Genomic DNA, 57671 nt, shown 5'->3' with positions numbered 1-57671 from the left:
TGATGGCGCTGGAAATTACCAACCTGCGCGTGCTGTCAGCAGAGGCCAGCCAGCGCGCGCCGGGGCCGGAAGCATCGATACTGAAAATCAAAGGGACAGAAATTCAGCAAGCCATCAGCGAATTAATGATGCAGGCATTGGGGCCGCAGGCGCAGCCATTTCAGCCGGAAACTGCGGTGTATGGATATGACGGCGACGCGGCGAACGATGGCGATGCGCGTTCGCTGGGATCAAATTATTTCAACCTGCGTAAGTTATCGATTTACGGCGGTTCTAACGAGATACAAAAAAATATCATTGCCCAGATGATGATGGGCTTGTAATGTCCCGCGCCGGAAGAGGCGGATGCTGCGGGCATTTGCTTCTGTTATCTGCTTATGTCATCCGTTTTGTCATTCATTCCCAGTGCTGATTTTGCCGTTCGCTGAACAATAAAATGTCCTACAATGGCGGCTTGATTTCATCGCAAGGAAACTATCATGGCCGTCAATTCTCCCGTCCCTGTCGCTGCTGATCTGAAACCGGTTGCCGGTATTCGTCTGGGGCATGCCGAAGCAGGTATCCGCAAAGCTAACCGCAAAGATGTGCTGGTCATGGAACTGGCACCGACGGCAACCGTGTCCGGCGTCTTCACGACCAACCGTTTTTGCGCCGCGCCGGTACAGGTCTCGAAAGCCCATCTGGAAGGCATGCACATGGCATCCGCCCCTATACGCGCGCTGGTCGTGAATACCGGCAATGCGAACGCGGGAACCGGCGATGCAGGCTTGGCGGCGGCGAATGCGACTTGTGCTGCGCTGGCTGATTTGCTGGGTTGTGAAGCGGCGCAGATTCTGCCGTTTTCTACCGGCGTGATTCTGGAACCTTTGCCTGTTGATCGTCTGGTGGCCGGTTTGCCGCAAGCGATTGCCAATCTGAAAGAAGACAACTGGTTTTTCGCTGCTGAAGCGATTATGACGACCGATACGCAGCCGAAAGCCGCATCCGCGACCGTAGAGATAGCTGGTAAAACCGTCACCATGACCGGCATCAGTAAAGGCGCCGGCATGATCAAGCCGAATATGGCGACCATGCTCGGCTATCTGGCGCTGGACGCAAAAGTCGCGCAACCCGTACTCGATCATCTGGTCAAGCAGGCCGCTGATAAATCGTTTAACTGCATCACAATTGATGGCGATACCTCCACCAACGATTCTTTCATGCTGATCGCGACCGGTGCGGGTGAAGTGGAAGTGAATGAAATCGGTTCACCGGAATACGCGCAACTGGCGAAAGCGGTGATCGATCTGTCGCAAAAACTCGCGCACATGATTATCCGTGACGGTGAAGGTGCAACCAAGTTCATCACAATTGCCGTCGAAGAAGGGCGTGATATTGAAGAATGCCGCAAAATTGCGTACTCGATTGCCCATTCGCCGTTGGTGAAAACCGCTTTCTTTGCATCTGATCCAAATCTCGGCCGTATCCTCGCGGCGATTGGTTATGCAGGCGTGACCGATCTTGATGTCAGCAAACTGAATCTGTATCTGGATGATGTCTGGGTCGCGAAAAATGGTGGCCGCAATCCTGATTACCGTGAAGAAGACGGGCAGCGCGTGATGAAGCAAAGCGAGATCACCGTCCGCGTCAAACTTGCACGCGGTAACGCCAGCGCCACGGTCTGGACCTGTGATTTGTCGCATGACTACGTATCGATCAATGCCGATTACCGTTCCTGATGTGCTGAACTATGACGCAGCTTGATCAGTTTTTACTCCGCGCCGAACATGTATTGAACCGGCTGGAAAGTTTGCTGCCGATGGCAACACCAACGCCGGACTGGCAGCTCGGTCATGCGTTTCGCTGGCGCAAACGCGGTGGACAAGGTTACTTGCAAGTTGTCCGTCACGCCTCTGCCATTCAGCTCGATGATCTGCACAACATCGCACCGCAAAAGGCGCAGATCGAGCAAAATACGCGGCAGTTTGTACAAGGGCTGCCTGCGAATAACGTCTTGCTGACCGGAGCCAGAGGTACGGGCAAATCTTCGCTGATCAAAGCTTGTCTGCACCAGTTTGCCGATCAGGGCTTGCGTCTGATTGAAGTTGATAAAAGCAATTTGGCTGATCTGGGCGATATCGTTGATCTGATCGCAGAGCGGCCTGAGCGCTTCATCATCTTCTGCGATGATTTATCGTTTGAGGAAGGCGAGGCCGGTTACAAAGCTCTGAAAGTCGCACTGGACGGCAGCATTGCAACGCAGTCCGATAATGTCCTGATTTATGCGACCTCGAACCGCCGCCATCTGTTGCCGGAAAAAATGTCGGACAACAGCAGTTATACACATGGCGACGATGGTGATCTGCATCCCGGCGAAACGGTGGAAGAAAAAATCTCTTTGTCGGAACGCTTCGGTTTATGGGTATCGTTTTATCCATTCAAGCAAGACGATTATCTGGAGATCGTCGCCCACTGGCTCCATCATTTTGGTTGCAGCGCCGCGCAGATTGAAGAAGCCCGCGCCGAAGCCTTGCGCTGGGCTTTGCAGCGCGGCTCGCGCTCTGGTCGCGTCGCGTGGCAGTTTGCACGAGACTACGCCGGTAAAGTGACGAAGGTGCCGCATGTCTGAAGTCGCGCCTGTGTCTGTCAAACCCGTCGATGTGGCGGTTGGCATCTTAATGAAGCCGAATGGCGATGTCTTGCTTGGTCAGCGTCCCGCAGGAAAACCCTACGAAGGATATTGGGAATTCCCCGGCGGCAAAGTGGAGGAAGGCGAAACCATTTTGCATGCGCTGAAGCGGGAATTTGTCGAAGAGCTGGGCATTCAGATACTGAGTGCGGATCCGTGGTGTGGCGTTGAACATGTGTATCCGCATGCCCATGTCCGGCTGCATTTTTACATCTGCCGCGAATGGCAGGGAGAGCCGCAAAGCCTGGAGGGGCAGGCATTCGCCTGGCAAGGCAGCGTCGGCGTGACTCCCTTGTTACCAGCGACGATTCCCCTGCTTGAGTGGCTGGGTTTATTGCAAAACGACCAGATGTCCACGCAGGTCGGCTCTCTTTCTTGAAACATTTCTCGACTTCGTAATTGCTTGGTTCTGTGCCGTTGATATTACCTCAATGGCATGGTACGAATGATGCCCCCTACGGGGCTACGCAAACTTAATGAAATATCAAATAGGCATGCGATATAATCTTTGTGCTCAAGGAATTGATTGAGCTACTTGCCAAGAGAATATAATGAAAAATACAATATTCGCATTGCTGAAATTCAATGTAATCGCCTTTGCTGTGCTATTTGCGGTTGCGATCATAATTAATGATAATTACAAAAGGCAACCAGACGGTCTGATTCCAGGGTTCATGTTATTAGGAATTATTGTCTGGAACATCAAAATTATTCTGAATCGACGCAAAGAAATAGTTTCTTCTGTAACAGATAAAGTTATTGATGTCGCAGCCGCATCTATCGAATTAAAAGATGCAGCAAGTGTACGTATTCAGGAAAGGATTAAAGAACGACAAAATCAGAAATAACAATCTGGTTTGGTTCTATTTATTTTTTTACGGTAATTCAACTTCAATTTTGGATGCTGTTGGCACTACTCTTTTTGATGTAAATTTCACTTGTCTTCGTGGATGTATGCACCAAGCGATCACTGATTTCATGAATGCAATTTCTTGTCTTTTTGGTATCGGCAAGCGTAGGGTGCGCCACACGTACCAATTAGCCGATGTTCGCCAATAGGCAAAAGGGTGATAGATAAAACGAGTGTGCACTACATTTGACGGAGCAGGCAGTTGGTCAGATGCCCGCCACCATCGTATTTCAAAAGGCGGAACCGCAACAGGTTCTGCCTTTTTTATGCCCGCAACGCGCAGAAATGGCTTCTGGCATTAAAAATATACCCCCGGGAGTATATTTAAAAGCCCTTTATTTATAGGGAGATAAAGGCATTTTTGGCACATACCCCCATAAAAATACCTGATCGACTGATGTTTTCCGTGTTGCTGCGCCGCGTACCGTTTCGCCCGCATGCAATCTGCCAGCAAGTCGTTGATGCGGTGGTGTTCTGGGCAGGTGCATCAAGCCTGGTGTTTTTTCTAATTCATCACCATTTCCTTTTAGTATTCGATTGCCTGATATTTTTTTGGGTGAAAATGGTCGTCGCTCGTTTTTAATTCGGTGATGTATTAAAATGTGTACACTGTATTGATTTATATACGATGTGCCGGTTTTGATACGATTCAGTCTGGCTCTTCATGTGATTCCGGGTGAATGCCGCAGCAGGTGTATTGAAACCAATACATCTGTTTCTGGGTGGTTTCCCGGGCTATAAGCTAAGTCTTTGAATTGATGAGACTAATTCACGTGGCACGGGCATTGCTATGAATACTCATCATTTTCCCGGTAGCGATGGAGTGCGAAGAACATGCAACAAGTAGCTGGAAAGAGTGGCGCGGTACTGCGTATTGATTTGCAGGCGGTGCGGGGCAATTACAGGCTGCTGCGCAGCAAACTCGGCACTGCGCATTGCGGCGCTGCTGTCAAAGCCGATGCTTATGGGCTGGGTGCAATTCCGGTCGCGCAGGTATTGTTCGATGAAGGTTGCCGGCATTTTTTTGTCGCGCATCTTGAAGAGGCCATCAGCTTACGTCCACATTTACCTGAGACGGCTGAGATTATTGTGATGCACGGCTCGCCCGTCGGCTATGAGGCTGAATTTCTCGAGCATCGCTGTATGCCGGTGCTGAACAGTCGTGAACAGATTCTGGCGTGGCGCAAGCTGGCGGCGCAAAAACAAACGGCTTTACCTGCCATCATTCAGTTTGACACCGGTATGGCACGCATGGGGCTGTCTGCGGCGGAAGTTGAGCAATGGCGCGCCGATCCTGATTTTATTCAGGGGATAGCTGTGCGTTACGCCATGAGTCATCTGGCGTGCGCGGAAGACCAGAGTAATCCTATGAATCGTCAGCAACTTCAACGTTTTCAGCAGATTCGTCAACTGCTTCCTTCTGCTGGCGGCAGTCTGGCAAATTCTTCGGGCATTTTTCTGGGGCCTGATTTCCACTTTGATCTGGCGCGCCCCGGTGCGGCTTTATACGGTATCGCCCCGGTCGCTGGACAGGAAAATCCTTTATTCCCAGTGGCGTACTTGCAAGGTCGTATCATTCAGACCCGCGAAATCTCTGCCGGTACCACTGTCGGCTATGGTGCGACATGGCAGGCCAGCGAAACGACCCGCATCGCGACGGTGGCGGTGGGTTATGCCGACGGCTGGATGCGCAGCCTGAGCAACCGGGGTATCGCACAGATCGCCGGGCACGATGTGCCTATGGTCGGTAAAGTATCGATGGATACGATCACGCTGGATGTGACGCAGGTCGCCAGCGAGCATTTGCAACCAGGGGCATTGGTTGATTTGATTTCTGCCACTAATACAGTGGATGCGGTGGCAGGTAAAGCTTCCACCATCGCTTACGAAATTCTGACCAGTCTGGGCGCGCGTTATCAGCGCGAGTATACAGACGGCAAACCAGATGGCAAACAATAGACGAACAATAGACGAACAACGCATCCGCGCTTAATTCAGTATTCAGTATCCAGGAGAAATAATATGAAAGTAGTGATCCTCGGCTCCGGCGTCATCGGCACCACCTCCGCATATTTTCTGGCAAAAGCCGGCCATGAAGTAACGGTGATTGACCGTCAGCCAGCTGCTGCGCTGGAAACCAGTTATGGCAATGCAGGCGAAGTATCGCCAGGCTATTCCTCGCCATGGGCCGGGCCGGGCGTGCCGCTGAAAGCCATCAAATGGCTGATGATGAAACACAGCCCGCTGGCGATTCAGCCGACGCTGGATCTGAATACCTGGCGCTGGGTCATGCAGATGCTGATGAATTGCACCAACGCACGCTATGAAGTGAATAAAGGACGTATGTTGCGCATGGCAGAATACAGTCGCGATGTATTGCAGCAATTGCGTGCTGACACTGGCATTTCTTATGATGAGCGCACACAAGGAACCTTGCAGTTATTCCGGAATCAGGCGCAGCTCGATGGTGCGGCAGCCGACATCGACATTCTGAAACGCTACGATGTTCCTTACGAAACGCTGGATAAAGCAGGTTGTCTGAAAGTCGAGCCAGCGTTGGTGAATGTGCAGGAAAAATTTGTCGGTGCCTTGCGTTTGCCGGGCGATGAAACCGGCGACTGCTTCAAGTTCACACAGAATCTGGCGAAGCTGGCAGAAGGCCTTGGGGTGCAGTTTAAGTACGGCGTGACGATACAGAAACTGGTACACGAAGGTGACGAGATTACTTCCGTCATCACATCGGAAGGCGAATTCAAGGCTGACCGTTACGTGCTGGCGCTGGGCAGTTACTCGCCTTTCCTGTTGCGCGATCTGGGTATCAAAATTCCGGTGTATCCGATTAAAGGATATTCGATTACGGTACCGATCACCGATGCGACACGCGCCCCTGAATCCACCGTCATGGATGAAACTTATAAGATCGCGATTACCCGTCTTGGTGATCGTATCCGGGTTGGCGGAACAGCTGAGATTGCCGGTTATAACCTCGATCTGCGCAAAGAGCGACGCGATACTTTGGAGTTCTCTGTTAACGATTTATTTCCGGGTGGTGGCGATGTCAGTCAGGCAGAATTCTGGACTGGTTTGCGGCCGATGACACCGGATGGCACGCCTATCGTTGGCCCTACACCTTACCGTAATTTATTCCTGAATACAGGTCATGGCACGCTGGGCTGGACGATGTCATGTGGCTCTGGTCAGTTCATCGCTGACATTGTTTCGGGCAAGCGCCCGGCGATTTCTACCGAAGGTTTGTTCATGGATCGTTATGGCAGCGTTAATCGTCCTGTTGTAATGCCTCAGGAATTGGTATGAGTCAGTTTGAGCAATTGCTGTCATCAACGCAGATATTTGCAGATGCGAATCTGAATACCCGTTTTTATACGGCAATTGAACTGCTGGCCCAGATCATGATGGAGATGCCGAGAGCAACGAACATCAGCAGTCTGGTGGCAACGACGGGAAAATCACCGCGGCTGATCCGTTCTATTCTCTCGACTCTGAGTCAGAATGGCCTGGTCGGGCGTGATAGCAAAGAGAAAGATGCCTGGCATTGTCGCGACTGCAGTAGCATCTTTACACTGGCGGATGTTTATCGTTGCTTTGTTGAGGCTGAAGAACGCGCTTTGAAAGGCGCAGGCAATGACTGCAGTCTTGTCGGTGACGAACCGCGATCTGGCCGGAACTCGAGCCAGCAGAGCGTGGATCTGTTACTGATCCAGGTCAGAATGACGGTGAACCGAGCCGTGCTGGAGCAACTCGAGCAATTTGATCTGGGACGCTTGCGCGGTCTGGCGGCAACAAATAGTTTTCGCAGTCACTACGCGCGCCCACGCGACTACATTCCCGAGCCGCATTGATTTTCCACCACATTCATTCATCAACTCATGCGCATTAATATTCAGTTTCGTGACCGGGTTGGCATCGCACATGAAATATTGGCGGTGTTGGCCAGACGCGGCCTGAATGTCGTTGCGGTTGAAGTTGATCCGCCGAATATTTACATCGATAGCCCGGAACTGCTTGAATACATGCTTCCTGCCTTGCAGGAGGATTGCCAGAAGGTGAATGGTGTCGGGCAGATTGAGGTGATTGATGTACTGCCGGGCATACGCCGACGCTTACATCTGGACACCATGATGGCGGTCATGGAAGACCCTGTGTTGGCGGTGGATGGCAGCGGTAATCTGGTCATCGCCAATGCCGCTGCGGCAGCGGTTGCGGGGATGGATGAAGCAGCGTTGTGCCGGTTGACCCTGAGTCAGGTGCTGGATGATGCGGCGCTGCAAGAGGAGCTGATTGCGAACGGATTCCGTATCCCGAGTCGTGAAGTGAGCTTGTATGGCGAACCTTTCTTTATGGATGTGACGCCAGTATCAGAACCCTTACTTCCGGAACTTACACCCTTATCGCGCTCTGTCGGTGCCGTATTGACGTTTCATGCCCCTACACGCATCGGCGGCAGGATTCATGCCCTGCAGAATTCTGCAGGCAGCGGCTTTGACTTGCTGATCGGTGAGTCTGAGCAGATGCGCGTTCTGAAAAAACGCGCAGCCCGGATGGCGGTGGTCGATGCGCCTTTGCTAATTACAGGTGAAACTGGCACAGGTAAAGAATTACTTGCGCAAGCTTGTCATGGCGTCAGCAACAGAAGTAACGCACCATTTCTTGAGTTAAATTGCGCGGCCTTGCCCGAGAGTCTTGCCGAAAGCGAGTTATTCGGTTACATGTCAGGTGCCTTCACCGGTGCGCAGCGTGGCGGCAAACCCGGTTTGTTTGAAATGGCCGATGGCGGCACCGTTTTTCTGGATGAAATTGGTGAGATGTCCCTGTATCTGCAGGCGAAGTTGTTGCGGTTTTTAAATGACGGTAAGTTTCGCCGTATCGGCGGCGATAAAGAAGTCAGGGTGAACGTGCGTATCATCAGCGCGACGCACAGGAATTTGCCCAAGATGGTACAAGAGGGCTTGTTTCGCGAGGATTTGTTTTACCGCTTGAATGTTTTACATCTGGAGATGCCAGCTTTACGCGACCGCCCTGATGACATTTTGCTGCTTGCCGGACATTTTATTGAACGAGCCTGCACGCAGTCACAAAAACCGGTTTGTCGTCTGAATTCGTCTGCCTGTGCTGCACTGGTATCGAATCGCTGGCCGGGCAATGTGCGACAGTTGCAAAACGTCGTTTTCAGAGCCATTACGATGTCGGATCAGCGGGTGCTTGGCGCTGCTGATGTGGATTGGGCAGAGGGCAGCATCAGTGCCGATGAGGTCAATCTGGATACGGCAGAAAACTGGGATTTATCGGTGTCAGCGTTTGAACGGGCGCTGCTTGAACGGCTTTATCCGCAATATCCTTCCAGCCGGAAACTGGCCGCCAGACTTGCAACTTCCCATTCCATGATTGCGACGAAGTTACGCAAGTATGGCATACCGCAAAAGCGTTAATTCACTGCGCTTTCTTCGGGGTCTTCCGGTAAATTGACGGCAGGAATCGTATATTTTTCTTCAGCCCATGCGCCAAGGTCGATCTGCTTGCAGCGTTCCGAACAAAATGGACGCCAAAGGCTGCTTTCTTTCCATTCCACCTTGTTGCTGCAGGTGGGGCAATTGACAAAGGTAGCCATATTCAGAAATTAAAAATTACAGAGTGTGAGGTCGAAGGTGATATCGCCCTCAAATGCTTTGGGTTTCATATCGCCATCTTGTGACATGAAGCGTATCCAGAGCATATATTTGTTGGCTGAAATTTCAGGAATAGCGCCAGTCTCACGAGCTACGTTGACGCGCAAGAGTTGATACACTTTTCCCTGTAACATCTGCTGATAACTACCGGTTTGTGCAATGACTTTGCTTGTTGTGCCGGACTCCCGCAAAAGACGTAAGACCACATTGATCGCATCAAATAACGGGGCGATCGGTGCAAACCAGGCAGTAATGTCGGCAAATCGTTTTTCAGTCGTGTTTTTTTGCCAGGCGTGATAGCTGGGTAAATCGAATTCACATGCGCCACCGGGAATAATGGTACGGCCGCGTATGCTCATCAGCCATTCATTGTCGCGAATGTTTTGTCCGGTTTTTCCGGTGCAGGCAATGAGTGCACTGCTGACGCGGTCGACATCGTCAAGCACTTTATCCAGCATTTCTGCCTGCACATTGGGATTGGACTTGAAACCGATCAGGGTGTGTTTTTGGCGCTCAAGCTCTTGCAGTAAATCGGATTTCAGATCGGCACGGCCTGCCACTTCCAGCATTTCAAAAATGGTTGCGAGCGCGATGTGATGTTGCAGAGGGTCTGGCTGATGCAGGAAAAAAGTAAATTTTTCGTACAGGTCTTCCAAACGCAATAGCGTTCGAATACGCTCGTTGAAAGGGTATTCGTAAACAATCAAAATAGTTTCCCTGTTTAAATTTATGCCAACTCTAGCCTCACGTGATTCTGAACCATACTGTCAGAAAATACAAATGCCACGTGAATTTTTTTTGTTCTTATCGGGAATTATCTGATGACGCTATTTTGTGATGATTATTTATTGATAATTTTGCCAGAGATGCATAGTGTTCATGCAATGCACGGACTTCGGCTTTTACTGAACTCAGATCGCCGTCATTAAAGATAAGATCGTCCGCAGCTTCTTGTCGTTGCTGGCGACTTGCCTGGGCTCGCATAATGGCGAGAACCTGTTCCGCACTTAAATTATTTCGTGCCATCACTCGGTGAATCTGGGTTTGCTCTTCACAGTCAACAACCAGGATACGACTCACCTTGTTGCGCCAGGTTGTTGATTCGATGAGTAAAGGAACGACAAAAATAAGATAAAGACCAGTTGCCAGGCTGGCAGCTTTTTCGGTTTCCTGACGTATCAGAGGATGAAGGATATTTTCTAACTTTTGTTTTTTGCCGCTATCGGCAAAGACCAGCTCACGCATCCGTGCCCTATCCATGGCGCCATCGTCAGTCAGATATGCATCGCCAAATTGTTCTCGTATCACTGGCATGGCGATGCCACCTGGTTGGGTCAGTTGATGTGCGATGACATCGGTATCAATAATACTTGCGCCAAAGTCGGCAAACATATTGGCAATGGTTGTTTTTCCACTGCCTATGCCGCCCGTCAGACCAACCGTAAATCTCTCAGACATCAGAAGGTACTCAGGTACATGGCTGATAACTGTTTTCCCCAGAATAAAGCAATCAACCCGGCACCTGCGAGGTAAGGCCCAAAGGGAAGTGGGGTATTTTTTCCCATTTTTGACATGATGATCAGAGCAATACCAACAGCTGCACCGACAACGGACGACAGTAAGATGATCACAGGCAGCATACTCCAGCCCATCCAAGCTCCGAGTGCTGCTAACAATTTGAAGTCGCCATACCCCATGCCTTCTTTTCCAGTCGCCAATTTAAATATCCAGTAAATTGACCACAGAGATAAATAGCCTGCCACTGCACCTATGACTGCTGAAGGTAATGAGGTGAACGTGCCATTCAGATTGACCAATAAGCCCAGCCAGAGCAATGGCAGTGTCAGGTCATCCGGTAGCAATTGCGTATCCGCATCGATCAGTGTCATCGCAATCAGGAAGTAAGCAAAAAACATCGCCGATAAACCTGCAATGCCGCTGCCAAAGTGCCAGATCATGCCTGCGCTCAGTAAACAAGTGAATAGTTCAACGAGCGGATAGCGAATGGAAATCGGTGCTTTACAACCCGTGCATTTCCCGCCGATGACCAGGTAGCTGATGATGGGAATATTCTCAAGTGCAGTAATTTTATGTCCGCAATGAGGACAAGCCGAGCGCGGTATGGTCAGGTTATAAGGTTCTTGATGAGGTAATTCCTGCCCGGTTTCATGCGCAACGTAGTTATCGGACTCTCGCTGCATCATTTTTGGCAGGCGATAAATAACCACATTCAGAAAGCTGCCAACTAACAACCCGAATATGCCTAATATGACCATACTCAGTACATTTCCGGGTTGTGCAAAAAAAATTTCTTCTAACATCAGACGACTGCACCCAGTTTGAAAATAGGCAAATACATCGCGACGACCAGACCGCCGATAATGACACCCAGAATCACCATGATCAGGGGCTCCATTAAGCTGGATAAAGACGCAACGGCCTCATCGACTTCTTCCTCGTAGAAATCAGCTACTTTCCCCAGCATGTTATCGAGTGCCCCCGATTCTTCGCCGATGGCAACCATCTGCGTTACCATCGTCGGGAAAACATTTGAATTTTGCATTGCGACAGTCAGACTGGTACCGGTGCTGACTTCCGTCTGAATTTTTATCGTAGCGTCAAGATATACAGCATTACCGGCAGCGCCGCCGACGGAATCCAGCGACTCAACCAGGGGAACGCCGGCAGCAAACATGGTTGCCAAAGTACGAGTCCAGCGAGCAATCGTTGCTTTTCTGATCACTGCACCGAAAATAGGGGCTTGCAACAGTAGTCTGTCCATGGTGCGCTGCATTTGTAAGGAGCGTTGCCAAGTCTGGAGGAAAAAGTAAATGGAGCCAAATAGTCCGCCGAAAATCATGTACCAATACTTCACAAAGAAATCGGATATCGCCATCACGACTAGTGTTGGCGCGGGGAGATCGGCGCCGAAACTTGTAAACACCTCTTTAAATGCAGGAACTACCCAAATCATGATCACCGCTGTCACGATAAAAGCGACCGACAGAATGGCAACCGGGTAGGTCATCGCGGACTTGATTTTTTTCTTTATTGCTAGGGTTTTTTCTTTGTAAATAGCCAAACGGGTCAGCAAATCTTCCAGAATACCGGCTTGCTCACCAGCGCCAACCAGATTGCAGAACAGCGGATCAAAATACAAAGGAAATTTTCTGAATGCCTGATTCAGACTGGTCCCTGTTTCTACGTCGCCACGTATATCCTGTAACAACTTGGATACTGATGGATTTGCATTTCCTTTGGCGACGATATCAAATGACTGCAATAGTGGTACACCAGCTTTCATCATGGTCGCAAGCTGGCGTGTGAATAAGGTGATGTCCGCATCCGTAATTTTTTTACCTGAGCTATAAGTTTTTTTCTTTAGCTTGGTAACCAGAATGCCCTGACGCCTGAGAGTTGCATTGACGATAGCCTCTCCGCCTGCGCGCAATTCTCCTTGCACTGTTTTTCCGAATTTATCTTTACCTTCCCAGGCATAGAGAACATCTTTGGTTTTTTTTATAGGTTTGGCGGAATTAGTTGCCATGTAACTGCTCTCCGATTATTCGTTAGTACATCCAAGTACTTCTTCCAGACTGGTTAATCCTTGCCGCACTTTCAGCAATCCAGATTGGCGCAAATTGCGTATTCCTTCAAGCTGTGCTTGTTCTTCAATTTCCATGGCACTGCCATTATTTAAAATAATGCGCTCAATCGACTCGGAAATTGGCATGAGCTGATAGATGCCGACGCGTCCTTTGTAACCATTCCCATTGCAGCGATCACATCCAACGGGTTCGTAAGGCTTCCATGTCCCGTCCAGATCTTCTTCTTTAAAGCCGGCCGCAAGCAGTACTTCATCCAGTACTTCCGCTGGGCGTTTGCAAGTGCAGAGGCGACGTGCCAGACGCTGTGCAGTAATGAGAATGACCGATGACGCAATATTGAAGGGCGCTACGCCCATGTTCATCAGGCGTGTCAGGGTAGATGGGGCATCATTTGTATGCAACGTTGAAAATACCATGTGGCCGGTTTGCGCAGCCTTGATCGCAATATCTGCCGTTTCCAGATCACGGATCTCACCGACCATGATGACGTCCGGATCCTGACGAAGGAAAGACTTTAGTGCTGCAGCAAAAGTGAGGCCGGCTTTATCGTTCACATTGACCTGATTCACGCCTGGTAAGTTAATCTCAGCAGGGTCTTCGGCTGTGGAAATGTTGATGCCCGGTTTGTTAATTACGTTCAGACAAGTATACAAAGATACCGTTTTACCTGAACCGGTCGGGCCGGTCACCAACACCATACCGTAAGGACGCTGAATCGCATTCATCAGCGTTTCTTTTTGATCCGGATCGTAACCCAGTGCATCGATTCCCATTTGCGCTTGCGATCCGTCGAGAATACGCATAACGATCTTCTCGCCGAACAGTGTTGGCAACGTGCTTACACGAAAATCGATGGATTTATTGGCGTTCAGAACCAATTTCATCCGGCCATCCTGAGGTATTCTTTTCTCAGAGATATCGAGCTTGGAAATAACCTTGATGCGGGATGACAGCTTATCCTTGATCGCCAGCGGCGGCTGGGCAATTTCCCTTAGTTCACCGTCAACCCTGAAACGAATCCTGTAGAATTTTTCAAAGGGTTCAAAATGCAAATCGGATGCTCCCAGGTTGATGGCATCGACCAGCATTTTTTGCAAGAATTTGACGATAGGTGCGTCATCAACCTCATTGGCCTGGGCATCTGCCGCTGCCGCAGCAGCGGCTTGACCTAAGTCTTCTTCTTTAAAGTCCAGATCGAATTCATCGCCAGACAGGTCGTTCAGGCTCTGCTCTGATGTTTTACTGATTTTTTCCAACATTTTCAGCAACGCATCATGCTGCACCATGATGAGTTCTATGCCCAGGCTGGTCTGAAATTTAACCTGATCGAACGCTGAGTTGTTGGTTGGGTCTGAAACCGCCAGTGCCAGTTTGTTTCCTTTTTTTGCGATAGGAACAAGGCGCTGCGTTTGCATGAGCTTGGGATCAACTAATTTGTCCGGTATCAGACTCTCATTGATTACCGATAAGTCCATTAGCGGGTAGCCAAAAGTTTCAGAGCAAAACGTGGCAAGGTCACGCGGACTGATAATGTTGCTTTGCAATAGCCCATCGATAAAACGTGTTTTGTCTATCTGAGTCTTTTTTACTATCGTGTCTGTTTGTGCTGCTGTCAGCAAATTGCCTTGCATTAAAGCTCGGGCAAGTCCTGGGGTTGTTACTTGCGGTGCAGTGTTTGGTGGAGCGGCAGACATAGTGACTTATGGGTTAGGTTTGCAAAAAGAATGAATTGCTTTGCGATGATGCAACTGAAGCCCTTTTTTGTAAAGGCATGCTACTTTTTTTTACATCTGAGCTGCATTCAGCCAACGGAACTGTTGTCTTTGTGTGAAAGTACGCGACAAAAATACTGCTGAACGCAGGAGAGTCTGCTAATAAATCGAGGCAAGCACATTTCTGTGATTGCCTCGATTGAAACTCTGCTTAAATGAGATTTTTTAAGTTCAGTGATTGCGTTGAACGGCAAACTGACTCAAAGTGAGAAGTGCCTCTTTGTATGGAGATTCTGGTAAATGCGTGACTGCGGCTGATGCTTTACGCGCTGCTTCCACCGCTTTTTCTTTAGTGTAATTCAGTGCGCCGGATTGCGTAATCGCATGTAAGATTTTATCGAACTGTGATTCATCACCTTGTTCTATACATGTGCGAACCAGTTCTTTTTCTTCGGCCGTACCATTTTTCATGAGATAAATCAGAGGCAATGTTGGTTTGCCTTCACGCAAATCATCACCAACATTTTTCCCGATTTCTTCTGCGTTTCCTGTGTAATCGAGCACGTCGTCGATTAATTGAAATGCGGTGCCTATGCTGCGACCATATTCTGCGGCCGCTTCTATCTGTTCTTCATTTGCCCCTGCAATAAGAGCGCCAACTTTTGCTGATGCTTCGAATAACTTGGCTGTTTTTGAGCGTATTACTTGTAAGTAACGATCTTCCGTCACATCCGGATCGTGCATATTGAGTAGTTGCAGCACTTCACCTTCAGCGATCACGTTGGTGGCGTCGGCAACAACTTGCATAATCGGAACGCTGCCAACAGACACCATCATCTGAAATGCGCGTGAATGTAAAAAATCGCCGACAAGCACGGATGCAGCGTTACCAAACAGTGCGTTGGCAGTCTGGCGACCACGGCGCAGCGACGACTCATCAACAACATCGTCATGCAGCAAAGTTGCCGTATGAATAAACTCAATAGTTGCTGCCAAGTCGTGGTGGTTTTTCCCTTGATAGCCGTAAGCGTTCGCAATCAGCAGTACGAGAACGGGACGTAAGCGTTTTCCACCTGCACTGATAATGTACTCAGCAACCTGATTTACCAGAGGAACGTCAGAATAGAGCTGTCGGCGAATAACATCGTTAACCGCAGACATATCCGCAGTAATCACGTCGGTAATAGGGTTTGGGTTTGCAGTGGCAGACAAGGGGGAATCCTGCTAATTAATTCAAGACCGCGAGATTATACGACGACAAGATTAAATTTGCGCTGTAAGCCGGTACGCAATACATCTGTTTTCTCGTTTCTTATTGAAATTCCTCAAACCGTTTTCATTCGTGAGGTTTTCTCTGCTGAAAAAATATGCAAATTGTTTTTGACGCAAAGTCTAAGTCTATGTATAATTTGGGGTTTTCCCGAATTCCCAGGTCGTTTTTGAAGTGCGGGAGAAAATCCCTTTTATTTATTTGATGAGGTTTCACATGTACGCGGTCATAAAAACCGGCGGCAAACAATATAAAGTTGTCGCTGGTGAAAAACTTAAAGTAGAACAGATACCTGCAGACATTGGCTCCGAAATCACCATTGATCAAGTACTCGCATTGGGTGCTGGAGAAACAATTAAATTTGGTACTCCATTGGTCGCAGGTGCTACGGTGCTGGCTAAGGTAGTAGATCACGGTCGTCACGACAAAGTACGTATTTTCAAAATGCGTCGTCGTAAGCATTACCAGAAGCGTCAAGGCCACCGCCAAAACTACACTGAATTGCAAATCGTATCTATCAACGGCTAATCTCTCGATTACCTGTTAATTACCTGTATCAAGGAGCTATTAAATGGCACATAAAAAAGGCGGCGGCACCACGCGCAACGGCCGTGACTCAGAGTCAAAACGCTTAGGCGTTAAAGTTTACGGCGGTCAGGCTATCAATGCTGGCGGTATCATTGTTCGTCAACGCGGCACACGTGTTCACCCAGGTGAAAACGTTGGCATGGGCAAAGATCATACTTTGTTCGCGCTGATTAACGGTAAAGTACAGTTCGCAATCAAAGGTGCTTCCAAGCATCAATACGCGATTGTAGTTGCAGCTTAAGTTTTGAAGTAATTCAAGCTAAGGCGCAAGCCAGTATGACGAAAAGGCTCTGCCATTGGTAGAGCCTTTTTAGTTTCGAGAAATCCTGTATAAATCGTTTGTTCCATCTGGGTAGCAAAGATTTATACAAGCTTTTTTAGGTGGTAAAAATGAAATTTATTGACGAAGCCAGAATTGAAGTTATTGCCGGCGATGGCGGTAATGGGGTTGCCTCTTTCTGTCGCGAAAAATTCCGCCCATTTGGCGGCCCTGACGGCGGCGATGGTGGCCGTGGCGGCAGTATCTGGGCGGTTGCTGATCGTAATATCAACACTTTGGTTGATTATCGCTATTCGAAACTGCACAAGGCAAAAGACGGTGAAAATGGTCGTGGTGCAGATTGCTATGGCAAAGGCGCGGATGACATTTTTCTCCGCATGCCAGTCGGCACCTTAATCGCAGACCGTAACACAGACGAAGTGATTGCTGACTTGACCGAGCATGGTCAGCAAGTGGAGCTGGTTAAAGGTGGTGAAGGTGGATGGGGAAATATCCACTTCAAAACATCTACCAATCGCGCCCCACGTCAGCGTACCGAAGGTAAAGAGGGTGAACGTCGTGAATTGCGTCTCGAATTGAAAGTGCTGGCAGACGTTGGTTTGCTGGGATTGCCTAATGCGGGTAAATCCACGTTCATCACGGCGGTATCAAACGCACGCCCTAAGATTGCCGATTATCCATTTACGACTTTGCATCCGAATCTGGGTATGGTGCGTGTCAGCCACGAAAAGAGTTTCGTGATTGCCGATATTCCTGGTTTGATCGAAGGTGCTGCGGATGGCGTCGGTCTGGGTGTGCAATTTCTGAAGCATTTGCAGCGCACTGGCTTGTTGTTGCACATTGTTGATCTGGCGCCATTTGACGATAATGTTGACCCAGTTAAAGATGCGAAGGCTCTGATCAAAGAGTTACGTAAATACGATGAGAGCCTTTACGACAAGCCGCGCTGGCTGGTATTGAATAAGCTGGATGTCCTCAGTGAAGATGAGCGTAAGAAAAAAGTCAAAGACTTTGTCAAGCGTTTTGGCTGGAAAGGCCCGGTATTTGAAATCTCCGCGTTGAATCGCGAAGGTTGCGAAGATCTGGTCATGGCGATTTACAAAGACATCGAAGAGAAGCGTACACAAGAGCAGCGTTCACAAGAAACACAGATGAAAGAAGAAGCGCAGGGCATTTTATCCATTGATCCGGATGATCCTCGTTTTAAAGTCTGGGACGAATAATCAAAAAAGCCTGAATTTCAGGCTTTTTTTTCGCCTGCTACTTTGTAAGACATTCAAAAAATGATTTCCTGATTCGTATTGAAATAATATTTTTTCAGGATATTGGTATGAAAAGAAAAGATAAGTCTGAATTTAATTTAGTTTAATGCGATTAAGTCCACATAAAGTATAATTTAAGACTTTCCTCCCCATCGACTTTGGTTTTACTCTTTATGCATTCTGTGATCCAGCAAGCCAAACGGCTGATAATTAAAGTGGGTTCTTCACTAGTAACAAATGACGGCAAAGGTATCGACAAGGTAGCGATAGAACGATGGGCTGTACAGATCGCCGCATTGCGACAAATGGGGAAGGAAGTTGTTCTGGTCAGCTCTGGTGCCATTGCTGAGGGGCGCCAGCGGCTGGGCTTTGAAAAACGACCGACAGGCATACATGAGCTGCAGGCTTGCGCCGCCGTGGGGCAAATGGGGCTTGCGCAAATATATGAAAGCAGCTTTCGGGCACATGACATTGGTACCGCACAGATTTTACTTACTCATGCTGATCTTGCTGATCGCGAACGTTATCTGAACGCTCGCTCGACCTTATTCACCTTGTTGCAATTCGGTATCGTTCCTATCATCAACGAAAATGATACGGTTGTGACTGATGAAATCAAGTTTGGCGACAACGACACCTTGGGTGCGCTGGTGGCGAATTTAATCGAGGCCGATGCCTTGATTATTCTGACGGATCAAAAAGGCTTGTATACCGCAGATCCTCGGAAAAATCCCGATGCAAAATTTGTACATGAAGCGAAAGCAGGGGATTTAACACTGGAGGCGATGGCCGGCGGAGCCGGCTCCAGCCTCGGTAGCGGCGGAATGCTGACCAAGATTCTGGCTGCCAAACGTGCAGCGAGTTCCGGGGCGCATACCGTGATCGCCTGGGGACGCGAAGAGAATGTGCTGGTCAGACTGGCGAACGGCGAAGCCATCGGCACGCAGCTGGTTTCCGATATGGCACCGATTGCGGCGCGCAAACAATGGCTGGCGGATCATTTGCAAACTGCGGGCACCATCGTACTCGATGCTGGTGCCGTACAGAAATTAACACGGGAAGGTAAATCCTTGTTACCGATCGGCATACTGGAGGTGAGCGGTGAGTTTGGCCGCGGCGAGGTGGTGACTTGTGTTGATGAAGCGGGGCGCGTTATTGCGAGAGGTTTGTCGAATTACGCCAGCGCAGACGCGCGGCGGATCAAGCGCCATCCTTCAGCTGAAATTGCAGCCATTCTTGGCTTTGTCGAAGAGCAGGAGCTGATACACCGCGACAACCTGGTTGTTCTGTAAAAAAAGGTGCCTGAGCACCTTTTTTTGTATAAGTCCCGCGTTTTTTAGCGATTAAACGGCGAGCGTTTCCCGTTTAATCGGTCCGTGATCATTGCCGCTTTTCCTGCAACCGTATTGCCGTCACACAAATACTCGGTGTATAAAACGTGGTGCTGCTTGTTGGCGCCAGCATTTGAAATTCTGTCCCACTCTTTACGTCGAGATGCTGACCAGGTGCCGTCGATGCGACCAAATGCGTACAGCTTTTTTTCATAAGTTTCGCAACGTATCGCTTCATAACTGACGTTTTTTGCACCATTGCTGCTGGTCGCGACCAAGGTGTAACGAACTGAATTATCTTTTTCAACAGAGACCGATTGCTTATCAATCGCGAAAATTTGCGTGCCACTGTTATAAAAAGGCAGCAGATTTTCTGATTTTGGTGCGGCTGGTAATTGCAATGCACTTTCCTGCCATCCTGTATTCACTTCATCGTCTTCCTGATCTGCTGCGTGCGTCAGCGGCAGATGCAATCCGGCTGCAATCAGCAGCAGTCCGAACAAGCCTTTGGCATAGCGGTGTTGATTGTCATGTGCCATAAATTATTTCGATTCTTCCTGTTCAGGTTTGTCCGGATTCATCAATTTTTCCGTGACCTTCGGCGTTTGTCGTTGCGAGCGCTGGCGCTGGGCTCCGGGGTGATCACTTCTGTGCAGATAACGGGATAACTCCTGTAACGCCAGTTGATAAACACCTCGTTTAAATTCAATCACCACATCCAGCGGCACCCAGTATTCATGCCAGCGCCACGCATCGAATTCAGGGTGGTTGCTGGCACGCAGGTTGATATCGCAATCACGACCCACCATGCGCAGCAAAAACCAGATCTGTTTTTGCCCACGGTAATGCCCACGAATTTCACGTTTGATAAAATGATCTGGCACCTCATAACGGAGCCAGTCACGGGTGCGGCCGATAATTTTGACATGTTCCCGCAACAAACCTGTTTCTTCTTCCAGCTCACGAAACATTGCCTGCTCAGGAGATTCGCCATATTTAATGCCGCCTTGCGGGAATTGCCATGAGTGCTCGCGCACGCGCTTTCCCCACCAGACTTGATTGTTGGCGTTAAGCAAAATTATGCCAACGTTAGGGCGGAAGCCTTCACGATCTAGCATGTCTAACCTCAAAACTTTCTGTGGCTAAACGGCTTGTCCCTGCAATTGAAAGCGTCGGTTACGTCAAAAAGCGAGCCCATTTAGTTCCGGGCAGCAGCCAGTCTGGCGAACAAAACGCGGTTTCCTTCATCAAATATGCAAAGAGTGGGCGCATTAGCCAGCTAATCCTTTAAAATTGAGTTGATTATAACCTTCCATTTAAAAAGAATCACTGTCATGCGAGCTACCCGATTTTTTATTTCTACACTTAAAGAAGCCCCTGCCGACGCTGAGATCGTCAGCCACAAACTGATGATGCGTGCCGGCATGATTAAACGTCTGGGATCCGGCATTTACAACTACATGCCTATGGGCTTGCGCGTGATTCGTAAAGTCGAAAATATCGTCCGCGAAGAGATGAATCGCGCCGGTGCGATTGAAATGCTGATGCCGGTTGTGCAGCCTGCCGAACTCTGGCAGGAAACCGGTCGCTGGGACAAAATGGGCCCGGAACTGATGCGCGTGAAAGACCGTCATGGTCGTGATTACATCATTCAGCCAACCTCGGAAGAAGCGATTACCGATGTCGTGCGTTCGGACATCCGTTCATATCGTCAGTTGCCAGTCAACTTCTATCACATTCAGACCAAATTCCGCGATGAACGCCGTCCGCGTTTTGGTCTGATGCGTGGTCGTGAATTTACGATGAAAGATGCGTATTCTTTTGATCGCGACGTTGATGGTCTGAAGAAGTCGTACCAGATCATGTTTGACGCTTACACCCGGATTTTCCAGCGCTTTGGCCTGCAATTCCGCGCGGTTGCCGCGGACAACGGTGCGATTGGCGGCTCTGGCTCGCATGAGTTCCATGTGATTGCAGAAACCGGCGAAGACGCGCTGGTGTATTGCCCGACATCGGATTACGCCGCCAATATGGAAGCCGCAGAAGCTGTGGCATTGTCGGCAACACGTCCTGCCGCGAGTGCAGCACTGACGAAAACAGCGACGCCTGGCAAAGCCAAGTGCGAGGACGTTGCCGCATTCCTAAATATTCCTTTGCAAAGCACAGTCAAATCGATCGTGCTCGCGGTGGATGATGAAGAAAAAGGCGAAGCTGGCAAACAAATCTGGCTGTTGCTACTGCGCGGCGATCACGAGTTGAATGAAGTCAAGGCCAACAAAATACCGGGTCTGGCCAATTACCGTTTCGCCACCGAAGCGGAAATCGTTGAATGGTTCGGCACATTGCCAGGCTACCTTGGCCCTATCAATACTAAAAAGCCGGTAAACATCGTCGCCGATCGTACGGTGGCGAATATGGCCGACTTTGTTTGCGGCGCGAATGAAGCGGATTTCCATTTCACCGGGGCGAACTGGGGACGTGATCTGCCAGAGCCGCTGGTGCTGGATATCCGCAACGTGGTTGATGGCGATCCTTCGCCTGATGGTAAAGGCGTGCTGGCGATACAGCGCGGCATTGAAGTTGGCCATGTATTCCAGCTTGGCACGCGCTATTCGCAAGACATGAAGGCCACATTCCTCGATGAAAACGGTAAACCACAATTGCTGCAAATGGGGTGTTACGGTATCGGTGTGACCCGTATTCTCGGCGCGGCAATTGAGCAGAATTTCGACGAAAAAGGCATTATCTGGCCAACCGCGATTGCACCGTTTGAAGTCGTGATCTGCCCTATGGGTATGGATCGCAGCGAGGCGGTCAAAGCAGAAACCGAAAAACTGTACACGGCGATGCTGGACGCTGGCATCGATGTGATTCTGGATGATCGCGGTGAACGCCCTGGTGCGATGTTTGCCGACTGGGAGTTGATCGGCGTGCCGCATCGCGTGGTGATCGGCGACCGTGGTCTGAAAGAAGGTAAGCTCGAATACGTCGGCCGTCGCGATACTGAAGCGACCAATGTTCCAGTTGCCGAGATGCTGGCTTTTGTTCAGAGCAAGCTGGTAGCGGCGTAAAGCGGCTAAATATACTGGGGGGAGTATCTTCAAGCCACCTTTTGTTTATTCAGACAATTGGCATGAAATGACAGATACTCCCCTTAAATCTTAATTTTTGAGAAGTTGAAAGCGATTTTGCTGTTGCCCCGATGGATGATCTTGCTGTTCAGTTTATGGACCGCATTGCTGTATGTCTTGCCGGCACATGCCGGTAATCAGAAAGAAGAAGCCATGGCGGATTCGGTTCGTCTCGCCTTGTCAAAAGCGATTTCTGACCCGCGTCCGCCCAAACCCAGCTTCAATACGATAGAAGAACGCATCAGCTATCTGCACTGGCTGGGCGAAATGTCGTCGCGCCTGAAAAAGCGGATACCCGATTATCAGACGCGCATCGAGTTGCTCGAAACGATATGGTATGAATCCAAACGTGCAGGGTTAGATCCTGCGATGGTGATGGGTTTGATGCAGGTCGAATCGGCATTCCGCAAATACGCCACCTCGGTGGTCGGTGCGCGCGGTTATATGCAGGTGATGCCCTTCTGGTCGCGCAGCATCGGCGATGGTGACGCGACCAAGTTATTTCACATGCAAACCAATCTGCGCTATGGCTGCTCTATCCTGCGGCTGTATATGGATATGGAAAAGGGCGATTTATATCTGGCGCTGGGGCGCTATAACGGCAGCCGTGGCAAGCCGGAATATCCGAATGCCGTACTGGCAAACTGGAAGAACTGGGAATTTAAGAAGTAAGCAGATATTTTCAGGTTTGAAAATAAAACCAGAAAACAAAAATGCCCGCGCGATGCGGGCATTTTTGTTTGGGATGGGACATTTGCTTCCCATAAAGTTTCCCAACGCAACTGCGGTTGCTATTCCTGAAGAATCAGGACAGGTGACCGGAAATGAGTTTTGTCATTTCAAACATGGAGACTTGCGCTTTACCACCGAAAACGGCTTTCAGCTTGTCATCTGCATTGATATTGCGTTTGTTTTCTGGTGCTTGCAGGTTATGCTTTTTGATGTATTCCCATACTTTTTTCGTCACTTCAGTACGTGGAATCGGTGCTGCACCGATCACTGCTGCCAGCGTTGGGGAAATCGTCATTGGCTTCATGAACGCTGCGTTTGGCTTGCGTTCTGCTGCTGGTTTAGCTGCTGCCTTTTTTGGTGCCGCGGCTGGTTTCGCTGCTGGTTTTTTTGCTGCTGTTGCCATAAATAGCCTCCTTCACAATTTTGTGGACGGAGCTTTGATCGTTTTGAAAAGCTCCTGCATTGCGTCACTTCACGCATCGCCCATAGTGGTGCGGTTTCCACGGTGATGCAAGTCTTTTTTGTGCGTTTTTTAAGAAAAAATGCAGGAAATGCTGCTTCGTTGGATTTCTATCCAAAAAAAAGCCGTATCAGCAGGGTTTTACCTCTGATACGGCCATTTTTTGTAACATCAGCTTACGTCTGAAAATCAGCGTTTTCCTGGCATCATTCCCTTCATTCCGCGCAGCATTTTCATCATGCCGCCACCGCGCAATTTTTTCATCATGGACTGCATTTGCTCGAATTGCGCCAGCATGCGGTTAACTTCTTGAATCTGCACACCGGCACCGGTGGCAATGCGGCGTTTGCGTGAGGCTTTAATCAGCTCTGGTTTCGCGCGTTCCAGCGGCGTCATGGAATTGATAATGCCTTCCATGCGGCGCACGGATTTTTCTGCCTGATCCATGTTCGCACCGGCGGCGGCCTGCTGCATTTGCGCTGGCAATTTATCCATCAGTCCGGATAGTCCGCCCATGTTCTTCATTTGCGAAATTTGCATTTTGAAGTCGTTCATGTCGAACTTGCCGCCGTCTTTGATTTTGTGCGCCAGATTCTGCGCAGCGGCGACGTCCATGCCTTTTTGCGCCGATTCGACCAACGCCATGATGTCACCCATGCCGAGCACACGGCTGGCCATGCGGGTCGCATCAAAGGCTTCCAGTCCGTCGAGTTTTTCTGCGACACCGACAAATTTAATCGGTTTGCCAGTCACGTAACGTACCGACAAAGCTGCACCACCGCGCGAATCACCGTCGAGCTTGGTCAGCACCACGCCAGTCAGCGGCAATGCATCATTAAATGCTTTGGCGGTATTGACGGCATCCTGCCCCAGCATGGCGTCAACGACGAATAAAGTTTCGATAGGCTTGACTGCGGCGTGTACAGCGGCGATTTCCTGCATCATCGCTTCATCAATACCAAGACGACCTGCGGTATCGATGATCAACACATCGTGGTAATGTTTTTTGGCGTAATCGAGTGCGGCTAAGGCGATATCGACAGGCTTCTGATCTGGTGTCGATGGGAAAAAGTCGGCACCGACTTGCCCGGTCACCGTTTGCAGCTGCCCGATCGCGGCCGGACGATAAACGTCGGCTGAAACGGTCAGCACTTTTTTCTTTTTCTGTTCGCGCAGATATTTGGCGAGCTTACCGACGGTGGTCGTTTTACCTGCACCTTGCAAACCCGCCATCAGAATAATCGCCGGTGGCTGGCAGGCAAAGCTGAGTTGCGAGGCTTCTTCGCCGAGATCGGCGCCCATCAATACGGCGAGTTCTTTCTGAACGATGCCGACCAATGCCTGGCCGGGAGTCAGTGAAGAGATAACTTCTTCGCCCATCGCTTTTTCTTTAACGCGGGCGATCAGTTCGCGTACTGCAGGCAAGGCAACGTCCGCTTCTAACAATGCCATGCGCACTTCGCGCAGCATATCGGCTGTGTTGGATTCGGTCAGTCTGGCTTCGCCGCGCATAGTCTTAACGACTTTGGCGAGGCGCTGGGTAAGGTTATCAAGCATAGCGAACGAGTAGAATTTCTTGAGTAAAAAGCAAATTGAGCGCAGTTGCCAGCCTGGCGCTTAACTGCCAGAGGCAAAACAATCCGCCATTTTACCTGATCACCGCAGTGGCTCTGCGAATTCATAGAAAAGCTTGTGGTTGAAATGCAGATGTTCCGTAAAATCAGAATGTTTACATGAACTATTCTGTAAAATCAGAAGAGATTCGTTTCTGTTGTGGATATTTCTTTGCTGACACAGATAAGCGTCACCGGTTTTTGCTTACATTTTTCCTGGGAATAAAATCTGCTTTGGCCTGATAATTATATTTCTTTATGGTAATTATTCTTGTTGTCTTTGCTGCGAAATTGTAAAAAACATAAGTCCATTGAAAAGCTGGAAATCAAATCAAATGAAAAAAAATCTATCGCGCCGTTTATTTGTTGTCGGTTTGCTCGCCGTCGGCACGTTCTTCTCCAGCTTGCATGCAAACGCAGAGGATGGCGTGACGGATTCCACTATCTTGCTGGGGCAGACGATAGGCGTAACCGGGCAAATTGCTGGGCCTGTTAAGGAAATGATGGCAGGTGCTGCCGCCTATTTTGCCTACGTTAATAAAAACGGTGGAGTACATGGCCGCAAAGTTGAAGTAAAGACGCTCGATGATAAATTTGATCCGGCGCTGGCACTGAGCAATGCCGATGCGCTGATCAAGAAAGAGCACGTGTTTGCGTTGTTCCAGAGTCGTGGTACACCGCATACACAGGCGATTCTGCCTTTGCTGGCAGAACATAAAATTCCATTGATTGCCCCTTCAACTGGCGCGGTGACATTTCATACGCCGGTCAATCATTACGTGTTTAATGTCCGTGCCAAATATCAGGATGAAGTGAAAAAAGCCGTTGAGCAATTTGCCACCATCGGCTTAAAAGATATTGTTTTAGTCCACGTTGACGACAGTTTTGGGAAAGATGGACTGGAAGGGTTCCAAAGCGCGATGCAGCAATTCAAGCTGAAACCGGTCTCCATCATTTCTTACGACAGAGCCAAACCGGATATTAAAGCGGTCGCTGCAAGCGTCGTTCAAAGCGCGGGCAAGGCCTTGATTCTGGTGACGTCTGGCACGACAACAGCTGAATTGATCAATGCCATACGTGATGCCGGCAGCGCGATACAGATCATGGCGGTATCGAATAATTCATCGCAGTCTTTTATTGATTCGCTGGGTAAACATGCGACTGGCATTATGGTGTCGCAGATCGTACCTGCACCGCATCTGTTGTCCAGCCAGCTGGGGCAAGAGTTCCGGCAAGTTACGAAAGAGCATCATGTAACTGAATCGTATGCCGCGATGGAAGGATTTGTCTCTGCCAAAGTGATGGTAGAAGGTTTGCGCCGTGCCGGTAAAAACCCCACAAGAGAGGGGCTGATCCGGGCACTGGAATCAATTAAACGCTTTGACCTCGGCGGGCTGACACTGACGTATTCAGAAAAAGACCACACTGGCAGCGAATTTGTGGAGCTGACCATGATTGGACGTGACAAGCGTTTCTTACGCTGATTCTTTTTATGATCCATCAGGATTTTGCGTCCTGTATGTGATTGAGTTTTTATATTTTTTGTTATGAGTTATGGAGCGCTGACGTCATAACCTGTTATTTTTTTCGGAGACTATTATGCGCAAAAAAAAAATGAATCATCTGATTGCCGGGCTCAGTCTGAGCGTGGTAACCCTCTTCGTCAGTACTATCGCTGCGGCTGAAGATGGTGTGACGGATTCGACGATATTGTTAGGACAAACCGTCGGTGTCACCGGCCCGATTGCCGGAGCTGTCAAAGAAATGCAGGCAGGTGCAAATGCCTACTTTGCTTATGTGAATAAAAACGGTGGAGTGAATGGCCGGAAAATTGAACTCATCACTCTGGATGATAAATTTGATGCGACCCAGGCCTATAAAAATGCGGAAACGCTGATTAAAAAAGACCACGTGTTTGCATTGTTCCAAAGCCGTGGCACACCGACGTCTGAGATTTTATTTCCACTGTTGAATGAACATAAAATTCCGCTGGTTGCTCCGAGTACTGGCGCGGTAGTGATGCATCAGCCTTTGCATCGTTACGTATTCAACGTGCGGGCGAAATATCAGGATGAGGTCAGAAAAGCGGTCGAGCAGTTTTCCACGATAGGCCTGAAAGAAGTCGGCATCATTCATATTGACGACAGTTTCGGACATGATGCTTTGGAAGGTTTTCGGGCGGCGGAAAACAGCTTTAAGCTGAAACCGGCGGCGATGATTAAGTTTGATCGTTTAAAACCTGATGTGGCTGCGGTGGTTCATGCGGTAAAGGCATCGAATGCAAAAGCCCTGATTATTGTCGGTGCTGCTCCCGTTACTGCGGATATCATCAAATCCTTACGTGCTGGCGGTAATACTGCGCAGATCATGACTTTATCTAATAACGCGACACAAGGATTTATTGATAGTCTTGGCCCGCATGCAGTGGGCATTATGGTGTCACAAGTGATGCCCGCACCGAATCTGGCGACGCAACTGGGTCAGGAATTCAAGCAGGTGACGAAAGGGACTACGGTACCAGAGTCTTATTCCGCGATGGAAGGCTTCGTGTCTGCGAAAGTGCTGGTCGAAGGCTTGAAGAAAAGCGGTCGCGGTCTGACGCGTGATGGCTTTGTGCGGGCGCTGGAATCGATGCATAAAAATGATATCGGCGGCATTTTGTTGACCTATGGTGAGAAAGATCATAGTGGCAGTGAATTCGTTGAATTGACGATTATCAATCGCGACAAGAAATTTTTACGCTGATCCTTTGAGAATCTACCTTCGTTTCTGTTTAGTCCCAGACGGGCTGGAAAGCGAAGGTATAAGTGATGCAACGCCGAATACAATGCTGGAGTCTCAGAAGATTCCGGCATTTTTTTCTGAATATTCAGACTGTTTGCGGCAAATTATTTACGGAGGTCTAATGGAATCAATTATTTACGTGAGTTGTGTTACTGGCACGATCTGTGCTGATAGATCCGTGTTGACATCAACGTTATCGAAAAAATCATAAGGAGATAGTATGTTGAAGAAAGTATTGACGATGGCCGCCGTGATTCCTCTGGCATTGGCTGGCAGTGCTCAGGCACAGGAAGTTGTCCGTCTCGGCAACCTCAAATTCGCCCATTATGGTGCGGTATCCTACATCAAAGAAATCGCACCGAAATGCGGTCTGAAAGTAGAAGAGCGCGTTTTTTCCAAAGGCCTCGATGCGATGCAGGCAGTGATCGCCGGTGAGCTGGATGTCGGCGCAGTCTCTTCTGAAGCGGCGATTTCTGGTCGCGCCAGCGGCACACCAATTTATGTGGTGGCTGGTTTTGCTAAAGGTGGAGCGCGCCTCGTCGCTCGTGCTGATCTCAGCGTAAAAACGGTCAAGGATCTGAAGGGCAAAAAAGTGGGTGTCACGCGCGGTGGCATTCAGGATATTTTGCTGGCTGCCGAGTTGTCGCAGAATGGGCTGACGTATTCCGATCAGCCAGGTAAAGATGTGCAGATTATTTACCTCGGTTTTCCTGATCTGAATCAGGCTTTGCTGGGTAAAAATATCGATGCGATGATGCAGTCTGAGCCTTACTCTTCACAGTCGATTGGTAAAGGCTTCGGTAAAGAGGTCATCAAACCTTACGATACTCCGCTGGGTGAACCAGTACGTGCGATGGTGATGACTGAGAAGTTTTACAAAGAGCGTCGCCCTGTCGCTGAAAAATTCATGCGTTGTTTCGTTGAAGCGACAAAAGCCTTCATCGACAACAAAGATCTGGCTGAAAAATATGTGCGCGAAAGTATGTTCAAAGGTCAGGTCAGCCACGAAGACTTTGTGAATGCGATAGGAAATTCACCTTACTCTTACGATATGTCTGTGGAGCATATTCAGGTCACGACGGATCTGATGCAAAAATACGGCATCGGCAAAATGAGCAAGCCGCCAGTGGCAAAAGAATGGGTCAAAACAGATTTGCTTGAGCAAGCGAAGAAAAGTCTGAACATTAAATAAGTACCGGTAAGCCCTGGTACTCCCGGCACAGCATCAGCCTGCAACATTCAGAACAGAAGCAAGTCTCTTGCTATTCCCTGACGCTGCTTCTGTTTCTCTTTTCTAAGGACAACAAATGAAATTCAAATGGCGTGAAATTGGCGCGGGTCTGATTGTGCCCGCCATCCTCATCGCGATCTGGCAAATCGTCACCAGCAATGGCTGGGTCAATCCGCAAGTATTGCCTTCGCCGGTGGCTGTGGTGAAAAAATGGATAGAGTATGCGTTACCGCTGGAAACGTACGACCCGGCGACCATGAGCCGTTTGTCATGGGCATTTTCCGGCGAACTGGTTCGTGACACCATCGGTAGTATGTATCGTGTGCTGGTTGGTTTTGTGGTCGGTGCCGGGCTTGCATTGCCGCTGGGGCTGGCGATGGGATCAAGCCAGCGCGTCTATGCCTGGATGAATCCCTTGATGCAGGTGTTGCGTCCGATTCCGCCGATTGCGTATATTCCTTTGTCTATCCTCTGGTTCGGACTCGGTAATCCGCCGGCAATTTTCCTGATCGCGATCGGCGCGTTTTTCCCGGTATTGATGAATACGATTGCCGGTGTGCGTCATGTTGACGGGATCTACATCCGCGCGGCCCGCAATCTCGGTGCCAGCCAGAGCACAATGTTTGTACGGGTTATGCTGCCTGCGGCTGTGCCGTATATTTTATCGGGGGTGCGTATCGGTATCGGTACCGCTTTCATTGTCGTGATCGTTTCTGAAATGATTGCGGTGAATAACGGTCTGGGTTTCCGGATTCTCGAAGCGCGTGAGTATTTCTGGTCGGACAAAATTATCGCCGGCATGATCAGTATCGGTATGCTGGGTCTGGCAATTGATCTGGCGATGAATAAATTAAATAACTATTTACTGCGCTGGCACCGTGGATTGGAGAACTGAGATGAATCCCACACATATCAAAGTGAATGCGGTCAATAAAATCTTCAAGACTGCAGACAAAGAAGTCGTCGCCCTGCGCGACATTAATCTGGAAATTCCTGAAGGGCAGTTTGTTTGTCTGCTTGGTCCTTCCGGTTGCGGTAAATCGACCTTGCTGAATGCGATTGCCGGTTTTTCTTTGCCGTCGTCCGGCAGCATTATTGCGAATGGAAAAACCGTGACTGAACCAGGCCCGGATCGCGGCATGGTGTTTCAGGAATACGCTTTATTTCCCTGGATGACCGTCGAGCAAAATATCGCTTTCGGACTGGAAATTAAAGGTATGGGAAAAGCTGATATCGCCTCACGCGTCAGCAAATTACTCGAGATGCTGGGTCTGGCCGATTTCAAACAGCGCTTTCCTAAAGATTTGTCCGGTGGTATGCGTCAGCGGGTTGCGATTGCCCGCGTGCTGGCGCTGGATTCACCGATCATGTTGATGGATGAGCCGTTTGGTGCGTTGGATGCACTGACCCGCCGTAATCTGCAGGATGAGTTGCTGCGTCTCTGGGCGGAGCTGAAAAAGACCATTATTTTTGTGACGCACAGTATCGAAGAAGCGATTTATCTGGCCGACCGGATTATCGTCATGACCTATCGTCCAGGCACCGTGAAGAAAGATATTCTGATCGACCTGCCACGTTTGCGTGACCCGTCTGCAGCTGAATTCAACGCCTTGAAACGTGAACTTGGACAGCTCGTCATGGAAGAGCAGCAGCGTCATCATAATGATGAACTGAAAATGGCTGCCGTCGATTAAACATGCCCGTCATGCCATCACTGTGATGGCAAAAGCAGGTTCTTGAATAACATATGAACTCTCATCAGCGCATCATTACTATGTGTCTCAGTGCGGCATGTAGTGTGGCGCTGATTTTTTTTGCGTATTTATTTTTCGCACAAAAAGAAAAAAGTGAAATCCGTCTGGCCGGGGACAGGCAACTGCAAATCATTGCATTGGATCTGGAGTCGGTGCTCGAGCGCTACGAGACTTTGCCGTACTCGATTTCGTATCTGCCGTTAGCCGCGCAGGTACTCGCGAATCCTGCTGACAAAGCGCTGGTGCAGCAATTAAATCTGACGCTGCAGGACATGCAGCAGCAGGCAAAAATTGCCGCGATTTATCTGATGGATGCGCAAGGTCTGACGATCGCTGCCAGCAATTGGAACAGTGCGCAAAGTTACATAGGAAAAAATTTCAGCTTCCGCCCCTACTTTCAGGATGCGATGGCGAAGAGTGGTTCGGCAGGCCACTTTTATGCGGTTGGTAACACCACCAGTATTCCAGGCTATTTTATTTCCCAACCGGTTTATGCGTCGGCTGCGCAACGCGGGCATAGTGCGCCTGTCGGTGTGATTACGGTCAAGATCAGTCTGGATGAATTTCAGAAATCCTGGCGCAGCAATAATGAACCTATTGCACTGACTGATCGCAATGGTGTGATATTTTTAAGTAACCGCAACGAATGGCGCTATCGCAGTCTGCGTTTGCTGGATAAAGATGTTTTAAACGATATTCAGGCGACCTTGCAATATTCCGGTAAGCCGGTTACGGCCATCAGTAGCCTGCCCAAAAAAGATCAGGCTGGATTTGGTGATTATCTGACGCGTCCGATTGGTCGTCTTGGCTGGCAACTGATGCTGTTCCCTGATGAAAGCAAGGTGGTGCAGGCAGGTGTGCAGGCGGCGGTGATTTCTATGTTGTTGCTGGTGCTCGCAGCGACCGTTGCCGGTGTTTATTATCAACGCCGACGCCGTATCGAAGAACGGCAGGCGGCGGCAATTGCTTTACAGCGCGCTGCTGATGAACTCGAATTAAAAATTGCGCAGCGCACCGGTGATTTAATGCTTGCGAATACGCAGCTAGAAGAGCAGTTCCATAAATTGCAGACGACAGAACAAGTGCTGCGTTCGACGCAGAATGAAATGGTGCAGACAGGTAAGCTGGCTATGCTGGGGCAAATGGCGGCAGGAATCACCCACGAATTGAATCAACCGCTGACCGCCATCCGCGCATTTGCCGACAACGCGGCGACTTATCTGCAGCGTGGCAAAACCGATGAGGCGGTAGCGAACTTGCAGCATATCAGCGACGCCAGCGCACGTATGGGTTCCATCATCGCTCAGCTCAAAGGATTTGCCAGAAAGAGCAGCGGGCAACTGGGCGCGGTCGATGTGTGTTCCGCCGTGCATGCGTCCATCGCGATGTTGCAGAGCGATATTGAGCGGCTCAAAGTAGAGGTACAACTGGCGATGCCAGAGAAGGTGCTGGTGCTGGGCGACAATGTGCGAATAGAACAGGTCTTGATCAACCTGCTCAGAAATGCGCTGGACGCGGTGGAAACCGCGGCAGTAAAAAAAATTGAAGTGCTGCTGGAATTAAATGACGCGCACATCAGCCTGCAGATTATCGACAGTGGCGCGGGTTTGCCGGAAGACGTGATTAGCCATTTGTTTGAACCGTTTTTCACCACCAAGCCCAGCGGTAAAGGCTTGGGCCTGGGGCTGGCGATTTCGTCTTCTATTGTGCAGGCGATGAATGGCAGCCTGCATGCGGGCAATCATATTCAGGGCGGAGCCCAGTTCGTGATCCGATTGCCCGTTTTGCCAGAATAACTTTGCAAGAATAATACTGGGGGGGAGTATATTTTTTTGTCCTTTGTTTTCCTTGAGGTTAGACCGAAAAAGTTAAAATAAGGGGGGAGTATCTGATTTTCCTGGCATTTGCAGCCAGGACGATCAGCGCTATTGAGAGGAATAAATTGTGTCAGCTTTGTCGGTTGTATTAATTGAAGATGAACAAGCCGTACGTCTGGCAACCACGCAGACGTTGGAACTGGGTGGCTTTACCGTCGCTGCTTTTGCCAGCGCAGAAGCGGCGCAGGCGCAATTGTCCGCAGGCTTTAGCGGGATCGTGGTGACGGATGTGCGCTTACCGGGAAAATCCGGGCTGGATTTACTGGCCGAGTTGGTCGCTGCGGATAAAGATTTACCGGTGATCGTGATTACCGGACATGGCGACGTCAGCATGGCGGTAGAGGCGATGCGCGCCGGTGCGTATGATTTCATAGAAAAGCCATTCTCGGCCGAGCGCTTGCTCAATACCTGTTTGCGCGCGCAGGAAAAACGCCGTCTGGTGCTGGAAAATCAGCAACTGAAACAAACGCTGGCGAATCGTCCGGCGATGCCTGAGCTGATCGGGCAGTCCGCAGCAATCGAAAAAATCCGCCATTTCATCCGCAATATCGGGCCGACGCCTGCCGACGTGCTGATTCACGGTGCGACCGGCACCGGTAAAGAAGTGGTGGCGCGCCAGTTGCATCTGGCGAGTGGTCGGGCGGGCGCATTTGTCGCGATCAATTGCGGCGCACTGCCTGAATCCGTATTTGAAAGCGAAATTTTCGGACATGAAGCGGGCGCCTTTACCGGCGCGCAAAAACGTCGTATCGGCAAGCTTGAATACGCTAACGGTGGTACGGTATTTCTCGATGAAATTGAAAGCATGCCATTGGCGATGCAAGTCAAGCTGTTACGCGTGTTGCAGGAGCGCCGGTTGGAACGACTGGGCGGCAACAATCTGATCGAACTCGATTGCCGGATTATCGCCGCAACCAAAACCGATTTGCTGGCGCTGAGCGCAGAAAATAAATTCCGCGAAGATCTGTATTTCCGCCTGGCGATCGTGCATGTGTATCTGCCGCGCCTGAATGACAGACGCGAAGATATTCCCCTGTTACTGGCGCATTTTTTACAAGGCGCAGCACAGCGTTTTCAACGCCCGCTGCCGGAATGGAGTGCGGCCGAAATGCAGCTCTGGCAGCAACGCGACTGGGTCGGTAATGTGCGTGAATTACGCAATTTTGCAGACAAGCTGGTGCTAGGTGTCGCTGATATGCAGAGTCAGAACGAGAGTGAGTATGTGAACGAAAGCGCGACTGATAAACAGCCGCTGCCGGACGCGAACAGTCTGCCGAAAAAACTCGAGGCTATCGAAGCATCGCTGATCGCACAGGCGCTGCGTACGCATCAGTCGAATGTTGCGCTGGCAGCCGACAGTCTCGGTATTCCTAAAAAAACCCTGTACGACAAACTCAAAAAATATCAGCTGAATTAAGTGAGTGGCGCTGATAACAAAACCGGGCGCGCTTAGTATTTAGCTGAGTTGCTGATACAGGCTGGTGACTTTATCCATCTGTTCCAGAATGCGATCACTGCTGGTGGCAACATTGATGGCAGACTGATGCCGCGTTTTAGCATCATCCGCTTGTTGCAGGGCAAGGTCGAAAAATAGCCATTGTTGCTGCGCCAGTTCAAGCTCATCTTTAATTTTTGCAGTGTTGACTGGCGCGTTCTTCAGCGCGTTCTGGGCCGCGACGAATTCTCTGCGCGCGCTGTCGAGCAGAGTGCCGGCGTCGGCTGGCGCGATATTCCATTGTCGACCTAAATAAAGCTTGGCCATTTTCTGCGACAACATCCTTTGCCGACCGGCGAGGTTGACCCATTTGCCGCTGCTGTTTCCGGCAAGTTTTTCCAGCTGCAGCGTGCTGTCATCGGCCAGTTGCATCAGCTTGTCGCTCGATACGAGGATGCTTTTGCCATCGGTCTTGTTGGGTGTTTTCCCAACCAATAATTGTTTGTAATCGAGCCAGATTTTTTCGGCTTCGCTCAGGCGCGATTTGATGTCGGGATTCGGCGCGAAGGTCCGTAATTCCACCAGCTGGCGATCAAATACGGATAAGGACTGATCCAGAATTTTTCTGGCGTGTTCGGCATCGATATCCATGCCTAACTGCAAATAGGCTTTCGCCAGCCGCTGTGCCAGCATGCGCTGTCGCCCGGCTTTATTGATCGCATCACTGATGTTATTCACTTGTGCTGATGCCGGTAATATCAGTCCGCTGCTGAGGACCAGGCTGGTGAAGATGAAGGTTCTGCGTTTCATGATTGCTCTCCCGAATGACCCTGAGGATGCTAAGGGGTGGGTGAGTGCGCGTCTATTCGTCATTGGAACTAGACGCGGCAAGGCAAATGCCGGATACGGGGCGGCTTCCGGCTTATCAAGATACTCCGGGGAGTATCTTAACAGGCCTTTTATTGATGCCGACAATAAGGTTTTTTACGAAAAAAGAGGGGGGAGTATCTGGTAATGCGAAGCCGGACACGTAGGCTGAGATGCAGCATGTCCGGCATCAGGGGAAGGCGCTGACGAGCTAACGCGTGTTAGCCCGCGTAGCGGCAGGTTTTACCACATCAGTGGCAATGCGACGAAACTACAGAGCATGATCCAGACGATGCCACCGAAAGAGAAAATTTTGTAGCCCATGACTTGCGCGTCAACGGTATCTTCTAATTTCAAAATCGCATACAGGCCATGATACAGCACGCTGGCCGCCAATAGCAGACCCATAATCACGCAGGCGATCACCAGCCAGAGATCGGCGGATAACAAGCCCAGGCTGGATAACCACATCGGCACCGCAGTAATGCTGGCCAGCAGAAAACTATCCTGAAAGTCCATGGTCACCTGATGATCTTTCGCCAGCTTGCGAATCAGCCAGCCCATCAGCGGTACGGTCATTAATTCCATGACCAGAAAAACGGCAGCCACATCAAGCCAGCGCAGGTAAGGCGCATCAACCCAGTATAAGGCGGCATGATGGCTGCCCGCATACAGCAATGCCAGCGGTGGTATCAATGAGCATGGCAACACCAGCAACAGAAAACTACGGATCACAGAAGGGTGAATTTTACTCACCGTATCCCAGCCGCCATGAAATGAAAATGGCATTTTTCCCAGATTCAGCAGATTCATAATGTCTCGTCCTTATCCTTATTGTGCTTTGATGGATATCGGTGTCAGTCTGGCTGCTCACCAATCAGTGAACTCGTGCAGCGGGCATCCGCCAGGGGAATTACTGATGCACAGAATTTATACCAATGTATGAGATAAGCAGAGAAAGTCAAGGAAACGATAGGCTGTGCTGTTTGAAGAATCAGTCTTTGTGGGTAATCGTCGGCAATCATGCGCAACAAAAAAAAGCCACGCTGACCGCGTGGCTTTTGGTGAGAAGTAAGGCGAATTATTCTGCGCCCATTTCCTTGATCAGTTTGTCTGCTTTATCGACATGTTTCATTTGCCATAACATGTAGCGCAGATCGACCTGAATCGAACGTGTATTCGCCTTGTTGTAATCCCAGTCAGAGATGATGGAGTCGAGAGTACCATCAAAGGCCAGGCCGATGAATTCACCTTTCGCATTCAGCGCAGCAGAGCCGGAATTACCACCAGTGATATCGAGCGTTGCCAGATAGGCGAGCGGCACTGCTTTCAACTTAGGATCAACATATTTTCCAAAGTCTTTGGCTTTGATTGCGGCCAACTGAGCAGCAGGCGCATTGAATTCGCCCTGGCCTGTCGCTTTTGGTGGAATACCGTTGACTGTCGTGAATGCAGACCATGCCAGACCATCGGCTGTGCCGTGATCGCGTCCAGCCACTTTACCGAATGTCACGCGCAATGTGCTGTTCGCATCAGGGTAAACCGCTTGTCCTTTGCTCTTCATGAAGGCGATTTTTGCTTTCATGTAGTTGGCATAGGCTTGTTGGATTTTACCTGCCAGTTCTTCGTCTTCCGCTTCGTGTTTCAGACCGCCTTCATACATTGCTACCGCTGCTTTGATGAAGCTGTCGTTGCTGGTTTTAAAGTCTTCAGGTTTAGCGCTCAGCCAGGCTGCACGTGTCGCTTTATCGCCCAGTTTGCTGCCGGCATACAAGTTATCCAGCAAGGCTTTCAGGTCAGCTTCGTTCATGCCGTCTTTGATGCCAATGGCCGCATCGAAGTTAGCGCTGCGCTGATCTTTTGGCAGTGCAGCGTATTGGCTCAGACTGTTCAGTACCAGCGCTTTATCGACCTTCTCTACGTAGTTGCGCTCAACTGCTTCTACACCTGCTTTAAAGCGTGGCAGGTCGCGAACCTGAAAGCCAGCTTTGCGCTCAGCATCCGGTTTCGTCGTTTCATTTGCCAGACGATACAGACTACGGGCAGTGCTCAGCAGACGCGGATACGAACGGTCGAGGAAAAACTCACGTTTGCCTTGTGCATCGCGCTGAGCGATCAGTTTTTCTACATCCGCAATATCGCTGGCAAATTCTTTTGCGCGGGCAGGATTGCTATTGACCCATGCTTTCAACTCTTCATGCTCTTTGGTTTTGCGGGCAAGAAAATCGCTGCCAGCGTAACTGTCGAGCATGCCCTGACGGTTTTTGTAGTAGTTGTTGATACCGGCAACCTGGCTGGCATATTTCAGCTTGGCGTCAGGATCATTGGCGGTTTCTTTAGCGATGATCGCGAGTGACTCACCGGAAGCTTTGACGAACGCAGGGTAGCTCCAGTCAAATGTGTACGCGACTTCAGATGGCAGACGGTGACGGTTAGTGCGGCCAGGGTAGCCCAGTACCATGACGAAATCGCCTTCAGACAAGCCGTCTTTTGCCAGTTTCAGGTAATGTTTAGGAACGTAAGGAACGTTATCCTTGCTGTAGTCAGCGGCTTTGCCATCCTTGCTGACATATGCGCGGTAGAAACCGTAGTCGCCGGTGTGACGTGGCCACATCCAGTTATCCGTATCACCACCGAATTTGCCGACACCTTCGGCAGGTGCGTGTACCAGACGGACGTCACGGATTTCCATCTGTTTGATCATGTAAAACTCAAGACCGCCATAGTATGGATAGACGTTGCAACGGTGACCGGCATCTTTTTCACATTCGGCCACCAGGGCTTTGGAGTTTTTTTCTATCGCGTCAACGCGCTTTTTGCCTTCCAGTTTGGCGACATCTTTACTGATGATTTTGTCCGAAACATTGGTTACTTCTTTGGTGACAAAAATACGTGAGCCGGGTGCTGCTGGTAATTCTTCTGCCAGCGTATTTGCCAGGAAACCATTCGCCAGCAGATTGCGCTCAGGCTTGGAGTTGTACGCCACGCTGCCATAGACGCAATGATGGTTGGTTGCAACCAGACCTTGTGGTGAAACAAAAGAAGCCGAACAACCACCGAGACTGACGATGGCGCCCATAGGGAATTCTGTCAGTTTGGTTAAGCTTGCCGGATCCAGTTTTAAACCGGCGGCTTTCAGCTCTTTAGCTACTTGTGGCAGCTGTTGTGGCATCCACATGCCTTCGTCGGCATAGGCGACTGAGGCTGCGCTCAGAACTGCCAGCGTAATGAGTGTCTTTTTCATGGTTTTATTATTGAAAAGTGAGAAAACGAAGTGAGTCTATCCCTTGGCTCAGTATATGAATACTGGACACAGTGAGTTTAGTCGCGAAAAATTCTGAAAAGTTCAAAATAACCTCTAATTTCTGTAATTAATCCTGATGCGATCGCTTGTTCCGGGATTTTTCAGACATTTCAATTTTCAGTCGGCGTCGGAAATGCCGTCAGTATGCAAGCGAACGTCAATTTTTAAGGCGACATGGTGTAAACTTAGCTGATGCAAATCTATTTATCTTTTCTGGTGGTCGTCCTCTACCTGGCCGCTGTTTTTATTCCGTTCCCGCAGCGCATCGTTGGTGCCGGGGTCAGCGTCCTTGCGTGGTTGCTGCATGCCGCCTCATTATGGCTGGCGGTGTTTGCGGATGATGCTTTACGTATCGGTTTTGCGACCATGTTATCGGCGGCGCTATGGGTGACCGTCTCTGTGTATCTGATAGAGAATCGTAATTTTTCACTCGATGGCTTGAAGTTTTTGTTATTTCCGCCTGCAGCAGGATTTTCTATCCTGCCCGTATTTTTTCCGGGTGCAGTGATTGCACTGACAGGGAAAACAGCGATGTTTCCATGGCATGTCAGCATCGCTTTGCTGGCCTACAGCACATTGACTATCGCGGCGTTTCACGCCGCGATCATGAGTCTGCAAGACAAACATTTGCATAAATTGCGTTCACGCACCTTGCAGCCATGGCTGAGCGCGGTGATTGATAAGTTGCCGGCATTACTGACGATGGAAAAGGTCTTGTTCAGACTGATTTCTGTCGGATTTGTATTACTCAGCCTGACCGTATTGTCTGGTATCGTGTTTTCTGAGCAGGTACTGGGCGTGGCATTTAAGTGGGATCATAAAACCATCTTGTCGTTATTGTCATGGCTGTTGTTTGCCATCTTGCTGGTGGGGCGCCGGTGGCGCGGCTGGCGTGGAAAAACTGTATTGAATTTCACATTGTCCGGTTTCCTGACCTTATTGCTGGCGTATGTCGGTAGTCGTTTCGTGCTGGAAGTGGTGTTGCACAGGAGTCTGGTATGAAATTGCTGATGTGGCTGGTATTGGCCGTGTTGGTCATTCTGGCGATACGTAAAAAAGCTAAACCTTTGTCTCAGGACAGCATGCGCAGCCGGAATGCTGAAACGACATCCGATGCGTCGTCATTTGATATGCCGGCGACGGCCGCTGCACCAGTAGAAACCATGGTTTGCTGTGCGCATTGTCAGATTTATTTACCAGCTTCTGAAGCCGTTATCCGGGAGCAGCAAACCTATTGTTCTTCAGCGCACGCTGATTTGCACTAGTTCAGAAATAAACTGAACCCATGGCAGCGACTTTTTCTGTTTTTCCTGAGCCGACGCCCTCGTTCTGGCGATCTCTGCAAACCCTGAATATTTCCCGGGTAATCATTGCGATCAGTCTTTTGTTGCTGCTCAATTTACGTAGTACCAAAGATATCTGGGTATTTTCCCATGTGTTTGCCATTGATATTTGTACCGCCTACTTAATTTCCAGTCTGGGCTTTGCGATACTCAAAGTCGTGCACACGCGGCATTTCATTTTGCAACTGCTGTCGCAGATTACGCTCGACATCATCATCATTTCCTTGCTTTATCTCGGTTCCGGCGGCGGGCGTGGAGGCTTCAATATCTTATTTTTGTTTCCTCTGGCAGGCGTTTCAATTCTGGCGCCTTTATTGTGGGCTTTCTTTTTCTGTTCGCTTGTCAGTTTGTTGTTGTTGAGCGAAGGGATGTACCGTTCCCTTGAGTTAGATGATGGCAGTCTGGTTTCTCAGGCCGGTTTATTCGGCGCATCCTATTTTGCTGTGGTGTACGTGGTGAATCGTCTCGCGAGTAATCTTATCCGCCAGGAGCAACTCGCGGCACTGCGTGGGAATGAATTAGTGATGCAGCAGGCGATTAATCGTTTGGTGATCGCGGATATGGATGACGGAATACTGGTGCTTGATCATTCCGGGCGCATGTTTGAAATGAATCCGGCCGCAGAACGTATGCTCGGGGGGAATCTCAAAAAAGGCATGATTGGCGTCAAATTGGCAGATGTCATCGCTTTGCGTCCTATGGTAGACACCTTGGCTGATATCCAGATCCGCAATGCGGGTAAGACGCCCAGAGAATTGGAAGATGAGATTTCATTTGTTTCTATTCCCTGCTACCTGGACGAAAGTAAAGGGAGTGTTTCCGGCTCAGCGATACCGCGCTCAGGTTTTGAACACAGCAGTTTTGGTTTCAGATCAGAACGACCGCATTTTGTCACGCATCTGAAATTGCGGATGATTATCGTCAAGGATGCGAATGAAACTGGTCTGCAGGCATCTGCGAATGATTACACCGTTATTTTTATGCAGGATGTGTCGGATATTGAGAATCATGCGCAGCAATTGAAACTGGCATCGATGGGACGTCTGACCGCCAGCATTGCGCACGAAGTCAGAAATCCGCTGTCGTCCATTTCTTATGCGGCCTCCTTGTTGAACGAAGATATTGCTCACATTGAGGACAATAAAGAGCAGGCCAAACGCCTCTTAAAAATTGTTGACGATAATGTCGGACGCTTAAATCAGTTGATCGAAGATATTCTGAAACTCTCACGTAAGGCGCGCAATGATGTGGAGCCTTATTTCCTGATGCCGCTGGTGCGCCAGTGCGTGCAGGATTTCGTCGAGATAAAACAAGTCGCCCCCGATCTGATCGCCGTTGCTCATGAAGTTGATTTCAAAGTCAGCTTCGATCCTGGTCATTTGACTGAAATCGTTTCAAACTTGCTGTCGAATGCAATCCGGTATGCGAGCGGTCGTTCTGGCAGCATTCGTTTGTATGCCATGATAAATCCTGGCGGCCGGCAGGAGTTGCATATTCAGGATGACGGTCCCGCTATCAGTTTTGAAGTCCGTGCGCATTTATTTGAACCCTTTTATACGACATCCCGGATGGGAACGGGTCTGGGCTTGTATATGGCGCGGGAATTATGCCTGAATAACAAAGCCTTGCTAGATTATGAATATCGTGTCGATCACAGCGATGCTGAAGACAGTGAGCCTAAGGGGCGTTTCGTGATTAATTTTTCTGGATTGAACGCATGAGCAACACTAGCGGCAACACTTGTCCACGCATCCTGGTGGTGGATGATGAGGCGCATTTGCGCGAGTTGTTAGAGATCACGCTGATTAAAATGGGGCTGGATGTTGATAGCGCCGAAAATCTGGATATCGCCAGAGCGCTGCTAGCCAAAAACTGCTATTCGTTGGTGTTGACCGACATGCGTTTGCCCGATGGTTCGGGAATGGAGTTAGTGGAAGAGGTTAATCTTCATTATAAAAATACCCCGATCGCGGTGATTACAGCCTTTGGCAGCACCGATAATGCGGTGATCGCCCTGAAGGCCGGGGCGTTTGATTATGTTTCCAAGCCTGTGGCTCTTGATCATTTACGCAAACTGGTGCGTTCTGCGCTGGAAATAAATCTGGTCAATGCGGAATCCGAAGTGGCCTCCGATGTCTGTGAAATGACGCCAGCCTCGTTTCTGATTGGCTCGTCGCCTGGTATGCAGGACGTCCGGGCACAAATCAGTCGTTTGGCGCGTAGCATGGCACCGGTCATTATTACCGGGGAATCCGGTAGCGGCAAGGAGCTGGCTGCACGAGAAATCCACACATCCAGTTCGCGCGCTGGCAAGCCGTTTATTGCGGTTAATTGTGGAGCAATTCCTGAGACGTTAATGGAAGCGGAATTTTTCGGTTATCGTAAAGGTGCTTTTACCGGGGCGGCAGATGATCGCGAAGGATTTTTTCAGGCGGCGAATGGCGGCACGCTGATGCTGGATGAGGTCGCCGATTTACCGCTGGCGATGCAGGTGAAGTTGTTGCGGGCAATACAGGAGCGCCGTATTCGCAAAGTCGGCGCAACACTGGAAGAGTCCGTCGATGTCAGGATTATCAGTGCAACCCATCAGAATCTGAGTACCTGCGTAGACGAAGGGCGATTCCGGCAGGACTTGTATTACCGCTTAAATGTCATTGAGCTGCACTTGCCGCCGTTGCGTGAGCGTCTTGACGACATTGCCGATTTATCTGCTGCGATATTACGTAAGCTCGCTGGCGGTGATGTCACCTTGTCGCCAGCAGCATTGCAAGCTTTACGTGCTTATGATTTCCCCGGCAATGTCCGTGAACTGGAAAACATACTCGAGCGGGCACTCGCGTTTGCCAACGATGGTTGTATACAAGTGGCCGATCTGGCCTTACGCAATCATAAAAAACTACCAACGGAACAGCATGTTGATGATGTTGTGCAGCCTGAGCAGATCATTACCGGGGCTATATCAACGAAAGATGAAGACGTTTTTTCTCCCCCTACGCTTCCTTGCTCCTTGCCTGAGTATCTGGAGAATATCGAACGCGAAATGATTATGCGGGCTTTGGAGCAGACCCGGCATAACCGGACCCAGGCGGCGGAGCTGCTCGGCGTCAGCTTCAGGCAGTTGCGTTACCAGATACAGAAATTAAAAATTCAGGATTAGTTTTCCCGGGAATTCAATCGGCGCTTGTGCGTTCGCTTTCACGCCGACGAAAGTATTGCCAGCATGTTGTCAGTGTAACTTTGCTTGCGCCCTAAGATCTGCTTCGCCTCGTTGCAGTCTAGTTGAGGATGATGCTGAAAACCGATAGATAAATATCCTTTAAGCGGTGTGACTATTTTCTGTTAGCACTCACTTACTCAGCTTGCTGCAGATTTCTGATCATCTGCGAAAGTCAATCGCTTGCACAAAAAAATTACTGAAAAATTAGCAAATAAAGCGGTTGCACACCTTAGCATCGGGTACTAGAATTAGGGCTATAAATTATTTGTGCACTATATATAGTAGTTTTTCTTGTTTTACCTTTCTTGCTTCACATTCCCCTTTTTCGCAGCAATTGATTTAAAAATGAAGAAATAACACGGCCGTTTTCCGTGTAAAGCTAGTTTGTAATAAGGCGCAACATTCAGTTAACCCGAGCGTTTCATGATCGTCTGAGGTCATGAACGACTCAAGATATCACCGACTCCGGAGGTTCAATGCACTCTTCAATGGAAACATCAACGCCATCTCATTCCGATCTAAGCTCCGCAAGCGGCAACGCCGTTCAGGCGAGTGCTGGCAGCGGATACAGCGAGCACCGGGTTATTCGCCGGAATGGTGCCGTAGTTGGTTTTGAGCCGCAAAAAATTGCGATCGCGATGACGAAGGCATTCCTGGCCGTCAACGGTGGTCAAGGCGCAGCTTCTGCCCGTATCCGTGAACTCGTTGAGCAACTGACTTCGACGGTTGTTGCGGCATTGCTGCGCAGGCAGCCAACCGGCGGCACGTTTCACATTGAAGATATTCAGGATCAGGTTGAACTGGCGCTGATGCGTTCCGGTGAGCATGATGTTGCCCGTTCTTATGTTTTGTATCGTGCAAAACATCAGGAAGAACGCCGCCTGCAACGCGAAGCGCAACAAGCCTCACAGGCAAAACTGCCGCAAATCCATGTGGTTATTGACGGTGAAAAAGTCATCCTCGACATTGAAAAAGTTCGCGCCCTTATTACTGCTGCTTGCGTTGGTCTCGACAAACTGGCAGATGCAGAAGCGATCCTGACTGAAACATTGAAGAACTTGTACGACGGCGTGCCTGTCGAGGAATTGCATAAATCAGCAATTCTGGCTGCGCGCGCTTTGATGGAAAAAGAACCAGCCTATAGCCAGGTGACTTCCCGCTTGCTGTTGCACACAGTGCGTAAAGAAGTCTTCGGCAAAGAGGTGGCTCAGCAGGATGCCGCCGCCGAATACATTCGCTATTTCCCGCAATTTATCCAGAAAGGCATTGCTGCCGAATTACTGGATACAAAATTGGCGGAATTTGATCTGGACCGTCTGGCAAAAGCATTGGTCGCTGACCGCGATCTGCAATTCAGCTATATCGGTTTGCAGACTTTGTATGACCGTTATTTCCTGCATGTCCGCGGCACCCGTATTGAAATGCCGCAGGCTTTTTATATGCGCGTGGCGATGGGCCTGGCGTTGGAAGAAAAAGATCGTAACGCCCGTGCCATCGAGTTCTATCACCTGTTGTCCAGCTTTGATTTCATGAGCTCGACACCGACACTATTTAACTCCGGCACACAACGTTCGCAATTGTCGTCCTGCTACCTGACTACGGTCTCTGATGATCTGGCCGGTATTTATGACGCGCTCAAAGAAAACGCCTTGCTGGCGAAATATGCCGGTGGTCTGGGTAATGACTGGACACCGGTACGCTCACTCGGCGCGCACATCAAAGGCACGAATGGTAAATCCCAAGGTGTGGTGCCGTTCCTGAAAGTGGTCAACGATACTGCGGTTGCGGTCAATCAGGGTGGTAAACGTAAAGGTGCAGTCTGCGCGTACCTTGAAACCTGGCATATGGATATCGAGGAATTCCTTGATCTGCGTAAGAACACTGGCGATGACCGCCGCCGTACGCATGACATGAATACCGCCAACTGGATTCCTGATCTGTTCATGAAGCGCGTGATGGAAAAAGGAGAGTGGACCCTGTTCTCTCCATCCGATGTACCGGATCTGCATGATAAATTCGGTAAGGCATTTGAAAGTGCTTACCTCGCTTACGAAGCCAAAGCGGCTTCCGGGGAAATCGAATTGTCCAAGAAAATCCCGGCACTCGACCTCTGGCGCAAAATGCTGTCCATGTTGTTTGAAACAGGACATCCATGGATCACGTTCAAAGATCCTTGCAATATCCGCAGCCCGCAGCAGCATGTAGGCGTGGTGCACTCGTCGAATCTGTGTACCGAGATCACGCTCAACACTAACGAAAGCGAAATCGCCGTATGTAATCTGGGCTCGGTTAACCTGCCAGCGCACATGAAGAATGGCAAGCTCGATCACGTCAAACTGCAAAAAACGATCCGTACCGCGATGCGTATGCTGGATAACGTGATTGATATTAACTACTATGCCGTACAAAAAGCACGCGATTCCAATCTGCGTCACCGTCCGGTCGGCATGGGTATCATGGGCTTCCAGGATTGCCTGCACATGATGCGCGTGCCTTATGCATCGAATGAAGCGGTGCAGTTTGCTGACACCTCGATGGAAGCCGTGTGTTACTACGCTTATCTGGCATCGACTGAGCTGGCGGAAGAACGTGGCACTTACAGCTCTTATCAAGGTTCGTTGTGGGATAGAGGTATTCTGCCGCAAGACTCGTTGAAGTTGTTGGCGGAAGAGCGTGGTGGTTATCTGGAAGCAGATTTTAGCGAAACCATGGACTGGACTGTGGTGCGTGATCGCATCAAACAATTTGGTATGCGCAATTCAAACTGCGTTGCGATTGCGCCGACAGCAACGATTTCTAACATCATCGGCGTCTCAGCCTGTATCGAGCCGACCTATCAGAATTTGTATGTGAAATCGAACTTGTCCGGCGAGTTTACTGAAATTAACGAACACCTGGTGCGCGATCTGAAATTGCGTGGCTTGTGGGATGAGGTGATGATCGCTGACCTGAAATATTTTGATGGCAGCTTGGCTCGCATTGATCGTATTCCACAAGATTTGCGCGAACTGTATGCGACTGCGTTTGAGATCAGCCCGTCGTGGCTGGTCGAAGCGGCTTCACGTCGTCAGAAATGGATAGATCAGGCGCAATCCCTGAATATCTATATGGCAGGCGCATCCGGTAAAAAACTGGACGAGACCTACAAACTGGCCTGGTTACGTGGTCTGAAAACGACGTATTACTTGCGTACGATTGGCGCGACGCATACCGAAAAATCGACATCGAAAACTGGTGCGTTGAATGCAGTTGCGGTGGATGGCGGTGCGGGTGCATTCAGCGCAGCACCGGTTGCGGCAGCGCCAGCAGTAGCCCCTGAAGCAGAAGGTGCAGCTTGCTACCTTCGTCCAGGTGACCCAGGTTTTGAAGAGTGCGAAGCTTGTCAGTAATGCTGTCGGCTTTCAGGCAGTAACTGACAGAAATACAGAACTAATCAATTGAATTTTCAGCGAACGGTGTGAGCTATCCATCGTTCGCAATGTCCGGCACATTTTTGCTTATGCGCAAAGATAAAGTGTCATCTTGTAAGGAATAAAAATGTTATCTTGGGACGATGAAGCCACACCAGCAGCACCTGTAGCGCCATCAACTGTGCGGCCAGCAGGCAGCGATGTACAAGCTGGTCTGCAATTACAGGAAGTTGCGCTAAATCCAGCGTTGGTCAAGAAAGTCGAATCTGCGAGCGCAGAAGATATTGCGCGTCGTGTGAACGCTGCCGATAAACGTATTATCAATGGACAGACAGACGTTAACCAACTGGTACCATTCAAATACAAGTGGGCATGGGATAAATATCTGGCTGGTTGTGCGAATCACTGGATGCCACAGGAAATCAATATGCAACGCGATATTGAATTGTGGAAAAATCCAAATGGACTGACTGATGATGAGCGTCGTTTGGTGACACGTAATCTCGGTTTTTTCGTGACTGCAGATTCTCTGGCAGCAAACAATATTGTGTTGGGTACCTACCGCCACATTACTGCGCCGGAATGCCGTCAGTATTTGCTGCGTCAGGCATTTGAAGAAGCGATTCATACTCACGCGTATCAATATATCGTTGAATCACTGGGTTTGGATGAAGGCGAAATTTTTAACGCTTATAACGAAATCGAATCCATCCGTGACAAAGATCAGTTTCTGATTCCATTCATCGATGTGTTGACGAATCCTGAATTTAAAACAGGCACGACTGAAGCGGATCAGACATTGCTGCGTTCGCTGATTGTCTTTGCGTGTCTGATGGAAGGACTGTTCTTCTATGTTGGATTTACGCAGATTCTGGCGCTGGGTCGTCAGAATAAAATGATGGGTGCAGCCGAACAGTATCAATACATTTTGCGCGACGAATCGATGCACTGCAATTTCGGTATTGATTTGATCAATACGATTAAGATGGAAAATCCGCATTTGTGGACAGCGGAATTCAGAGATGAAATTAAATCGTTGTTTTTGCGCGCGGTGGAGTTGGAATATCGCTACGCAGAGGATACAATGCCGCGTGGAGTGCTTGGATTAAATGCTCCGATGTTCAAAGGATATTTACGCTTCATCGCAAATCGCAGAGCACAACAAATTGGTCTTGATGTTTTGTTCCCTCAGGAAGAAAATCCTTTCCCGTGGATGAGCGAAATGATAGACCTGAAAAAAGAGCGCAACTTTTTTGAAACGCGCGTGATTGAGTATCAAACAGGCGGAGCCCTCAATTGGGAGTAGCTGCTGAATAAGCGCCCCGGCCTCCTGAAAAGGGATACTCAAGGTTTGCACGAGATGTAAAACTCGAGAGGCCTCACCAAACTGAATGGACAGTCAAAGATTAAATTACTTGTACTGTTAGTGCCGCAATACCTGGCGAAATCGGGTATTGCGGTTTTTGGCTTTGTGCCTTGAGTTCTGTAACTAATATTGACGTACGCAGGTAGTGCGGGCGTTGCAGATCGATCGCTTCAGACGACGATCGCAGAGCGAAAGTTTATGGCTGAAGTGCTGCATCATCGAGGGCATGCAGCAGTTCAGCCGGTGCCGAATTCATTAGCGCAAACATCGTTTATGTTTGTGCCCATGAATAATCCGCTTGAAAGGATAGAGCGGATTTAATTTTTATCCGATTTTTTCCATCTCTATCGAAGGAGAAACAAAATGGCAACAGCACCAAAAACGGCAGCGGGCGATTCCGCCTCTGCGAAAAAGACGACTGCTAAAAAAGCCGTCGCTAAAGTGGCAGCGAAAAAAGTAGCAGCGAAACCAGCAGCAAAAGCAACGGCCAAACCAGTAGCGAAGAAAGCCGTCGCTAAAGTGGCAGCGAAGCCAGCAGCGAAAAAAGTAGCAGCGAAACCAGCAGCGAAACCAGCAGCAAAAGCAGCGGCCAAACCAGTAGCGAAGAAAGCCGTCGCTAAAGTGGCAGCGAAACCAGCAGCGAAAAAAGTAGCAGCGAAACCAGCAGCAAAAGCAGCGGCCAAACCAGTAGCGAAGAAAGCCGTCGCTAAAGTAGCAGCGAAGCCGGCAGTAAAAGCAGCTGCAAAACCAGCAGCAAAAGCAGCGGCCAAACCAGTAGCGAAGAAAGCCGTCGCTAAAGTGGCAGCGAAGCCAGCAGCGAAAAAAGTAGCAGCGAAACCAGCAGCAAAAGCAGCGGCTAAACCAGTAGCGAAGAAAGCCGTCGCTAAAGTGGCAGCGAAGCCAGCAGCGAAAAAAGTAGCAGCGAAACCAGCAGCAAAAGCAGCGGCCAAACCAGTAGCGAAGAAAGCCGTCGCTAAAGTGGCAGCGAAGCCAGCAGCGAAAAAAGTAGCAGCGAAGCCAGCAGCAAAAGCAGCGGCTAAACCTGCCGCTAAACCAGCTGCAAAAAAAGTAGCGGCAAAAAAGGCTGCTCCAGCGAAGCCAGCGACTCCTGATGCAAAAACGGTCGTTAGCCCGAATGCTGCGTGGCCATTCCCAACTGGCAATCGTCCAGCGTAATTTTGTGCTACTTGGTTGCCTGACCTTATTCAGGCACAATACCCACTCTGTGATGATTCACCTGGTGGGTTTTTTTTTGAGGATAATTTGTGCTGCATGGAATTTTTACTTTCGTCATCGATATCCTGACCGGTTTTTTTGCCGGATTTTTGCTGTTACGTTTCTGGATGCAAGTACAACGGGTCCGTCCCCCTGCTGGTTTAGCACAGGCGATTTTTCAGATCACAGATTGGCTGGTACATCCGATACGACGTGTCGTTCCGGGATTTCGTGGCTACGATTGGGCAACGATGGTCTGCGTTTTTCTGACCGCGTTGTTGTCGATGGTATTGGATTTCTGGTTGTTATCCGAAGTCTCATTCAGTGCGATTTTGCTGCTTACAGTATTTCGTGTGTTGCAGTGGGTACTGTATGGTTTGATGGCTCTGCTGGTGCTTGAGGCAATTTTCAGCTGGGTGAATCCACATGCGCCATTGGCACCCTTTATCCGGGCGTTGAATGAGCCCTTGTTGTCACCGTTCCGCAAGGTATTGCCTGCATTGGGCGGTCTCGATTTTTCGCCCTTGCTGGTGTTGATTTTATTGCAGATATTGAGCCGGGTGCTCAATGAGTTGATGCCTCGCTTGTTGATGCTGTAACCGGATATCTTAGTTTTCCGGTCTGGCGGTCGATTGACGGATAATCAGCTGCGACCTTAGCATTTCCCGTCGTAACGGAAGGGTAGGATTCGTAATTCTGGCGACCAGAACCTGCGCGGTGAGTTGTCCTATATCGTGTTTCGGTTGTGCGATGGTAGTCAATGGTGGCGTGCTGAATGAGGCCAGCGCAATATCGTCGTAGCCGATGACAGACAGTTGTTGCGGTATTTTTACGCCAGCTTCATTTGCTGCACAAATGCCGCCGATGGCCATCAGATCATTGCTGACAAAAATCGCCGTCGGTCTTTCAGGTAAGGCCAGTAACTGTTTAAATGCATTAAATCCGCCCTGGCTGGTAAAGTCGCTATGGATCAGATATTCAGTGCGGAATTCCAGCTTTGCTTCGGCTAAAGCGCGTAAATAACCTGTGACCCGACCACCGCTCGGCAGCAGCGTGTCCGGCCCGGCAACACAGGCGATCCGGCGATGTCCTAATCCTATCAGATAGCGGGTCGCATCATAGCCGCCCTGTACGTGATCCGCTTCAATTAAATCTGCCGCAACGCCCGCCACTTCACGGTCAACCAACACTTTCGGGATGCCTTCATCGGCCAGTAGTTTTGTTAATTCTTCGTCGGATCCTGATGGCACCAGAATCAGGCCATCGATACGTTTTTCCATCAGTACGCGGATATACGCTGCCTGCCTTTTCGGATCATCATCGGAATTGCACAAAATAATGTTGTAGCCGAGTTTGAATGACGCATCTTCTATGCCCTGGATCACTTCGGCAAAATAGGGATTCGAATTATTCGGAATCATCATACCCAATGTATGGGTCCGGTCATTTTTTAAACTGCGTGCAACGGCGCTGGGGATGTAGCGTAATTCTTTGATGACAGAGAGAACACGTTCACGGGCATCATCGCTGACAACCCGGGTATTATTGATCACATGCGAAACGGTAGTCGTTGATACGCGCGCTTTTTCCGCGACCTGCTTCATTGTTGCCATAAAAATCCCTGCTTTTCGATGATGAGATTATGACGCAGGATAACGGTAGCGGTTAAAATTTTTGCAAACATCCAGAAAGGATTTCACATGCATGATCTGATGATCCGGAATGCTCATTTGCCTGATGGGCGCAGCGGTGTCGATATTCTTGTGCGGCAGGGCAAGATAGAAGTGATAGCGGAACGCTTACCGAAGATAAGTATTCCTGAAATTGATGCAAACGGGGATTTGCTCAGCACACCGTTTGTTGATGCGCATTTCCATATGGACGCCGTGCTTTCATATGGTTTGCCACGCGTGAATCAGTCAGGAACGTTGTTGGAAGGAATCTCGCTATGGGGCGAACTCAAACCAATGCTGACGCAGGAAGCGCTGATTGCCAGAGCAATCGAATATTGCGACTGGGCGATCGCCAAAGGTTTGCTGGCGATACGTACCCATGTGGATATTTGTGACGATCGTTTGCTGGCTGCAGAGGCTTTACTGGAGGTGAAGCGGCAGGTGGCACCGTATATCGATTTGCAGTTGGTGGCATTTCCGCAGGATGGCTTGTTACGTAGTCCGACTGCATTCGATAATCTGACGCGCGCGATTGCGATGGGGGTGGATGTGGTCGGTGGTATTCCGCATTTTGAGCGGACGATGGCGGAGGGCGCTGAATCGGTGCGTCTGTTATGTGAGTTCGCCGCAGAAAAAGGCTTGCGCGTCGATATGCATTGCGACGAATCCGATGATCCGCTGTCACGTCATATAGAAACGCTGGCCTTTCATACTCAGCGCCTCGGTTTGCATCATCGGGTGACGGGATCGCATCTGACATCAATGCATTCGATGGATAACTACTATGTCAGTAAGTTGTTGCCGCTGATGCGTGAAGCAGGTGTCGCTGCCATTGCCAATCCCTTGATTAATATTACTTTGCAAGGCCGTCACGATACTTACCCGAAACGTCGTGGCATGACGCGGGTGCCGGAAATGCTGGCGGCGGGAATCGATGTGGCGTTCGGACATGATTGCGTGATGGATCCCTGGTATAGCCAGGGGTCTGGTGACATGCTGGAAGTGGCGAGCATGGGCTTGCATGTTGCCCAGATGACGGGTCAGCAGGCGATGCGGCAGTGTTTTGATGCTGTGACTAAAACGCCCGCCAAAATCATGGGACTGGAAGGCTATGGTTTGCAGCCGGGTTGCTTTGCTGATTTCGTTATTCTTGATGCTGCCAGCAGTATCGAGGCATTACGTTTGCGCCCGGTGCGACGCTACGTGATTAAACGCGGCCAGATCATCAGTGAAACACCAAAACAGGAAGCACTGCTGCATTTATCCGGCAAAGAAACTCGGGTGAGTTTCAGAAGGCAAGGGGATGGAAAAGGCGCGTAAAAAAGGAAGGGAAAAACAGGACTCTGAATATTTACGCGGCTGACAGGCTATTTTTGCTCTGTCAGCCGCGTGAATATTAGGAGTTACAGTTTTGAAAATGCCTGTTTTGCTGCTGCTATCGTCGTCTCAATAATCGCGTCGTCATGCGCGATCGAAACGAAGCCGGCTTCAAAAGCCGATGGTGCGAGATACACGCCAGCATCCAGCATCAGATGGAAGAAACGGTTAAATTTATCTTTGTCCGTTGCCATCATGGCTGCATAGGAGTCGGGAATCTGCGCGGCGAAATACAGGCCAAACATGCCGCCGACCGCATCGGCACAGAAGTCAAATCCTGCCTGTTGTCCTGCTGCCGTCAGACCATCCGCGAGTTTGCGGGTTTGTGCCGTTAATTGCTCGTAAAAGCCAGGTTGCTGGATGATCTTCAATGTTGTTATGCCTGCTGCGACGGCGACTGGGTTGCCTGACAAAGTCCCCGCCTGATAGACACCACCGATCGGTGCCATGTGCGCCATGAGATCGGCGCGCCCGCCAAATGCCGCGACCGGCAAGCCGCCACCGATGACCTTGCCCATACAGACCAGATCGGCCTGTATTCCGAACAAGGCTTGCGCACCCTGTAATCCGACGCGGAAGCCGCACATCACCTCGTCAAAAATCAGAACACTGCCATGCGCAGTACAAAGGCGGCGCATGGTTTGCAGGAATTCTGGCGTGGCACGAATCAGATTCATATTGCCCGCAACTGGCTCAACGATAATGCAGGCGATCTGATCACCGATTGATTGGAATACGTCTTCCAATTGCTGGCTGTTGTTATAGTCGAGCACCAGCGTATGTTTGCTGAAATCTTCCGGAACGCCAGCGGATGTCGGGTTGCCGAAAGTCAGTAAGCCGCTGCCAGCCTTCACTAACAACGAATCGGCGTGGCCGTGGTAGCAACCCTCGAATTTAATAATTTTGTCGCGTTTAGTCGCGCCGCGGGCAAGGCGCAAGGCGCTCATCGTCGCTTCTGTTCCACTCGATACCAGGCGGATTTGTTCTACCCCTGGAACGATGCCGCAGATTTCTTCTGCCATCAGCACTTCGCCTTCCGTCGGCGCGCCAAAACTCAGTCCGCGGGCGGCTGCTTCCTGAACGGCTTGCACTACATCTGGGTGCGCATGGCCGACAATCGCTGGTCCCCAGGAGCCGATATAGTCGATGTAACGCTGATCTTCTGCATCCCAGAAGTAGGCGCCTTCAGCGCGGGTGATAAAGCGCGGCGTGCCGCCGACAGAGCGAAAAGCTCTGACCGGAGAATTGACGCCACCGGGAGTCGTTTTTTGCGCGCGTGCAAACAGGGTTTCGTTTTTATTCGTCATGATAGAAAGGGTAATTGATTCGGAAGATGTTGCCGCTGGATGATGTATTCATGCAGCGTATATTCAGTGTTCAGGTTCTCTCGCCCAGAAATAACGGTCTGGAATCAGCTTTCCCATTCCTAACTGCTGCGCGTGGCTTACGGCCGCCATAGTAAATTCTTGTGCTTCCATTACTGCCTCGGGAATTTCAAGACCCGTAGCCAGTAAGGCTGTAATTGCAGCCGAGAGCGTTGACCCGGCTCCGGCATGAGAGCCTGGCACGCGTTGCCAGACGTCTCTTCTGACGATGCCAGATTCGCTGAACAGCGTATTCGCAACTTCTCCGCTGTTGCAAGGCGTTCCGGTGACAAAAACATATTCACAGCCGGAATCAATTAACGCCATGGCATCTGCTGTTAAGTCTTCCGGTTCTGCATTTTCCTTCCAGGTTTCTGCCAGGCGTGACAATTCCACCGCTGAAATGAGTAATAACGTCGCTTGTGGGATTAATAATTCCCGTATAGATAAGGTCAGATCTTCCGCATCGGGAATGTGATCCGTGATTGCGGTATTAAATGGATCCAGAATCAAGGGCATTTCTGGATAATCGGAGACAATCTCGGCAATGGTCGTGACGTTATCCACACTGCCGACCTGGCCAACTTTAATCGTGAGCACAGGCATATCTTCCAGTACGGTTCTGGCCTGTTCGTCAATCAGATCCGCATCCAGAGGATGGATACCGTCGATCTGTGACGTGTCGCCGGTGAGTATGGCGGTCACAACCGGTAATCCGTGGCAGCCCATTGCGGCAAATGATGCCAGATCTGCAAATAGTCCCGTTGCACCGACCGGATCAGAGGCGCCGAAACTAAGAATAATGGGAGAAATTTGGTTTTGCACGTTTGGTAGATTAATATAGGCAACCTTAACGAGCCAGGGATGGTTCGAAAAAGAAAAATTACACAGGAATGCAAGCTTTTGTAATTTTATGCGGGATATTTAATATTTTACTTGATTGAAGGATTTTAGTCGTGAGTGATAGTGCTGGCGAAAAGCCACAGTATAAAACATGGATGTGTCTGATTTGTGGCTGGGTTTATGATGAAGAACAAGGTTCCCCCGAAGATGGCATTCCTGCTGGCACTTTATGGGATGATGTACCCATGAACTGGACTTGTCCTGAATGTGGTGCTCGTAAAGAAGATTTTGAAATGACAGCAATTTGATAGGAATGTGTCTTTTAGACTATAAAAGTGTGTCTTTTTGGCGATACGGAATGTTTATTCCAGGGAAATAAACGCCAGATCGAAATTTTTTTTGTTAAAGTGGTAGCTTGCTATTTTTCTGTCGGGAAGATGATTTTATGTCAGCGTTGGCAAGCAATGAAAACTTGAAAATCATGGTGATTGACGATAGCAGCACAATACGTCGATCGGCAGAGATATTCCTCGGACAAGCTGGTTATACAATTGTCTTGGCGGAGGATGGCTTTGACGCACTCGCAAAGATTAACGATTCTCATCCTGACCTGATTTTTTGCGATATTCTGATGCCAAGGCTGGATGGTTATCAAACCTGCGCTTTGATAAAGAAAAGTGTCAAATTCAGGGATACACCTGTCATTATGTTATCTTCCAAGGATGGACTGTTTGACAGAGCGCGCGGCGCCATGGTCGGTTCTGATGAATATCTGACCAAGCCTTTTACAAAAGATAGTCTTTTGAGAACTGTGCGGAATTACACGTCCGATACACAGGAAAAATAATTCAGTTTTATGTGAGGAATTAGCGAATGGCTATTCAAAAAATATTAATAGTAGATGACTCTCCTACAGAGCGTTATTTTTTAACAGAAGTTTTGGTTAGAAATGGCTTCTCTGTATCTACCGCTGAAAATGGCGAGGAAGCCCTGACAAAAATTAAGGCAGATAAACCACAGTTGATTCTGATGGATGTCGTGATGCCTGGGCAAAATGGTTTTCAGATCACGCGTGCTATTGCCAAAGATCCGGAAACACAGGATGTGCCAATTATTATCTGTACCAGCAAGAATCAGGAGACAGATCGTATCTGGGGTTTGCGTCAAGGCGCCAAGGATTACCTGGTAAAGCCGATTGACCCACAAGAGCTGTTAGCAAAAATTGCCGCTCTTAGTTAATGATCCGCAGATAGCCTGCTTGTCTCTATTTATAAGAAATACCCGGATAGCCTCATGACTAAGACTTTGAGTGACTCTGCTGCCAACCTTGAAATTACCAAGTCAGACAGTGGCGTGAGACGTACGCGCTTGCGTGAGTTTCAGGCGCAGTTGGTTGAGCGTATGCAGGCTGCGCAGCGTGGCGGCTTCTCCAAGCTTAGTCAATTGGGGATCATTATCGGGCAGCAGCGTTATTTGCTTGATCTGCGGGAAGCTGGCGAAATTGTTAGTGCCACATTATTAACCAACGTCCCGTTAACCAAGGATTGGTACGTGGGATTGTCAAATATCCGCGGTAACCTGACCAGTGTGGTTGATTTGTCGCGGTTTCAGGGCTTTGAACTGACCAAACTCGACAATTCTTGTCGTATCGTCGGTTTTGCACCGGCGTTGGGGTTCAATAGTGGTTTGCTGGTGTCGCAGGTTCTGGGCTTGCGTAACCTTGCTGAGATGGAAGAGATTGCATCTGGTGAGACTGACGGGAATAGTCAGGAATGGTTGCAAAGACGGTTTCGTGACCGTGATGGTAATGTGTGGCATGAACTTAGCCTGGCTGCGTTGGTGCAGAATCAGGATTTTCTGCATATAGGTTTATAGTCAGTGCTTCACTTGAAGCGACGCTGACAGATATTCAATCGTTTAGGAGATTCAGTAATGGCATTGAAACTACCGTTCTTGTCCAAGGGAAAAGAAAATCCGGAAATTGACGGAGCAGAAGTTGCGGCAAGGTCATTCGGTAATGCTGGCTCGGTTGAAGTTGAGGAGGCCAGTAACGTGAAAATGTTAACGCCAGAATCATCTCAGGAAGGCGAGCATAAGCAAGCTGAAACTGACTTCGATACGACTCATAATCGCGCCGATGCAACATTCATCGGTGATGCCCTGGAAAAAGGCGGCGATATTTATTTACCGATCATCGGCAAAATGTCATTGCAAAGGCAAATGCGCATTTTGTCCACAACCATGGTTGGTGCGTTAGTGGCGGGTGCATTTTTTGTTTGGCTTAATGCGAACCACTCAGCTCTGATCTCTACACAGGTGCAGATTTCCGGTGACGTACTGATGCATTCTCAACGTATTGGTAAAGCAGCACCAAACTCGATTCAGGGTAATGTCCAGGCTTTTAAACAGCTGGAAGACAGTCGCAAAGAAATTAATAATGATCTGAAAATCCTGCTGGATGGTGGTGCTTATCAAGGTCGTGATGTTAAATCTGCCGACTCCACACTGGAGCCGGTTTTAAAAGAAACGATCAAGTCCTGGCAGAATTCTAATAAAGCAGCTGAAACAATATTGGCACGCCGTCAGGAACTGACCGGTTTTGGTCAGACACTGCAAAAGCTGAACTCACTGTCTCCGGTATTGCTGGAGTTGACTGAACAGATTTCTACGCTGAAAGTGCAAGGCGGCGGATCTGCTCGTGAGATTTCTGCTTCCGGTCAGTTGGTCATGTTGACCCAGCGTCTGGGTCGTAGTGCGAATGAATTCTTGACTTCTGAGGGTGTTAATCCAGAGACTGCTTTCCTGCTCGGTAAAGATACGAATACTTTCCGCGATCTGGTCGAAGGTTTCCTTAACGGTAGTGAGGTTCTTCGCCTGACACCGACGAAAGATGCAGATACACGCGAAAAACTGGAAGAATTGAAAAAGGCGTTTGCTGAATATCAGGCTTCGGTTTCTACTATTCTGGGTAACTTGCAGAACTTCATTGCCGCCAAACAATCTGAGCAGTTATTGTTTAACGAAAACGAAGAGCTGAAGTCGAAACTGACTAAGTTGCAAAAGACTTATACGGATCAGCAGGATTCCACCAGTTTTTCTTTCTGGCTGATGTTGATTTCCGCTGCTGTTGCGTTAGCGTCTGCGGTTGGTATTGCCTTGGTTCTGTTGCAGGATAGCCGTAATCGCGCTAAAGAAGCGAATGAACGCCGTCAGGAAGCTGCGGAGCAAATGTTGCAAGCGCAAAAACAAGAGGAAGAAGCGAAAGCTGCAAACGATCAGAATCAGGCCGCGATTTTGCGACTGATGAATGAATTGCAAGAAGTTGCGGATGGTGACTTGACTATTCAGGCAACGGTTTCCGA

Annotated in this window: 54 protein-coding genes (2 of these 54 only partly in view); 37 read left to right on the top strand and 17 right to left on the bottom strand. The window is 49.5% G+C overall.

Annotation, left to right across the window (positions count from 1 at the left end; all coding sequences use genetic code 11):
• The 9 genes from H8K29_RS07725 to H8K29_RS07685 form a co-directional block, all read left to right on the top strand.
• A protein-coding gene (locus H8K29_RS07725) for an acyl-CoA dehydrogenase family protein (protein WP_186897080.1) crosses the window boundary here: on the top strand, positions 1-323 show its end. It extends 886 nt beyond the left edge of the window; 323 of the gene's 1209 nt are visible here — the last part of the coding sequence; the start codon falls outside the window, past its left edge; its stop codon occupies positions 321-323.
• Positions 324-479: 156 nt separating this feature from the next.
• Positions 480-1718, top strand: a complete 1239-nt coding sequence (gene argJ / locus H8K29_RS07720; protein ID WP_186897079.1) for a bifunctional glutamate N-acetyltransferase/amino-acid acetyltransferase ArgJ — start codon at positions 480-482, stop codon at positions 1716-1718.
• Between the two features lie 11 nt (positions 1719-1729).
• Positions 1730-2608 (top strand): ATP-binding protein, encoded by an 879-nt coding sequence (locus tag H8K29_RS07715; RefSeq protein ID WP_186897078.1) that lies wholly within the window; start codon positions 1730-1732, stop codon positions 2606-2608.
• A complete protein-coding gene (locus H8K29_RS07710) occupies positions 2601-3047 on the top strand; it encodes an NUDIX domain-containing protein (RefSeq protein ID WP_186897077.1) in 447 nt (148 codons plus the stop codon). The genes H8K29_RS07715 and H8K29_RS07710 overlap by 8 nt, the downstream gene beginning before the upstream one ends.
• Before the next feature lie 172 nt (positions 3048-3219).
• Positions 3220-3516, top strand: coding sequence for a hypothetical protein (locus H8K29_RS07705; RefSeq protein WP_186882798.1), 297 nt, complete (start codon positions 3220-3222; stop codon positions 3514-3516).
• Between the two features lie 896 nt (positions 3517-4412).
• Positions 4413-5537: an alanine racemase gene (gene alr, locus H8K29_RS07700; protein ID WP_186897076.1), complete on the top strand. Its 1125-nt coding sequence runs from the start codon at positions 4413-4415 to the stop codon at positions 5535-5537.
• 63 nt (positions 5538-5600) lie between these two features.
• Positions 5601-6893 (top strand): D-amino acid dehydrogenase, encoded by a 1293-nt coding sequence (locus H8K29_RS07695; protein WP_186882801.1) that lies wholly within the window; start codon positions 5601-5603, stop codon positions 6891-6893.
• Complete coding sequence (locus tag H8K29_RS07690; RefSeq protein ID WP_186897075.1) at positions 6890-7438, top strand: hypothetical protein; 549 nt, start codon at positions 6890-6892, stop codon at positions 7436-7438. Before H8K29_RS07695 ends, H8K29_RS07690 begins: the two co-directional genes overlap by 4 nt.
• A gap of 27 nt (positions 7439-7465) precedes the next feature.
• Positions 7466-9025 carry a sigma-54-dependent transcriptional regulator gene (locus H8K29_RS07685; RefSeq protein ID WP_186897074.1) on the top strand — a complete coding sequence of 520 codons (1560 nt, stop codon included), beginning with the start codon at positions 7466-7468 and terminating at the stop codon, positions 9023-9025.
• On the opposite strand, the gene H8K29_RS07680 is transcribed toward H8K29_RS07685, so the two are convergent.
• The 7 genes from H8K29_RS07680 to ispB all read right to left on the bottom strand — a co-directional run bounded on the left by H8K29_RS07680 (position 9022) and on the right by ispB (position 15794).
• The gene (locus tag H8K29_RS07680) at positions 9022-9204 is read right to left on the bottom strand and encodes a DNA gyrase inhibitor YacG (RefSeq protein ID WP_186882804.1); all 183 of its coding nucleotides are present in this window, start codon (positions 9202-9204) and stop codon (positions 9022-9024) included. The two genes, H8K29_RS07685 and H8K29_RS07680, sit on opposite strands and share 4 nt — an antisense overlap.
• A gap of 9 nt (positions 9205-9213) precedes the next feature.
• The gene (zapD, locus tag H8K29_RS07675) at positions 9214-9969 is read right to left on the bottom strand and encodes a cell division protein ZapD (RefSeq protein WP_186882805.1); all 756 of its coding nucleotides are present in this window, start codon (positions 9967-9969) and stop codon (positions 9214-9216) included.
• Positions 9970-10066: 97 nt separating this feature from the next.
• Positions 10067-10720 carry a dephospho-CoA kinase gene (coaE, locus tag H8K29_RS07670; RefSeq protein WP_186897073.1) on the bottom strand — a complete coding sequence of 218 codons (654 nt, stop codon included), beginning with the start codon at positions 10718-10720 and terminating at the stop codon, positions 10067-10069.
• On the bottom strand, positions 10720-11583 hold the full coding sequence (locus tag H8K29_RS07665; protein ID WP_186897072.1) for an A24 family peptidase: 864 nt from the start codon (positions 11581-11583) through the stop codon (positions 10720-10722). Before H8K29_RS07665 ends, coaE begins: the two co-directional genes overlap by 1 nt.
• Positions 11583-12809: a type II secretion system F family protein gene (locus H8K29_RS07660; protein ID WP_186897071.1), complete on the bottom strand. Its 1227-nt coding sequence runs from the start codon at positions 12807-12809 to the stop codon at positions 11583-11585. Before H8K29_RS07660 ends, H8K29_RS07665 begins: the two co-directional genes overlap by 1 nt.
• A 15-nt stretch (positions 12810-12824) precedes the next feature.
• On the bottom strand, positions 12825-14564 hold the full coding sequence (gene pilB / locus H8K29_RS07655; RefSeq protein WP_186882809.1) for a type IV-A pilus assembly ATPase PilB: 1740 nt from the start codon (positions 14562-14564) through the stop codon (positions 12825-12827).
• Positions 14565-14813: 249 nt separating this feature from the next.
• Complete coding sequence (gene ispB, locus H8K29_RS07650) at positions 14814-15794, bottom strand: octaprenyl diphosphate synthase (RefSeq protein ID WP_255423295.1); 981 nt, start codon at positions 15792-15794, stop codon at positions 14814-14816.
• Between the two features lie 274 nt (positions 15795-16068).
• Between ispB and rplU the strand changes: the two genes are divergently transcribed.
• From rplU to proB, 4 genes are all read left to right on the top strand, one after another.
• Complete coding sequence (gene rplU, locus H8K29_RS07645; protein WP_186882810.1) at positions 16069-16380, top strand: 50S ribosomal protein L21; 312 nt, start codon at positions 16069-16071, stop codon at positions 16378-16380.
• 43 nt (positions 16381-16423) lie between these two features.
• Entirely contained in the window at positions 16424-16681 is a 258-nt protein-coding gene (rpmA, locus tag H8K29_RS07640) for a 50S ribosomal protein L27 (protein ID WP_186897070.1), read from the top strand.
• A gap of 149 nt (positions 16682-16830) precedes the next feature.
• Entirely contained in the window at positions 16831-17943 is a 1113-nt protein-coding gene (gene obgE / locus H8K29_RS07635; RefSeq protein WP_186897069.1) for a GTPase ObgE, read from the top strand.
• Positions 17944-18155: 212 nt separating this feature from the next.
• Positions 18156-19274, top strand: coding sequence for a glutamate 5-kinase (gene proB, locus H8K29_RS07630; protein ID WP_186897068.1), 1119 nt, complete (start codon positions 18156-18158; stop codon positions 19272-19274).
• Between the two features lie 44 nt (positions 19275-19318).
• Here the strand turns inward: proB and H8K29_RS07625 are convergent, their stop codons facing one another.
• Both H8K29_RS07625 and H8K29_RS07620 read right to left on the bottom strand, forming a co-directional pair.
• Positions 19319-19852, bottom strand: a complete 534-nt coding sequence (locus H8K29_RS07625; RefSeq protein ID WP_186897067.1) for a CNP1-like family protein — start codon at positions 19850-19852, stop codon at positions 19319-19321.
• A gap of 3 nt (positions 19853-19855) precedes the next feature.
• On the bottom strand, positions 19856-20431 hold the full coding sequence (locus H8K29_RS07620; RefSeq protein WP_186882815.1) for an RNA pyrophosphohydrolase: 576 nt from the start codon (positions 20429-20431) through the stop codon (positions 19856-19858).
• A 216-nt stretch (positions 20432-20647) separates the two neighbouring features.
• Here H8K29_RS07620 and H8K29_RS07615 point away from each other — a divergent pair, with 216 nt between their 5' ends.
• Positions 20648-22384, top strand: a complete 1737-nt coding sequence (locus tag H8K29_RS07615) for a proline--tRNA ligase (RefSeq protein ID WP_186897066.1) — start codon at positions 20648-20650, stop codon at positions 22382-22384.
• Positions 22385-22519: 135 nt separating this feature from the next.
• Entirely contained in the window at positions 22520-23116 is a 597-nt protein-coding gene (locus H8K29_RS07610) for a lytic transglycosylase domain-containing protein (protein ID WP_255423306.1), read from the top strand.
• Between the two features lie 133 nt (positions 23117-23249).
• On the opposite strand, the gene H8K29_RS07605 is transcribed toward H8K29_RS07610, so the two are convergent.
• Together H8K29_RS07605 and ffh are read right to left on the bottom strand one after the other, a co-directional pair.
• Complete coding sequence (locus tag H8K29_RS07605) at positions 23250-23579, bottom strand: SWIB/MDM2 domain-containing protein (protein WP_186882817.1); 330 nt, start codon at positions 23577-23579, stop codon at positions 23250-23252.
• Positions 23580-23825: 246 nt separating this feature from the next.
• On the bottom strand, positions 23826-25193 hold the full coding sequence (gene ffh / locus H8K29_RS07600) for a signal recognition particle protein (protein ID WP_186882818.1): 1368 nt from the start codon (positions 25191-25193) through the stop codon (positions 23826-23828).
• 391 nt (positions 25194-25584) lie between these two features.
• Here ffh and H8K29_RS07595 point away from each other — a divergent pair, with 391 nt between their 5' ends.
• The 7 genes from H8K29_RS07595 to H8K29_RS07565 all read left to right on the top strand — a co-directional run bounded on the left by H8K29_RS07595 (position 25585) and on the right by H8K29_RS07565 (position 34312).
• Positions 25585-26733 carry an ABC transporter substrate-binding protein gene (locus H8K29_RS07595; protein ID WP_186897065.1) on the top strand — a complete coding sequence of 383 codons (1149 nt, stop codon included), beginning with the start codon at positions 25585-25587 and terminating at the stop codon, positions 26731-26733.
• Positions 26734-26848: 115 nt separating this feature from the next.
• Complete coding sequence (locus tag H8K29_RS07590) at positions 26849-27994, top strand: ABC transporter substrate-binding protein (protein WP_255423294.1); 1146 nt, start codon at positions 26849-26851, stop codon at positions 27992-27994.
• Positions 27995-28253: 259 nt separating this feature from the next.
• Positions 28254-29225 carry an ABC transporter substrate-binding protein gene (locus H8K29_RS07585; RefSeq protein WP_186897064.1) on the top strand — a complete coding sequence of 324 codons (972 nt, stop codon included), beginning with the start codon at positions 28254-28256 and terminating at the stop codon, positions 29223-29225.
• Positions 29226-29340: 115 nt separating this feature from the next.
• Entirely contained in the window at positions 29341-30159 is an 819-nt protein-coding gene (locus H8K29_RS07580) for an ABC transporter permease (RefSeq protein WP_186897063.1), read from the top strand.
• A gap of 1 nt (position 30160) precedes the next feature.
• Positions 30161-30958 carry an ABC transporter ATP-binding protein gene (locus H8K29_RS07575; RefSeq protein ID WP_186882823.1) on the top strand — a complete coding sequence of 266 codons (798 nt, stop codon included), beginning with the start codon at positions 30161-30163 and terminating at the stop codon, positions 30956-30958.
• 53 nt (positions 30959-31011) lie between these two features.
• Entirely contained in the window at positions 31012-32814 is a 1803-nt protein-coding gene (locus H8K29_RS07570; RefSeq protein ID WP_186897062.1) for an ATP-binding protein, read from the top strand.
• A gap of 148 nt (positions 32815-32962) precedes the next feature.
• Complete coding sequence (locus H8K29_RS07565; protein ID WP_370527150.1) at positions 32963-34312, top strand: sigma-54-dependent transcriptional regulator; 1350 nt, start codon at positions 32963-32965, stop codon at positions 34310-34312.
• 39 nt (positions 34313-34351) lie between these two features.
• Here H8K29_RS07565 and H8K29_RS07560 read toward each other — a convergent pair whose 3' ends face one another.
• Positions 34352-35140, bottom strand: a complete 789-nt coding sequence (locus H8K29_RS07560) for a type IV pili methyl-accepting chemotaxis transducer N-terminal domain-containing protein (protein ID WP_186897061.1) — start codon at positions 35138-35140, stop codon at positions 34352-34354.
• 300 nt (positions 35141-35440) lie between these two features.
• Positions 35441-36010 carry a YIP1 family protein gene (locus H8K29_RS07555; protein WP_186882826.1) on the bottom strand — a complete coding sequence of 190 codons (570 nt, stop codon included), beginning with the start codon at positions 36008-36010 and terminating at the stop codon, positions 35441-35443.
• Between the two features lies 1 nt (position 36011).
• On the opposite strand from H8K29_RS07555, the gene H8K29_RS17920 reads away from it, so the two are divergent.
• Positions 36012-36143, top strand: coding sequence for a hypothetical protein (locus H8K29_RS17920; protein WP_255422764.1), 132 nt, complete (start codon positions 36012-36014; stop codon positions 36141-36143).
• A 135-nt stretch (positions 36144-36278) separates the two neighbouring features.
• Here H8K29_RS17920 and H8K29_RS07550 read toward each other — a convergent pair whose 3' ends face one another.
• Positions 36279-38441, bottom strand: coding sequence for a S46 family peptidase (locus H8K29_RS07550; RefSeq protein ID WP_186897060.1), 2163 nt, complete (start codon positions 38439-38441; stop codon positions 36279-36281).
• A gap of 252 nt (positions 38442-38693) precedes the next feature.
• On the opposite strand from H8K29_RS07550, the gene H8K29_RS07545 reads away from it, so the two are divergent.
• The 8 genes from H8K29_RS07545 to H8K29_RS07510 all read left to right on the top strand — a co-directional run bounded on the left by H8K29_RS07545 (position 38694) and on the right by H8K29_RS07510 (position 49651).
• The gene (locus H8K29_RS07545) at positions 38694-39503 is read left to right on the top strand and encodes an inner membrane protein YpjD (RefSeq protein WP_186897059.1); all 810 of its coding nucleotides are present in this window, start codon (positions 38694-38696) and stop codon (positions 39501-39503) included.
• Positions 39500-39766, top strand: a complete 267-nt coding sequence (locus H8K29_RS07540; RefSeq protein ID WP_186897058.1) for a PP0621 family protein — start codon at positions 39500-39502, stop codon at positions 39764-39766. Before H8K29_RS07545 ends, H8K29_RS07540 begins: the two co-directional genes overlap by 4 nt.
• A gap of 20 nt (positions 39767-39786) precedes the next feature.
• Positions 39787-41565 (top strand): PAS domain-containing sensor histidine kinase, encoded by a 1779-nt coding sequence (locus tag H8K29_RS07535; protein ID WP_186897057.1) that lies wholly within the window; start codon positions 39787-39789, stop codon positions 41563-41565.
• On the top strand, positions 41562-43001 hold the full coding sequence (locus H8K29_RS07530) for a sigma-54 dependent transcriptional regulator (RefSeq protein ID WP_186897056.1): 1440 nt from the start codon (positions 41562-41564) through the stop codon (positions 42999-43001). Before H8K29_RS07535 ends, H8K29_RS07530 begins: the two co-directional genes overlap by 4 nt.
• Before the next feature lie 536 nt (positions 43002-43537).
• Positions 43538-46450, top strand: a complete 2913-nt coding sequence (locus H8K29_RS07525) for a ribonucleoside-diphosphate reductase subunit alpha (RefSeq protein WP_186897055.1) — start codon at positions 43538-43540, stop codon at positions 46448-46450.
• Between the two features lie 148 nt (positions 46451-46598).
• Complete coding sequence (locus H8K29_RS07520; protein WP_186897054.1) at positions 46599-47777, top strand: ribonucleotide-diphosphate reductase subunit beta; 1179 nt, start codon at positions 46599-46601, stop codon at positions 47775-47777.
• Between the two features lie 423 nt (positions 47778-48200).
• A complete protein-coding gene (locus H8K29_RS07515; RefSeq protein ID WP_186897053.1) occupies positions 48201-49013 on the top strand; it encodes a histone in 813 nt (270 codons plus the stop codon).
• Positions 49014-49102: 89 nt separating this feature from the next.
• On the top strand, positions 49103-49651 hold the full coding sequence (locus H8K29_RS07510; RefSeq protein ID WP_186897052.1) for a YggT family protein: 549 nt from the start codon (positions 49103-49105) through the stop codon (positions 49649-49651).
• Positions 49652-49660: 9 nt separating this feature from the next.
• Here the strand turns inward: H8K29_RS07510 and H8K29_RS07505 are convergent, their stop codons facing one another.
• Positions 49661-50665 (bottom strand): LacI family DNA-binding transcriptional regulator, encoded by a 1005-nt coding sequence (locus tag H8K29_RS07505; RefSeq protein ID WP_186882837.1) that lies wholly within the window; start codon positions 50663-50665, stop codon positions 49661-49663.
• A gap of 87 nt (positions 50666-50752) precedes the next feature.
• On the opposite strand from H8K29_RS07505, the gene H8K29_RS07500 reads away from it, so the two are divergent.
• Positions 50753-52045, top strand: a complete 1293-nt coding sequence (locus H8K29_RS07500) for an amidohydrolase family protein (protein WP_186897051.1) — start codon at positions 50753-50755, stop codon at positions 52043-52045.
• Between the two features lie 83 nt (positions 52046-52128).
• On the opposite strand, the gene hemL is transcribed toward H8K29_RS07500, so the two are convergent.
• Complete coding sequence (gene hemL, locus H8K29_RS07495) at positions 52129-53409, bottom strand: glutamate-1-semialdehyde 2,1-aminomutase (RefSeq protein ID WP_186897050.1); 1281 nt, start codon at positions 53407-53409, stop codon at positions 52129-52131.
• Positions 53410-53472: 63 nt separating this feature from the next.
• Complete coding sequence (locus H8K29_RS07490; RefSeq protein WP_186897049.1) at positions 53473-54291, bottom strand: hydroxymethylpyrimidine/phosphomethylpyrimidine kinase; 819 nt, start codon at positions 54289-54291, stop codon at positions 53473-53475.
• A 173-nt stretch (positions 54292-54464) separates the two neighbouring features.
• Here H8K29_RS07490 and H8K29_RS07485 point away from each other — a divergent pair, with 173 nt between their 5' ends.
• The 5 genes from H8K29_RS07485 to H8K29_RS07465 all read left to right on the top strand — a co-directional run.
• Positions 54465-54617 (top strand): rubredoxin, encoded by a 153-nt coding sequence (locus H8K29_RS07485; RefSeq protein WP_186883314.1) that lies wholly within the window; start codon positions 54465-54467, stop codon positions 54615-54617.
• Between the two features lie 137 nt (positions 54618-54754).
• On the top strand, positions 54755-55156 hold the full coding sequence (locus H8K29_RS07480; RefSeq protein ID WP_186882841.1) for a PleD family two-component system response regulator: 402 nt from the start codon (positions 54755-54757) through the stop codon (positions 55154-55156).
• A gap of 26 nt (positions 55157-55182) precedes the next feature.
• The gene (locus tag H8K29_RS07475; RefSeq protein ID WP_186882842.1) at positions 55183-55548 is read left to right on the top strand and encodes a response regulator transcription factor; all 366 of its coding nucleotides are present in this window, start codon (positions 55183-55185) and stop codon (positions 55546-55548) included.
• Between the two features lie 54 nt (positions 55549-55602).
• Positions 55603-56184, top strand: coding sequence for a chemotaxis protein CheW (locus tag H8K29_RS07470; protein ID WP_186897048.1), 582 nt, complete (start codon positions 55603-55605; stop codon positions 56182-56184).
• Positions 56185-56241: 57 nt separating this feature from the next.
• Positions 56242-57671 carry the 5' portion of a methyl-accepting chemotaxis protein gene (locus tag H8K29_RS07465; RefSeq protein WP_186897047.1) on the top strand. Its footprint extends 907 nt past the window's final position, so 1430 of the gene's 2337 nt are visible here — the first part of the coding sequence; it begins with the start codon at positions 56242-56244; its stop codon lies off the right edge, out of view.

Source organism: Undibacterium sp. CY21W, from assembly GCF_014284265.1.
GTDB lineage: Bacteria > Pseudomonadota > Gammaproteobacteria > Burkholderiales > Burkholderiaceae_D > Undibacterium > Undibacterium aquatile.
The sequence above is the reverse complement of the archived record's forward strand: the minus strand, read 5'-3'. Positions and strand labels throughout refer to the sequence as shown.

Coding starts and splice junctions, on each gene's coding strand:
- H8K29_RS07715 (WP_186897078.1), top strand. CDS start 1,730: ATGACGCAGCTTGATCAGTTTTTACTCCGCGCCGAACATGTATTGAAC.
- obgE (WP_186897069.1), top strand. CDS start 16,831: ATGAAATTTATTGACGAAGCCAGAATTGAAGTTATTGCCGGCGATGGC.
- H8K29_RS07680 (WP_186882804.1), bottom strand. CDS start 9,204: ATGGCTACCTTTGTCAATTGCCCCACCTGCAGCAACAAGGTGGAATGG.
- H8K29_RS07580 (WP_186897063.1), top strand. CDS start 29,341: ATGAAATTCAAATGGCGTGAAATTGGCGCGGGTCTGATTGTGCCCGCC.
- H8K29_RS07470 (WP_186897048.1), top strand. CDS start 55,603: ATGACTAAGACTTTGAGTGACTCTGCTGCCAACCTTGAAATTACCAAG.
- H8K29_RS07605 (WP_186882817.1), bottom strand. CDS start 23,579: ATGGCAACAGCAGCAAAAAAACCAGCAGCGAAACCAGCCGCGGCACCA.
- H8K29_RS07615 (WP_186897066.1), top strand. CDS start 20,648: ATGCGAGCTACCCGATTTTTTATTTCTACACTTAAAGAAGCCCCTGCC.
- H8K29_RS07695 (WP_186882801.1), top strand. CDS start 5,601: ATGAAAGTAGTGATCCTCGGCTCCGGCGTCATCGGCACCACCTCCGCA.
- H8K29_RS07520 (WP_186897054.1), top strand. CDS start 46,599: ATGTTATCTTGGGACGATGAAGCCACACCAGCAGCACCTGTAGCGCCA.
- rpmA (WP_186897070.1), top strand. CDS start 16,424: ATGGCACATAAAAAAGGCGGCGGCACCACGCGCAACGGCCGTGACTCA.
- H8K29_RS07595 (WP_186897065.1), top strand. CDS start 25,585: ATGAAAAAAAATCTATCGCGCCGTTTATTTGTTGTCGGTTTGCTCGCC.
- H8K29_RS07475 (WP_186882842.1), top strand. CDS start 55,183: ATGGCTATTCAAAAAATATTAATAGTAGATGACTCTCCTACAGAGCGT.
- H8K29_RS07550 (WP_186897060.1), bottom strand. CDS start 38,441: ATGAAAAAGACACTCATTACGCTGGCAGTTCTGAGCGCAGCCTCAGTC.
- pilB (WP_186882809.1), bottom strand. CDS start 14,564: ATGTCTGCCGCTCCACCAAACACTGCACCGCAAGTAACAACCCCAGGA.
- H8K29_RS07710 (WP_186897077.1), top strand. CDS start 2,601: ATGTCTGAAGTCGCGCCTGTGTCTGTCAAACCCGTCGATGTGGCGGTT.
- H8K29_RS07535 (WP_186897057.1), top strand. CDS start 39,787: ATGGCAGCGACTTTTTCTGTTTTTCCTGAGCCGACGCCCTCGTTCTGG.
- H8K29_RS07590 (WP_255423294.1), top strand. CDS start 26,849: ATGCGCAAAAAAAAAATGAATCATCTGATTGCCGGGCTCAGTCTGAGC.
- alr (WP_186897076.1), top strand. CDS start 4,413: ATGCAACAAGTAGCTGGAAAGAGTGGCGCGGTACTGCGTATTGATTTG.
- H8K29_RS07685 (WP_186897074.1), top strand. CDS start 7,466: ATGCGCATTAATATTCAGTTTCGTGACCGGGTTGGCATCGCACATGAA.
- H8K29_RS07625 (WP_186897067.1), bottom strand. CDS start 19,852: ATGGCACATGACAATCAACACCGCTATGCCAAAGGCTTGTTCGGACTG.
- H8K29_RS07555 (WP_186882826.1), bottom strand. CDS start 36,010: ATGAATCTGCTGAATCTGGGAAAAATGCCATTTTCATTTCATGGCGGC.
- H8K29_RS07690 (WP_186897075.1), top strand. CDS start 6,890: ATGAGTCAGTTTGAGCAATTGCTGTCATCAACGCAGATATTTGCAGAT.
- H8K29_RS07540 (WP_186897058.1), top strand. CDS start 39,500: ATGAAATTGCTGATGTGGCTGGTATTGGCCGTGTTGGTCATTCTGGCG.
- rplU (WP_186882810.1), top strand. CDS start 16,069: ATGTACGCGGTCATAAAAACCGGCGGCAAACAATATAAAGTTGTCGCT.
- H8K29_RS07485 (WP_186883314.1), top strand. CDS start 54,465: ATGTGTCTGATTTGTGGCTGGGTTTATGATGAAGAACAAGGTTCCCCC.
- H8K29_RS07705 (WP_186882798.1), top strand. CDS start 3,220: ATGAAAAATACAATATTCGCATTGCTGAAATTCAATGTAATCGCCTTT.
- proB (WP_186897068.1), top strand. CDS start 18,156: ATGCATTCTGTGATCCAGCAAGCCAAACGGCTGATAATTAAAGTGGGT.
- H8K29_RS07575 (WP_186882823.1), top strand. CDS start 30,161: ATGAATCCCACACATATCAAAGTGAATGCGGTCAATAAAATCTTCAAG.
- H8K29_RS07620 (WP_186882815.1), bottom strand. CDS start 20,431: ATGCTAGATCGTGAAGGCTTCCGCCCTAACGTTGGCATAATTTTGCTT.
- H8K29_RS17920 (WP_255422764.1), top strand. CDS start 36,012: ATGTCTCGTCCTTATCCTTATTGTGCTTTGATGGATATCGGTGTCAGT.
- H8K29_RS07525 (WP_186897055.1), top strand. CDS start 43,538: ATGCACTCTTCAATGGAAACATCAACGCCATCTCATTCCGATCTAAGC.
- coaE (WP_186897073.1), bottom strand. CDS start 10,720: ATGTCTGAGAGATTTACGGTTGGTCTGACGGGCGGCATAGGCAGTGGA.
- H8K29_RS07505 (WP_186882837.1), bottom strand. CDS start 50,665: ATGGCAACAATGAAGCAGGTCGCGGAAAAAGCGCGCGTATCAACGACT.
- H8K29_RS07530 (WP_186897056.1), top strand. CDS start 41,562: ATGAGCAACACTAGCGGCAACACTTGTCCACGCATCCTGGTGGTGGAT.
- H8K29_RS07665 (WP_186897072.1), bottom strand. CDS start 11,583: ATGTTAGAAGAAATTTTTTTTGCACAACCCGGAAATGTACTGAGTATG.
- H8K29_RS07560 (WP_186897061.1), bottom strand. CDS start 35,140: ATGAAACGCAGAACCTTCATCTTCACCAGCCTGGTCCTCAGCAGCGGA.
- H8K29_RS07515 (WP_186897053.1), top strand. CDS start 48,201: ATGGCAACAGCACCAAAAACGGCAGCGGGCGATTCCGCCTCTGCGAAA.
- H8K29_RS07610 (WP_255423306.1), top strand. CDS start 22,520: ATGATCTTGCTGTTCAGTTTATGGACCGCATTGCTGTATGTCTTGCCG.
- H8K29_RS07660 (WP_186897071.1), bottom strand. CDS start 12,809: ATGGCAACTAATTCCGCCAAACCTATAAAAAAAACCAAAGATGTTCTC.
- H8K29_RS07585 (WP_186897064.1), top strand. CDS start 28,254: ATGTTGAAGAAAGTATTGACGATGGCCGCCGTGATTCCTCTGGCATTG.
- H8K29_RS07500 (WP_186897051.1), top strand. CDS start 50,753: ATGCATGATCTGATGATCCGGAATGCTCATTTGCCTGATGGGCGCAGC.
- H8K29_RS07480 (WP_186882841.1), top strand. CDS start 54,755: ATGTCAGCGTTGGCAAGCAATGAAAACTTGAAAATCATGGTGATTGAC.
- ffh (WP_186882818.1), bottom strand. CDS start 25,193: ATGCTTGATAACCTTACCCAGCGCCTCGCCAAAGTCGTTAAGACTATG.
- argJ (WP_186897079.1), top strand. CDS start 480: ATGGCCGTCAATTCTCCCGTCCCTGTCGCTGCTGATCTGAAACCGGTT.
- H8K29_RS07570 (WP_186897062.1), top strand. CDS start 31,012: ATGAACTCTCATCAGCGCATCATTACTATGTGTCTCAGTGCGGCATGT.
- hemL (WP_186897050.1), bottom strand. CDS start 53,409: ATGACGAATAAAAACGAAACCCTGTTTGCACGCGCGCAAAAAACGACT.
- H8K29_RS07545 (WP_186897059.1), top strand. CDS start 38,694: ATGCAAATCTATTTATCTTTTCTGGTGGTCGTCCTCTACCTGGCCGCT.